Source organism: Coprococcus eutactus (assembly GCF_025149915.1).
Taxonomy (GTDB): Bacteria; Bacillota; Clostridia; order Lachnospirales; family Lachnospiraceae; genus Coprococcus; species Coprococcus eutactus.
On record NZ_CP102278.1, the window covers coordinates 2,277,501 to 2,335,171 of the forward strand.

Annotated in this window: 57 protein-coding genes and 1 riboswitch (2 of these 58 cut by a window edge); of the genes, 3 read left to right on the top strand and 54 right to left on the bottom strand. The window is 43.9% G+C overall.

Annotated features, from left to right (window positions below; translation table 11 throughout):
- The 15 genes from tsaD to NQ536_RS10075 form a co-directional block, all read right to left on the bottom strand.
- On the bottom strand, positions 1-868 hold the 5' portion of the coding sequence (gene tsaD / locus NQ536_RS10005) for a tRNA (adenosine(37)-N6)-threonylcarbamoyltransferase complex transferase subunit TsaD (protein ID WP_004850308.1). It extends 155 nt beyond the left edge of the window; the window shows 868 of its 1,023 coding nt (coding positions 1-868); the start codon lies at positions 866-868; its stop codon lies off the left edge, out of view.
- A 123-nt stretch (positions 869-991) separates the two neighbouring features.
- Positions 992-1,909 carry a ribonuclease Z gene (locus NQ536_RS10010; RefSeq protein WP_004850306.1) on the bottom strand — a complete coding sequence of 306 codons (918 nt, stop codon included), beginning with the start codon at positions 1,907-1,909 and terminating at the stop codon, positions 992-994.
- A 35-nt stretch (positions 1,910-1,944) separates the two neighbouring features.
- Positions 1,945-2,160: a hypothetical protein gene (locus NQ536_RS10015; RefSeq protein WP_004850304.1), complete on the bottom strand. Its 216-nt coding sequence runs from the start codon at positions 2,158-2,160 to the stop codon at positions 1,945-1,947.
- Positions 2,161-2,354: 194 nt separating this feature from the next.
- The gene (gene rimI / locus NQ536_RS10020) at positions 2,355-2,798 is read right to left on the bottom strand and encodes a ribosomal protein S18-alanine N-acetyltransferase (protein WP_227135102.1); all 444 of its coding nucleotides are present in this window, start codon (positions 2,796-2,798) and stop codon (positions 2,355-2,357) included.
- Positions 2,799-2,843: 45 nt separating this feature from the next.
- Positions 2,844-3,572 (bottom strand): tRNA (adenosine(37)-N6)-threonylcarbamoyltransferase complex dimerization subunit type 1 TsaB, encoded by a 729-nt coding sequence (gene tsaB / locus NQ536_RS10025; RefSeq protein WP_004850300.1) that lies wholly within the window; start codon positions 3,570-3,572, stop codon positions 2,844-2,846.
- Positions 3,569-4,006: a tRNA (adenosine(37)-N6)-threonylcarbamoyltransferase complex ATPase subunit type 1 TsaE gene (gene tsaE / locus NQ536_RS10030; RefSeq protein WP_004850298.1), complete on the bottom strand. Its 438-nt coding sequence runs from the start codon at positions 4,004-4,006 to the stop codon at positions 3,569-3,571. Before tsaE ends, tsaB begins: the two co-directional genes overlap by 4 nt.
- Positions 4,007-4,051: 45 nt before the next feature.
- A complete protein-coding gene (locus tag NQ536_RS10035; protein WP_004850296.1) occupies positions 4,052-4,531 on the bottom strand; it encodes a deoxycytidylate deaminase in 480 nt (159 codons plus the stop codon).
- 200 nt (positions 4,532-4,731) lie between these two features.
- Entirely contained in the window at positions 4,732-5,937 is a 1,206-nt protein-coding gene (locus NQ536_RS10040; protein ID WP_004850295.1) for an aspartate kinase, read from the bottom strand.
- 140 nt (positions 5,938-6,077) lie between these two features.
- Entirely contained in the window at positions 6,078-7,277 is a 1,200-nt protein-coding gene (locus NQ536_RS10045) for a homoserine dehydrogenase (protein WP_004850293.1), read from the bottom strand.
- Between the two features lie 193 nt (positions 7,278-7,470).
- A complete protein-coding gene (prfB, locus tag NQ536_RS10050; RefSeq protein WP_004850291.1) occupies positions 7,471-8,583 on the bottom strand; it encodes a peptide chain release factor 2 in 1,113 nt (370 codons plus the stop codon).
- 22 nt (positions 8,584-8,605) lie between these two features.
- Positions 8,606-11,179, bottom strand: coding sequence for a preprotein translocase subunit SecA (gene secA, locus NQ536_RS10055; RefSeq protein ID WP_004850290.1), 2,574 nt, complete (start codon positions 11,177-11,179; stop codon positions 8,606-8,608).
- A 279-nt stretch (positions 11,180-11,458) separates the two neighbouring features.
- Positions 11,459-11,986 carry a ribosome hibernation-promoting factor, HPF/YfiA family gene (hpf, locus tag NQ536_RS10060; protein ID WP_004850288.1) on the bottom strand — a complete coding sequence of 176 codons (528 nt, stop codon included), beginning with the start codon at positions 11,984-11,986 and terminating at the stop codon, positions 11,459-11,461.
- 182 nt (positions 11,987-12,168) lie between these two features.
- Positions 12,169-13,608, bottom strand: coding sequence for a C40 family peptidase (locus NQ536_RS10065; RefSeq protein WP_004850287.1), 1,440 nt, complete (start codon positions 13,606-13,608; stop codon positions 12,169-12,171).
- A gap of 186 nt (positions 13,609-13,794) precedes the next feature.
- Positions 13,795-15,540: a pyruvate kinase gene (gene pyk, locus NQ536_RS10070; RefSeq protein ID WP_004850285.1), complete on the bottom strand. Its 1,746-nt coding sequence runs from the start codon at positions 15,538-15,540 to the stop codon at positions 13,795-13,797.
- 67 nt (positions 15,541-15,607) lie between these two features.
- Entirely contained in the window at positions 15,608-16,489 is an 882-nt protein-coding gene (locus NQ536_RS10075) for a DUF1189 family protein (protein ID WP_044997845.1), read from the bottom strand.
- Between the two features lie 260 nt (positions 16,490-16,749).
- Between NQ536_RS10075 and NQ536_RS10080 the strand changes: the two genes are divergently transcribed.
- Entirely contained in the window at positions 16,750-19,257 is a 2,508-nt protein-coding gene (locus NQ536_RS10080; RefSeq protein ID WP_004850280.1) for a GH25 family lysozyme, read from the top strand.
- Between the two features lie 105 nt (positions 19,258-19,362).
- Here the strand turns inward: NQ536_RS10080 and NQ536_RS10085 are convergent, their stop codons facing one another.
- The 15 genes from NQ536_RS10085 to NQ536_RS10155 form a co-directional block, all read right to left on the bottom strand.
- Complete coding sequence (locus NQ536_RS10085; RefSeq protein WP_004850277.1) at positions 19,363-19,941, bottom strand: hotdog family protein; 579 nt, start codon at positions 19,939-19,941, stop codon at positions 19,363-19,365.
- Between the two features lie 101 nt (positions 19,942-20,042).
- Positions 20,043-21,023, bottom strand: coding sequence for a biotin synthase BioB (bioB, locus tag NQ536_RS10090; RefSeq protein WP_004850276.1), 981 nt, complete (start codon positions 21,021-21,023; stop codon positions 20,043-20,045).
- A 257-nt stretch (positions 21,024-21,280) separates the two neighbouring features.
- Entirely contained in the window at positions 21,281-22,219 is a 939-nt protein-coding gene (locus NQ536_RS10095) for a transketolase family protein (RefSeq protein WP_004850274.1), read from the bottom strand.
- A complete protein-coding gene (locus NQ536_RS10100; RefSeq protein WP_004850272.1) occupies positions 22,216-23,043 on the bottom strand; it encodes a transketolase in 828 nt (275 codons plus the stop codon). The genes NQ536_RS10095 and NQ536_RS10100 overlap by 4 nt, the downstream gene beginning before the upstream one ends.
- Positions 23,044-23,138: 95 nt before the next feature.
- A complete protein-coding gene (locus NQ536_RS10105; RefSeq protein WP_004850271.1) occupies positions 23,139-23,279 on the bottom strand; it encodes a hypothetical protein in 141 nt (46 codons plus the stop codon).
- Positions 23,260-24,108, bottom strand: a complete 849-nt coding sequence (locus tag NQ536_RS10110) for a YdcF family protein (RefSeq protein WP_004850269.1) — start codon at positions 24,106-24,108, stop codon at positions 23,260-23,262. The genes NQ536_RS10105 and NQ536_RS10110 overlap by 20 nt, the downstream gene beginning before the upstream one ends.
- Positions 24,109-25,461, bottom strand: coding sequence for an MATE family efflux transporter (locus tag NQ536_RS10115; RefSeq protein WP_004850268.1), 1,353 nt, complete (start codon positions 25,459-25,461; stop codon positions 24,109-24,111).
- Positions 25,462-25,536: 75 nt separating this feature from the next.
- Positions 25,537-26,118: a type II secretion system protein gene (locus tag NQ536_RS10120; RefSeq protein WP_004850267.1), complete on the bottom strand. Its 582-nt coding sequence runs from the start codon at positions 26,116-26,118 to the stop codon at positions 25,537-25,539.
- A 207-nt stretch (positions 26,119-26,325) separates the two neighbouring features.
- The gene (gene thiC, locus NQ536_RS10125) at positions 26,326-27,636 is read right to left on the bottom strand and encodes a phosphomethylpyrimidine synthase ThiC (RefSeq protein WP_004850265.1); all 1,311 of its coding nucleotides are present in this window, start codon (positions 27,634-27,636) and stop codon (positions 26,326-26,328) included.
- A 274-nt stretch (positions 27,637-27,910) separates the two neighbouring features.
- A riboswitch (TPP riboswitch) is annotated at positions 27,911-28,019 on the bottom strand.
- Positions 28,020-28,103: 84 nt separating this feature from the next.
- A complete protein-coding gene (locus NQ536_RS10130) occupies positions 28,104-28,613 on the bottom strand; it encodes a GNAT family N-acetyltransferase (RefSeq protein ID WP_004850262.1) in 510 nt (169 codons plus the stop codon).
- A 118-nt stretch (positions 28,614-28,731) separates the two neighbouring features.
- On the bottom strand, positions 28,732-29,421 hold the full coding sequence (gene pnuC / locus NQ536_RS10135; RefSeq protein WP_004850260.1) for a nicotinamide riboside transporter PnuC: 690 nt from the start codon (positions 29,419-29,421) through the stop codon (positions 28,732-28,734).
- A 139-nt stretch (positions 29,422-29,560) separates the two neighbouring features.
- Complete coding sequence (locus NQ536_RS10140) at positions 29,561-30,361, bottom strand: MBL fold metallo-hydrolase (protein WP_044997844.1); 801 nt, start codon at positions 30,359-30,361, stop codon at positions 29,561-29,563.
- 78 nt (positions 30,362-30,439) lie between these two features.
- A complete protein-coding gene (locus NQ536_RS10145; RefSeq protein ID WP_004850257.1) occupies positions 30,440-30,913 on the bottom strand; it encodes a YbaK/EbsC family protein in 474 nt (157 codons plus the stop codon).
- Between the two features lie 58 nt (positions 30,914-30,971).
- Positions 30,972-31,112: a hypothetical protein gene (locus NQ536_RS10150; RefSeq protein ID WP_004850255.1), complete on the bottom strand. Its 141-nt coding sequence runs from the start codon at positions 31,110-31,112 to the stop codon at positions 30,972-30,974.
- Between the two features lie 64 nt (positions 31,113-31,176).
- Positions 31,177-31,635 (bottom strand): GNAT family N-acetyltransferase, encoded by a 459-nt coding sequence (locus tag NQ536_RS10155; protein WP_004850254.1) that lies wholly within the window; start codon positions 31,633-31,635, stop codon positions 31,177-31,179.
- 294 nt (positions 31,636-31,929) lie between these two features.
- Between NQ536_RS10155 and NQ536_RS10160 the strand changes: the two genes are divergently transcribed.
- Both NQ536_RS10160 and NQ536_RS10165 read left to right on the top strand, forming a co-directional pair.
- Entirely contained in the window at positions 31,930-33,240 is a 1,311-nt protein-coding gene (locus NQ536_RS10160; protein WP_004850250.1) for an MATE family efflux transporter, read from the top strand.
- A gap of 102 nt (positions 33,241-33,342) precedes the next feature.
- The gene (locus tag NQ536_RS10165; protein ID WP_259805304.1) at positions 33,343-34,152 is read left to right on the top strand and encodes a YwqG family protein; all 810 of its coding nucleotides are present in this window, start codon (positions 33,343-33,345) and stop codon (positions 34,150-34,152) included.
- 53 nt (positions 34,153-34,205) lie between these two features.
- On the opposite strand, the gene NQ536_RS13805 is transcribed toward NQ536_RS10165, so the two are convergent.
- The 24 genes from NQ536_RS13805 to NQ536_RS10285 form a co-directional block, all read right to left on the bottom strand.
- Positions 34,206-35,198 carry a cysteine-rich small domain-containing protein gene (locus NQ536_RS13805; RefSeq protein WP_069358421.1) on the bottom strand — a complete coding sequence of 331 codons (993 nt, stop codon included), beginning with the start codon at positions 35,196-35,198 and terminating at the stop codon, positions 34,206-34,208.
- 3 nt (positions 35,199-35,201) lie between these two features.
- On the bottom strand, positions 35,202-35,591 hold the full coding sequence (locus tag NQ536_RS10175) for a hypothetical protein (protein WP_004850245.1): 390 nt from the start codon (positions 35,589-35,591) through the stop codon (positions 35,202-35,204).
- 13 nt (positions 35,592-35,604) lie between these two features.
- Positions 35,605-36,165 (bottom strand): NUDIX hydrolase, encoded by a 561-nt coding sequence (locus NQ536_RS10180; protein ID WP_004850243.1) that lies wholly within the window; start codon positions 36,163-36,165, stop codon positions 35,605-35,607.
- Positions 36,166-36,222: 57 nt separating this feature from the next.
- On the bottom strand, positions 36,223-36,660 hold the full coding sequence (locus tag NQ536_RS10185) for a GatB/YqeY domain-containing protein (RefSeq protein WP_004850241.1): 438 nt from the start codon (positions 36,658-36,660) through the stop codon (positions 36,223-36,225).
- 173 nt (positions 36,661-36,833) lie between these two features.
- Positions 36,834-37,703: a methylenetetrahydrofolate reductase [NAD(P)H] gene (gene metF / locus NQ536_RS10190; protein WP_004850236.1), complete on the bottom strand. Its 870-nt coding sequence runs from the start codon at positions 37,701-37,703 to the stop codon at positions 36,834-36,836.
- Between the two features lie 88 nt (positions 37,704-37,791).
- Positions 37,792-38,475: a YjjG family noncanonical pyrimidine nucleotidase gene (locus NQ536_RS10195; protein ID WP_004850234.1), complete on the bottom strand. Its 684-nt coding sequence runs from the start codon at positions 38,473-38,475 to the stop codon at positions 37,792-37,794.
- Positions 38,476-38,764: 289 nt separating this feature from the next.
- The gene (locus tag NQ536_RS10200) at positions 38,765-39,424 is read right to left on the bottom strand and encodes a hypothetical protein (RefSeq protein ID WP_004850232.1); all 660 of its coding nucleotides are present in this window, start codon (positions 39,422-39,424) and stop codon (positions 38,765-38,767) included.
- A gap of 44 nt (positions 39,425-39,468) precedes the next feature.
- Positions 39,469-40,122 carry a hypothetical protein gene (locus tag NQ536_RS10205; protein ID WP_004850231.1) on the bottom strand — a complete coding sequence of 218 codons (654 nt, stop codon included), beginning with the start codon at positions 40,120-40,122 and terminating at the stop codon, positions 39,469-39,471.
- Between the two features lie 41 nt (positions 40,123-40,163).
- Entirely contained in the window at positions 40,164-41,081 is a 918-nt protein-coding gene (locus NQ536_RS10210) for an ATP-binding cassette domain-containing protein (RefSeq protein ID WP_227909636.1), read from the bottom strand.
- Positions 41,082-41,198: 117 nt separating this feature from the next.
- Positions 41,199-41,570 carry a GntR family transcriptional regulator gene (locus tag NQ536_RS10215; RefSeq protein WP_044997842.1) on the bottom strand — a complete coding sequence of 124 codons (372 nt, stop codon included), beginning with the start codon at positions 41,568-41,570 and terminating at the stop codon, positions 41,199-41,201.
- A 173-nt stretch (positions 41,571-41,743) separates the two neighbouring features.
- A complete protein-coding gene (locus tag NQ536_RS10220) occupies positions 41,744-42,109 on the bottom strand; it encodes an ArsR/SmtB family transcription factor (protein WP_044997841.1) in 366 nt (121 codons plus the stop codon).
- An 87-nt stretch (positions 42,110-42,196) separates the two neighbouring features.
- Positions 42,197-44,110 carry a heavy metal translocating P-type ATPase gene (locus NQ536_RS10225; RefSeq protein ID WP_004850222.1) on the bottom strand — a complete coding sequence of 638 codons (1,914 nt, stop codon included), beginning with the start codon at positions 44,108-44,110 and terminating at the stop codon, positions 42,197-42,199.
- Positions 44,111-44,282: 172 nt separating this feature from the next.
- A complete protein-coding gene (locus tag NQ536_RS10230) occupies positions 44,283-44,501 on the bottom strand; it encodes a cation transporter (protein WP_044997840.1) in 219 nt (72 codons plus the stop codon).
- Positions 44,502-44,837: 336 nt separating this feature from the next.
- Positions 44,838-45,059 (bottom strand): acyl carrier protein, encoded by a 222-nt coding sequence (locus tag NQ536_RS10235; RefSeq protein ID WP_004850220.1) that lies wholly within the window; start codon positions 45,057-45,059, stop codon positions 44,838-44,840.
- A gap of 87 nt (positions 45,060-45,146) precedes the next feature.
- Complete coding sequence (locus tag NQ536_RS10240) at positions 45,147-46,616, bottom strand: class I adenylate-forming enzyme family protein (protein ID WP_004850217.1); 1,470 nt, start codon at positions 46,614-46,616, stop codon at positions 45,147-45,149.
- A 20-nt stretch (positions 46,617-46,636) separates the two neighbouring features.
- Positions 46,637-47,701: a hypothetical protein gene (locus NQ536_RS10245; RefSeq protein WP_004850216.1), complete on the bottom strand. Its 1,065-nt coding sequence runs from the start codon at positions 47,699-47,701 to the stop codon at positions 46,637-46,639.
- A gap of 36 nt (positions 47,702-47,737) precedes the next feature.
- Entirely contained in the window at positions 47,738-49,327 is a 1,590-nt protein-coding gene (locus NQ536_RS10250; RefSeq protein WP_004850214.1) for an MBOAT family O-acyltransferase, read from the bottom strand.
- Positions 49,328-49,363: 36 nt separating this feature from the next.
- Entirely contained in the window at positions 49,364-50,785 is a 1,422-nt protein-coding gene (locus tag NQ536_RS10255) for an SLC13 family permease (protein ID WP_004850212.1), read from the bottom strand.
- Between the two features lie 96 nt (positions 50,786-50,881).
- Positions 50,882-52,273: a sensor histidine kinase gene (locus NQ536_RS10260; protein WP_004850210.1), complete on the bottom strand. Its 1,392-nt coding sequence runs from the start codon at positions 52,271-52,273 to the stop codon at positions 50,882-50,884.
- Positions 52,267-52,935 (bottom strand): response regulator transcription factor, encoded by a 669-nt coding sequence (locus NQ536_RS10265; RefSeq protein ID WP_004850208.1) that lies wholly within the window; start codon positions 52,933-52,935, stop codon positions 52,267-52,269. Before NQ536_RS10265 ends, NQ536_RS10260 begins: the two co-directional genes overlap by 7 nt.
- Before the next feature lie 152 nt (positions 52,936-53,087).
- A complete protein-coding gene (locus NQ536_RS10270; RefSeq protein ID WP_004850206.1) occupies positions 53,088-54,296 on the bottom strand; it encodes an ATP-binding protein in 1,209 nt (402 codons plus the stop codon).
- Between the two features lie 89 nt (positions 54,297-54,385).
- Positions 54,386-55,792: an amidophosphoribosyltransferase gene (locus NQ536_RS10275; RefSeq protein ID WP_022058320.1), complete on the bottom strand. Its 1,407-nt coding sequence runs from the start codon at positions 55,790-55,792 to the stop codon at positions 54,386-54,388.
- Between the two features lie 123 nt (positions 55,793-55,915).
- Entirely contained in the window at positions 55,916-56,581 is a 666-nt protein-coding gene (locus NQ536_RS10280) for a hypothetical protein (RefSeq protein WP_004850204.1), read from the bottom strand.
- Positions 56,582-56,730: 149 nt separating this feature from the next.
- Positions 56,731-57,671: the 3' portion of a LacI family DNA-binding transcriptional regulator gene (locus NQ536_RS10285; protein WP_022058698.1), read on the bottom strand. It continues 67 nt past the right edge of the window; 941 of the gene's 1,008 nt are visible here — the last part of the coding sequence; its start codon lies beyond the right edge, outside the window — the gene reads right to left on this strand; its stop codon occupies positions 56,731-56,733.

Below are 57,671 nucleotides of genomic sequence, written 5' to 3' on the forward strand. Positions count from 1 at the left end.
CACAGGCTGTCTTCATGCTGGCTCTCAGGGCAGAATTGGACGCAACTCCCCCTGCTATAGCTATTTTGTCCATCTTAAATTCTTTTGCAGCTGCTACAGCATGCTCCGTCAGCACCTCTGTGACCGCCTTCTGGAACGACGCTGCAACATCAGCCTCATTTATGTACTCATTCCTCATATGAGCCTGATTTATGTAGTTGAGCACAGCTGATTTGAGTCCACTAAAGCTGAAATCATACACCGACTCTGCAACCTTTGCCCTTGGAAACTCTATGGCATCTGGATTTCCTTCCTTCGCCTTGCGATCTATCTTAGGTCCGCCCGGATACCCCAACCCTATTGCACGCGCCACCTTGTCAAATGCTTCTCCTGCTGCATCATCTCTAGTTACTCCCAAAATCTCGAACTTTCCATAATCCACTACCTTTACGAGATGTGTATGTCCTCCTGACACTACAAGGCACATAAATGGTGGCTCCAGATCCCTGTTCTCTATATAATTTGCCGCAATATGCCCTTCTATATGATGCACTCCGACCAATGGTATATTCTTTGCAAAAGCAATGGCCTTTGCAGCCCCTACACCCACAAGAAGCGCCCCCACAAGTCCCGGTCCATATGTTACCGCAACCGCATCTATATCATCGAGTGTACAGCCCGCCTCTTTTAACGCCTGTCTGATAACCTGGGTTATCTTCTCTATATGCTTTCTCGATGCAATCTCTGGGACAACTCCGCCATATAGTGTGTGTATGTCTATCTGGGAATATATCACATTTGACAATACTTCTCTTCCGTTGACGACTACCGCCGCAGATGTCTCATCACACGACGATTCTATAGCCAGTATTTTTACTTCTTTTTCCATAATTCATCTCACCCTTGTCTATACGCGATTTTATACAATCATATATATAATCTGCCATGATCATAAACTTTACAAACAGCTTCTATACATTTTTCTGTGTTTTCCCGCCACAATAAACTTCTGCTATTCATTTTCCGAGAACTTCAAGGTTGTCGTTGTCCTGTCTTTTGCTGCTATTGTTCTAGGGAAGATCGACCGGATCTCATCCATGAACACTGCCGGCTTAGCCATAGAAGGACTATAATGCGTAAGCCACAGCTCTCCGACATCTGCCTCTGCCGCTATATTTGCAGCCTCCTGCATCATCATATGCTTATGCTCAACAGCCTTTATCTCTTTCTCCTTCTCACCGTACATTCCCTCACATATAAATAGATCGGAACCCTCAGCATATTTTTCTATAAGGGGTGTAGGTCTTGTGTCTGTACAATATGTAAGCTTAAGCCCCTTTCTTTCAGGTCCAAGCACCATATCCGGCGTGTATACATGGCCGTCCACTTCGTAGGTATTTCCCTTCTGTAGACCGTTCCAGTATTTCATTGGGATATCATTCTCCTTGGCTCTGTCCACGCTGAACTTACCAGTTCTGGGAAGTGTCATCGAATATCCATAACAAGTCACGTTATGATTTACCCTGAATGCATCTACTCTGATATCCTGCCATTCAAATGACTCCTCCGCTTCCGAAAGTTCCTGGAATTTTATCTCAAATGGAAGTTCCGGTGCTATGACCCGGAGTGAATTTACAACCTTCTCAAGCCGTTTTGGACCTACCATGAGCAGAGGCTCAGTCCTTTCTGCGTTGCCGATAGTCAGCAGCAGTCCAGGAAGCCCGCTTATATGATCTGCATGAAAATGGGTAAAACATATAACGTCTATCTGCTTAAACCCAATTGTTCCCTGCTGACGCATAGAAGTCTGTGTTCCCTCTCCGCAATCTATCAGCATCTCATGCCCATTATATCTGACCACGAGGGATGTGAGCGCCCTGTATGGAAGCGGCATCATCCCCCCTGTTCCCAAAAGACATACATCTATCATGTTCTTTCTCCATTTCTGTCACAGTGCGCCTTACATCATGCGTACTCTGTCACATTTTCTATTTCCGGAGGTATAACACAAGCTGCAACAAGCTTATCGTAACAGTTCTCACACATTCTCAATGTGTATTTCTTGCCATCCTTGTCTGAAAAATATCCCCATTCTTTCTGAATAAGAACATAGTCCTCTTTATCGTGTTTTTCTCCAAATACAATCTTTCTTCCACACATATTACATCTGATCTCACTCATACTATTCTCCTATCCGGCTATTTCCCGCCTGTATCATGTTTCTGATTATAAGCCAGATCATGCATATAATATACCGACAATGTTTTCCATCGTCCTGTCGTTTTTATTTATTTCTAGTTATTTATATATTTTTCGTTTTCTTTCGGTTTTATTTCAGTCTTTTTCATTATTTTTCCATATTTTTCTGTCATATTCTATATGCTCATTTCTTTCTGCATGACTATACCATCTTCAACCGGGGACGTGTAGTATCTTTTTCTTCTAGAGATTTCCTGAAATCCGAACCTGCCATACATCCCGATCGCCGGTGCATTTGACTGCCTTACCTCCAGAAATATATTCTGAACGCCCGATTTTTCACAGTCTTTTATCATCATCTCCATAAGGCTGGTTCCGATACCCTGACGTCTATATTCCGACTTTGCCGCCACCCTCAGGAGATCCGCCGAATCACATACCACAGAATATATGATGTACCCTTGAAATATTCCATCTTTCTCCATTACTTCCACGTGGTCAAAGTCTGATGCCATGGAGGACTGTATCATTTCCAAGGTCCACGGATTTGAAAAAGCTTCGCACTCCAGTGCAGCTATATTTTTTATCTTCTCTATATCATTCATCTCTGTATCACTCACCGTCAAAGTCAGAAAAGCTATGGCTATCTGTCAAAGTATATAAACCTAGTCTACTTTCTTCTCTAATACTGCCTTTTCTTTCTCTGTTCTCTCCCGTTCCGCTTGAGACTGTCTGAGATATTCAGGGGCAAAATCATCGCCGTTCTGATACTTTCCATCAGCAAATCTTATCTGTGCTGCAGCAGCCACCGAGCCTGCTCTCTGTTTGTTCATATGTGCAGGTGCAAATGCATATGGAACCTTTATATTCTCCTTTATGGTCTGAGAATACACATCTATTCCATCTCCCACAAATACGACCTCCTCATTTCTGTCATTCAACAGCGTGATAAGCTCTATAATATCCATAGGCGTCTGTTTAAAAATTGTCTCAAGACGATCCGCTTTGTCAAATCTGTAGAGTGCAGTATACACCTGTTTTCTTCTCGCATCCATGATAGGACATATCAGCCTGCTGCTTCCCCACATGTTATAGGCAAGGCCTTCCAGTGTCGGAACCGCAATGACTGGAATATTCCATGCCAAAGCAAGTCCTTTTACAGTGGCTGAGCCTATTCTGAGTCCTGTAAATGAGCCTGGTCCTGCAGCGACTGCAAGTGCATCAAAGCTTTCCTTGTCCGTCTCTGTCATCTTCACGATCTCATCCAGCATAGGCAGAAGTGTCTGTGAATGTGTTTTTTTGTAGTTTGTCGTATATTCCGCAATTAAATTATCATCCTGGACTATTGCGACCGACGCAACCAATCCTGAACTATCAAATGCTAAAATCTTCATCTGTGAGCATGCCTCTCTTCTATTGTGATACGCCTGTAATCAAGGCCTTTGTTCAAATCTTTCTCTATATCTATCCTGGTGTAATCATCAGGCAGTATTTCTTCTATAAGGTTTGCCCACTCTATCAGGCATACACCTTCCCCGTATATCATTTCGTTATATCCTACCTCATCCATCTCGTCAACATCACCGATTCTGTACACGTCAAAATGATACAGCGGAAGCCTTCCCTCATCATATTCTTTCACTATTGTAAACGTAGGGCTGTTTACGACTTCGGTTATGCCAAGGCCTGCCGCCACGCCCTGGGATATGATAGTCTTTCCCACACCCAAGTCACCGTATATACAGTACACCTGTCCGGAAACAGCATCTTTGCCAAGCTGTATTCCAACTTTATATGTCTCTTCTCTGCTATTACTCTCTATGATCACTAGTCTATCTCCTGTCTGTTATACATACACAAATTGATCCGTACTCTAAAGATCCAGAGTGATCTTTTTTCCTTTAGACTCAAACTGTCTGTACTTCACCCCAGCCATGTCAAACATTCTCTTTGACGCTATTGTGCTGTCCGTGGAAGCATACTTGTCCGACATGTATACAACTTCCTTGATGCCGCACTGAATGATTGCTTTGGCACACTCATTGCAAGGAAACAGTGTCGAATATATAATGGCATCTTTTAGATTTCCACCTCTGTAATTAAGAATGGAATTCAGTTCCGCATGGCACACATAGAAGTATTTGTTGTCCAGTGGATTTCCCACTTTTCCCCACGGCATAGCGTCATCATCACATCCCGCCGGCATTCCATTATATCCCATCGACAGAATTCTATTATTCTTATCTACTATACATGCCCCAACCTGCGTAGACGGATCTTTACTTCTCTCCGCGGACATCATAGCTATTCCCATAAAATACTGATCCCACGATATATAATCTGCTCTCTTCATACCCTGAACTCCTTCCTAAATTCATTACATTCTCCTCATACGGGGGCAGACGCATTTTTAGGCGCTCCGCGCGGCGTCTGCTTTATCACGAGGACTCTCCCGCCTTGAGGGCGGGAGAGTCCTCATGATAATATACGCCGGAGTTTCCCCCGGCGTATATACTATCCTAATATAACAGGACTTTATTGGTTCTATAACAATTAACGATCGCCGAGAGCGAACTTGTCATGAATTGCATTCATGGCGCGTTCTGTATACTGCTCATCAATGAGTACAGTAACTCTGATCTCTGATGTTGATATCATTCTGATATTGATATTCTCATCATAGAGTGCTTCGAACATCTTTGCTGCAACACCTGCATTTGACTGCATTCCTGCACCAACGATAGAAACCTTTGCAACATTCTTGTTTACATCAATGCTCTCGTACTTACCGATGTTGTTCTTGATGATCTCCTCTGCTCTGTCTGCGTTCTCATCGCTGCATGTAAATGTGATATCCTTTGTTCCGTGTCTTCCTACCGACTGCAGGATCATATCTATATTAATATCGTTCTTTGCGAGCAGATTGAAAAGCCTAAATGCAACCCCCGGTGTATCCTCCAGTCCTACTACTGCTACTCTTGCTGAGTCTGTATCTGACGCAACACCACTAACCAACATCTTCTCCATCCCAGTATCCTCCTTAACTATTGTACCTTCTGAAAAATTGAGACTTGAACGAACAACCAACTGAACACCAAACTTCTTGGCGAGCTCAACTGAACGGTTGTGCAGAACGCCTGCCCCAAGTGTAGCAAGCTCAAGCATCTCATCGTATGTTATTGTATCCAATTTACGTGCGTTCTTTACCTTACGTGGATCTGCTGTGTATACTCCATCCACATCTGTATAGATCTCACACGCATCAGCGTTAAGTGCCGCTGCAAGCGCAACAGCTGTTGTATCTGAGCCACCGCGGCCAAGGGTTGTGTAATCATCATACTTGTTGATTCCCTGGAATCCTGTAACTATAACTATCTTTCTCTGCTCAAGTTCATGTCTGATCCTCTCGACATCAATTCTCTTCAGACGTGCATTACCGTATACTGAAGTCGTATGCATTGCCACCTGGAATGCGTTGAGCGATATTGCCGGAACCTTCAATGAATTCATTGCCATAGCCATAAGTGATACAGACATCTGCTCTCCGATAGTGAAAAGCATATCCATCTCTCTCTTAGGAGGATTTTCATTTACCTGCTTTGCCATATCTATCAGCTCATCTGTGTATTTACCCATAGCAGACAGTACTACAACAACGTCGTTCCCCTTCTGCCAGTCCTCGATACATCTTTTGGCCACGTTAAAGATTCTTTCGGTATTTCCTACAGAAGTACCACCAAACTTCTTTACTATTAACATATTGTCCTCCTGATCGCTCGTTTGAAAATTTGTATATTCAACGCCCTGCGTATATAAAGATCATATCCGCAGAGAGAAATAAGCCTTTTGTAAAATAACTCAATTCCACTAGGATTTCAAGAGCTTTGCATAATATTGTACTAATCGAGCACTCTGAGAGCACTCTTTACACCGATCTTATTGCAACATGTCTCAAATTTGCCCTCAGTGATAACTGCTGTGACAAATGCTTTCTCATTCAGATCAGAATCAACGTACTCTACTTCACCAAATACCGCCTTTATCGCATCCTCGTCCTTCTCCTCTGTTCTTATGAAGAATCTGCTTACCGAGTCCTCAAATGCCCCCATCTCAAGCTCCTCATCATCCCAAATGATCGGGACATTTCTTCCCATATTTCTGACTGCGTCTATAACATCTGATACAACCGCAGATGCTGTAGGAAGTTTTCCTGCACCCTTTCCATAGAACATTACATCGTCAAGAGCATTTCCGTGCACAAGTATACCATTGTATACATCATCTATCTTCGCGAGCGGATTATCATGCGGAAGCATGACCGGTGCAACGTATGAGTAAAGCTTGCCATCTGTCTTTCTCGTTGTACCAACAAGTTTGACTGAATATCCCATCTTATCCGCATATTTGAAATCATCTGTTGTTATCTTTGTTATTCCCTCCATGTGTATCCTGTTGTAATCCAGATTCTTTCCATACACAAGAGATGTAAGTATCGCTATCTTTCTGCATGCATCACCGCCCTCTACATCTGCCTCTGGATTGCGCTCTGCATAACCAAGATCCTGTGCCTGTTTTAACACAGTAGCATAATCTGCACCCTCTTTGTCCATCTTGGTGAGAATGTAATTAGTCGTACCATTAAGTATTCCTGTGATCTCTGTCACATCATCTGCTGTGATGGATGTGTTGAGTGGTCGTATAACAGGTATTCCGCCGCCGGCTGACGCCTCAAAGAAGAAATTGATATTGCCCTCTCTGGCAATTTTTAAAAGTTCAGGGCCATGAACTGCAACGAGCTCCTTGTTTGATGTTGCAACACTCTTGCCCGCAAGAAGACATTTCTTGACAAATGTATATGCCGGCTCAACGCCTCCCATTACCTCTACCACAACGCTGATCTCGTCATCGTTTAGTATGTCCTCAAAATCATGGGTGAGAATGTTCTCAACAGGATCCCCTGGAAATGTTCTGAGATCAAGTACCCTCTTTACATTTATCTCCTGCCCAGCTCTCTTATTAACAATATCATGGTTGGTGTTAATCACTTCCACAACTCCTGAGCCAACTGTACCATAACCTAATACTGCTATATTCACCATGTCCCTTATTCTCCTTATCTTCCTCTTTTATCTTTTATTGCGTCTTACTTATGTGTTTTTGTAAATATTTTATGTATCAACCTGCATATTCATCATGTAAATTTAATACGTCATTACTTTATCAGTATAAAGCGTCATTGTCAAAGCATAATTTCTAACAGTATATATAAATTATATATGGTAGACTATCTTATCACACCTCAACTCTGTTCACCCACTTTAGATATGCAGTCATAAAGCCGTCCAAATCACCATCGAGAACCGCCGACACATTGGAATTCTCATAAGATGTTCTCTTATCCTTGACCATGGTGTATGGCTGCAACACATACGACCTGATCTGACTTCCAAATCCATTGTCGGTAACTTCTCCGCGGATATCCGATATTCTTTCCAGATTTTCCTGTTTCTTCAGAAGATACAGCTTGGACTTCAACATCTGCATGGCCTTGTTCTTATTCATTAACTGCGATCTCTCATTCTGGCACTGAACCACTATTCCTGTAGGAAAATGTGTGATTCTGATGGCTGATGATGTTTTGTTGATATGCTGGCCACCGGCTCCGCTTGATCTGTAGGTATCAATTCGTATATCTTCATCCCTGATTTCTATCTCCAGATCCTGTTCTATATCAGGTATAACATCACACGATGCAAACGAGGTCATTCTCTTACCCGCAGAGTTGAACGGAGATATCCTGACAAGTCTGTGAACTCCCTTCTCGGACTTGAGATACCCGTATGCATGTGGTCCATTTATCTGTATGGTAACCGACTTTATTCCAGCCTCGTCACCTTCAAGAAAATCAAGTACCTCAACGCTCATGCCGTGCTTTTCTGCCCATCTGGTATACATTCTGTAAAGCATGCTCGCCCAGTCGCACGACTCCGTACCACCCTCTCCCGAATGAAGAGTGAGAACAGCATTGCAGTCATCAAACTCATCCGTGAAAAGCAGGTTGATCCTGTACTCTTCAAATTCTTTCTTGAATATGTCTATCTGTTCCCCTATCTCCGGTATAAGGCTTGAATCGTTCTCCTCCTCAGCCATGAGTATGAGGGTATCTATATCTAAATAGTCATTCTCAAGCTTTTTGTAATTGTCCACCAGATCCTGGAGGTTCTTCAGTTCCCGTGACACCTCCCTAGATCTGTCTACATCATCCCAAAAAGACGGCTGCTCCATCTCATAATTAAGTTTTGCTATTCTGTCTGTCTTATTTTCAATATCCAGAGACGACTTGACCTCCTCAAGAGGCTCCTTGTAGGAAGCCATAGCTGCTCTGAACTCATCTATCTCTATCACTCAGCTTCTCCTGTATATCTTATTATGCATTCTTGCCGCAGCAATTCTTATACTTGAGACCACTTCCGCATGGGCAAAGATCATTTCTGCCGATCTTCTTTGCCTTCTTCACAGGTCCCTTGGACGCTGTATCGTCCTTGTTTGTTCCTGTAACCTTATTTACCTCTTCTCTCTCTATCTTCTGCTCAACCTTTATTCTGTACAGAAGTCTGACTGTCTCCTCACGGATGGCTGCTGTCATCTCGTTGAACATGTCATATCCGGCAAACTTGTACTCCACTACAGGATCTCTCTGTCCGAGGGATCTGAGTCCAATACCCTGTCTGAGATTATCCATATCATCGATGTGATCTGTCCACTTTCTATCTATGGTTTTTAAGAGAATAACTCGCTCGATCTCTCTCATCTGATCCGGATCATTGATCTCCTTTTCCTTATCAGCATAAAGCTCAAGTGCTTCATTAATAAGTCTCTCTTTAAGTTCCTTTATGTCAGCTTTTCTTATCTCCTCATCTGTGAGTGTGACAGGCTCCGCAAATGGAACTATGTTTCTTATCATATCGTCCAGTTCTACCTGATTCCACTCCTCCGGAGCACTCTCGGATGAGCAAATCTGGTCAACAGCAGCGCCTATATCATCCTTGATCATCTTGAGTATTACCTCATGCATGTTCTCGCCGTCAAGAACTCTTCTACGCTCCTTGTATATGATCTCTCTCTGCTCGTTATTAACTCTGTCGTATTCGAGAAGATTCTTTCTGATGGCAAAGTTGTTGCCTTCAATCTTCTTCTGTGCCTTCTCAACGAAGTTTGATATAGTCTTGTGCTCTATCTCCTCACCCTCTGGTATCTTCAGCGTATCATACACGCTCATAACTCTCTCTGAACCGAAAAGTCTCATGAGATCGTCTTCAAGTGAAAGGTAGAACTTTGACTCACCCGGATCTCCCTGACGTCCTGAACGTCCTCGGAGCTGGTTGTCTATTCGTCTCGACTCATGTCTCTCTGTACCTATGATCCTAAGTCCGCCAAGTTCGGCAACGCCCTCCCCAAGCTTGATATCAGTACCACGTCCTGCCATGTTTGTTGCGATAGTTACGGCATTCTTCTGACCTGCATCCGCTACTATCTCAGCCTCAAGCTCGTGGAACTTCGCATTAAGAACCTTATGAGGAACTTTCTTCTTTGTGAGCAGGTGACTCAATTCCTCAGATGCATCGATATTGATAGTACCGACAAGGACCGGCTGTCCTTTTCTGTAACTGAGGTTGATCTGTTCAACTATGGCATCCAGCTTCTCCTTCTTTGTCTTAAATATAGAATCCGGCTGGTCTATTCTCTGGATAGGTCTGTTTGTTGGAATGACAACAACATCCATACCGTATATCTCTCTGAACTCCTCTTCCTCTGTCTGCGCTGTACCAGTCATACCTGCTTTCTTGTCAAACATATTGAAAAAATTCTGGAACGTGATGGTTGCAAGAGTCTTACTCTCTCTCTTTACCTTCACATTCTCCTTTGCCTCTATAGCCTGATGCAGTCCATCGGAGAAACGACGTCCCGGCATGATACGTCCGGTAAACTCGTCAACTATGAGAACTTCATCATCCTTTACAACGTAATCCCTGTCTCTGAACATGAGGTTGTGTGCACGGAGAGCCAAGATAATGTTGTGCTGTATCTCCATATTCTCAGGATCTGACAGGTTATCTATATGGAAGAACTGCTCAACCATCTTGACACCGTTCGCTGTGAGCATAACGTATTTATCTTTCTCATTTACAAGGAAATCTCCATCTTCTTCAACCGCTGTCTTCATGAGCATATCCATCTTGGATATCTCTCCATCGCCCTCGCCGCGCTTCATCTGTCTTGCAAGATAATCACACATCTTGTAGAGCTCTGTAGACTTGCCACTCTGACCTGATATGATAAGAGGTGTACGAGCCTCATCGATAAGAACTGAGTCGACCTCATCGATTACACAGTAGTGCAGATCTCTGAGAACCAGCTTCTCCTTATATATGACCATGTTATCTCTCAAATAGTCAAATCCAAGCTCATTGTTTGTTACATAGGTAATATCACAGTTGTATGCATCACGTCTCTCATCTGTAGTTGAACTGTTCAAGATGATACCAACCTTGAGTCCAAGGAATTCATGAACCTGTCCCATCCACTCTGCATCTCGCTTTGCCAGGTAGTCATTGACTGTAACAACATGGACACCCTTTCCTTCCAGGGCATTCAGATAAGCTGGGAGTGTTGATACCAGTGTCTTACCTTCACCAGTTCTCATCTCAGCGATTCTTCCCTGATGGAGAACGATACCACCGATAAGCTGTACTCTGTAGTGCTTCATTCCAAGCACACGGTATGCAGCCTCTCTCACAACTGCAAATGCCTCCACCAATATATCATCCAGCGTCTCTCCAGCTGCAAGCCTGTCTTTAAACTCCTGTGTCTTTGCCTTCAGCTCTTCATCCGAAAGCGCCTGCATCTTTTCATCAAGTGCCTCTATTGCATCAACGATAGGTCCTATCTTTTTAAGTTCCTTCTCGCTGTGCGTTCCAAATATTTTCTCAAACAAACCCATGTTGTTTTTGACCTCCTAGCTATCGTTATTCAGGGTACATTCTAACATCTTATGCTATTTATATCAAGCAAAAAGGAGACCTCCCAAGCAGGAAAGTCCCCTTATTTATTACTTTTTTATTAGATTTTAATTAGTTCTTTATTACTTGTTAATATGTTTGTTTAGTAATATGTCTACTGATCTGTTTAGCAGTTCTTATATTGAAAACATCTCTCGATCATGTTCTGTTCTTATCTTGATTATTATCTTGATCATATTCTAATCATGCTTCGAACATCTTTAGAACTCTGGCTCGATGAGACCATATGTGTTGCCCTTTCTCTTATATACAACATTCACTTCGTCTGTCTCTGCGTTTCTAAATACATAAAAATTGTGTCCCAGAAGATCCATCTGAATGCATGCATCCTCAGGATACATAGGCTTAACTGCGAACTTCTTTGTTCTGACGATCTTGATATCATCATCATCCTCTATGTCCTCATCCACGAAAGCTTCATTGAGATACGCCACATTCTGCTCCTTATCTATGAGCTTCTTGCGATGCTTTGTAACCTGTCTCTCGATAACCTCTACAACAAGGTCGATTGAAACATACATATCATCACTTACCTGTTCTGCTCTGATGATGTGTCCCTTCATAGGAATGGTTACTTCTATCTTCTGTCTATCTTTCTCCACGCTGAATGTGACCTGTGCGCCAGTGTCAGCTGCAAAGTACTTCTCAAGCTTTGAGAGCTTATCCTGTACTGCATTTCTAAGTCCTTCTGTAACTTCAATGTTCTTACCGCTGATTATGTAATTCATGATGCCCAACTCCTTCTTTTTTGGATAAAATCCAAATTGATATATTTATTATACCATAAACAGTCTTTTTTTCAATATATTTGGCAGAATTTAATGTGCATATTGTTCACATTGTTTTGTTGAAAATGCTTTGTTTCCGCCATATTGAACAATGAATGAACACATTTTATCAGTATACAGTTTTACTGACCTAGCAGTCTCACCGCACATATAGGCGTGCTGTAGAATGCTGATGATATCTTGATACCGGTCTCCTCTGTACTTGCATGGACTATCATGCCGTCTCCTATATAGATCGCACAATGCTCTATCGATCCGTCGTATCCATAGAATAGTATATCTCCCGGCTCAAGGCTCGCTGTATCCACTCTGGTTCCATAGCCTGACTGTGCACCCGCCGAATGTGGAAGTGAATAACCGAACTGTGCATATACTGCCATTACAAATCCTGAGCAGTCCGCACCATCTGTAAGGCTTGATCCACCATATACATATGGATTACCGACAAACTGTGTAGCATAATTTGCAAGATCTATACCGGTCTGGCCGCTAGGTGCTGCCGTTGTGTCACTGCCGTCATCGCCATCTGACGAACCCTGACCATCCGAAGCATCCTGGCTGTCGTCTGAATCCTGATCATAATCATACTGGCCATCAGTACCCGAATCTCCATCATATGAATCATCATCTGTGTCTTGATTGTCATATGTATCATGGGCATCATCTGTGCCCTGATCATCCGAAGTATCTTGAGCATCAGTTGCATCCTGTGTCTCGCATGCGTCCGCCTCATCCTCTTCTGCCTGCTTCTGTGCATTCTCCTGTGCCTGGATCTCCGCCTGAAGCTCCTCAAGAGTCTTTGCCTCATCTAGCTTGTATGTATACTCTATATAATCCGCACTCACATATCCGCTGGTCTGGTCGTCAAGAGCAATCTGCACCCACTTATCCGTCTGCGAGAGTATGTCAAAGCTCTGTCCTGCTCCAACCTGTGTTATGCAGTCAGCTGATGTATCAGCCTGCTCCCTGACATTCAGTGTCTCTGTGTTGACTGTGGCCATCTTGCTACAGTTTGCCTCTGCGTACTCTCCTGCATCATCGCCGTACAGAAGAAGGTCATTTCTTATGTATCCAACGCAGTTGCCTGATGACACCTTAGTCCACTCCTTACCTTTCTCAACTACGTCTGCAACACCAGCGTTTCCTATGATACCTACCACGTCTGAATCTATTCCAGCCGCAGATCTGATGTTGACATAGTCATCTGTTACCGCTATACACCTGTCCTCAAACTGAGGATACTTTATCTTCTTTATCTTCTTTGTCTCGCTTTTATCTCCGTCCGTTTTTTTGTCGGCGGCAACTATATCGTCTTTTGTGGAGCTTCCTGAAACTGGCTTTGCCGCATCAGACGCTGTTGCAACATTTTTCTGCGAACTGTCTGTATCTTTATCTGCCCCACCCGCAAGCGAGCTGGCGTACTTGTCAAATGCCGACGAGATGCCAACCGTTGAATCGTTAAGCAGTTGGCTTGCGCTTACCGTTCCGAGTGACGTCGTTATGAGCATTCCTGCAGCCGCAGCCACGACGATGGTCTTTTTTATTGATTTTGACTTGTACATAATAAAACCTCCTGTGCATCTTCATATCGCAACAATTATTACGTTTTTGTTACAAATCCATTGTAGTATAGCAATAACTGTTACCTTTGTCAACACAGGAGGAGGTTGTTTTATACATTTGTATTTATATTCTGTTAATTTTTTGTTACATCTTTAGTTTTATTCTTTTCAAGTACCGATGAATATTTAGTTGGATATCACAACTCCATCTTCGCCATTTACTGTAACTATGGAACCTGACTTCAGGATCTTGGTTGCATTCTGGGCACCCAGGATAACTGGGATATCTCTGCTGAGACCAACGATGGCTGCATGTGAGTTGCCACCATTCTTCTCACAGACAATGGCTGATGCTGTCTTGAGCTGATCCATTATCCTGTTGCTTGTCTCGCTTATAACTATGATATCTCCATCTTTATAATTCTTGATCAGATCATCCTCTGTCTCACATACACATAACGGTGCTGTGACAGATCTCTCATTTATCGAGAATCCTTTCACAAGGATATGTCCTACAACGTGCACCTTGATGAGGTTTGTCGTACCTGTAACTCCAAGAGGAACTCCGGCTGTTATTACAACCACCTCGCCATCCTTAACGTATCCGTTTCTCTTTGCCGCATCAACTGAATGCTCGAACAGATCGTCAGTGTTGTTCTCTTCCTTTATAACAAGAGGCTGTACTCCCCATGACAGATTTATCTGACGCGCAACTTTTGGTACCGGTGTACATCCGATGATAGGGCACTTTGGTCTGTACTTTGAAAGCATTCTTGCCGTCTTACCTGACTTTGTAACGGTGATTATAGCTGCTGCTGCAAGATCTATCGCTGTTGTACATGTAGCATGTGATATGGCGCTTGTTATGTCTGGGTTCTGAACCGCATCACGACTGAAGAAACGCTTGTTGTAATCAATATCCATCTCTGCTCTCTCTGCTATGGTCTTCATCGTGTGAAGTGCCTCCACAGGATACTTTCCTGCGGCAGTCTCTCCTGAGAGCATGATCGCACTGGTTCCGTCATATATAGCATTTGCAACATCTGTAGCCTCAGCTCTCGTCGGTCTTGGATGTATCATCATTGAGTCGAGCATCTGAGTTGCAGTTATGACCTGCTTATCTGCATTGTAAACCTTCTTTATGATCATCTTCTGGATGATAGGCACGTCCTCAAGAGGGATCTCAACGCCCATATCTCCTCTGGCAACCATGATACCATCTGAGACTCTGATTATCTCATCTATGTTGTCAACACCCTGCATATTCTCAATCTTTGCAATGATGTTGATATTGTCGCACTCATACTCATCAAGTATCTTTCTTATCTCCAGGATATCATCCGCAGATCTGACAAATGAAGCAGCTATAAAGTCAAAGTCGTTCTTGATTCCAAATATTATATCCTCTCTGTCCACATCGCTGATGTACGGCATGGTGAGGTTGACTCTAGGAACGTTGACACCCTTGTGGTTTGAGACAGGTCCGCCATTTTCAACACGGCACACGATCTCCGTTCCTGTCACCTTCTCTATCTTCATATTGATAAGTCCGTCATCTATAAGTATGATGTCACCCGGCTTTACATCATTCACAAGATTCTTGTAGGTTATGGACACCTTTGCCTGATCTCCAAGGACATCATCCGTTGTGAGGGTAAAAGTCTGTCCCTCAACAAGCTCAACTTTGCCTTCCTTAAAATCTCCAACACGGATCTCAGGTCCCTTTGTATCGAGCAGCGTTGCAACAGGCAATCCCAGCTCATCTCTAAGTTTCTCTATTCTGTCCTTATTTTTTCTATGCTGAGCATGATCTCCATGAGAAAAATTGAACCTGGCGACATCCATTCCCTCAAGCATAAGTTTTCTAAGCACCTCGTCATCATCTGTTGCTGGTCCAAGTGTACAGATAATCTTTGTTTTTCTCAAATTCATTGTGATACTCCTCCTATTGTTGTTTTATATGTTATATTTTTTGCTTTAATATACCTGTCTGTCCAGGTTATAAATTCGGCTGCTGACTGCCTGAAAGCATTGTTGCCTTACCTCTCAGCTCCCCCGGATTCTGAGCATTATATCTATATATCGCCATAAACATATATGCTGCACATATCATAAATGTTAGTGTCATCAAAGTTTTCTTTGCCGGCCACACATATGTGGATATCAACAGTAGTATTGGATACCAGAGTGATCTTATATACAAAGCTGCTCTGTACACAGCCCCAAGTGAGACTTTAAGTTTAAGGGCTGACGAAACTATCAAGCCTACTATCGCCACTATAAACGAAACCCAAAACGTCTTTATTATTCCACCTATCACATTTCCTATATACAATGCGGTCAGAACCGGTGTGTCCCATTTATTTATAATATCCAATATATCCTGTTTTCCAAATGAGCTAGCATGATAAACCTCATTTAATGCCTCGTACAGATCCTTCGCTTTTATGGTACTCATTCTTCCATTTTCCATTGATAGTATTTCTGCCCCTGTCACAACAAAAACCGTGGTATAGACATTTTCTTTTCTAAGGGACTCTATCTCTTTTGCAGAGGAATCCTTTATGGATGTATCCACTAGTATGTATGTCATATTCTCATCATCAGACCACTGGTAACGTCCTTCATAATAAAATCCGTCATTGCTGAGTGCAAAATCTTTCACCGCCTCATCCACAGTCCTGGCCAATCTTCCATTTCCAAATAGCTTGTTATATGGCAGCCAAAATGTAAATAGATAGAGTATGATGCTCATACCCAATACGACCATCACTGCATGCCATGTCTTTCCACTCTGTCCATTTTTCATATATGCCTCCGGCTTTACAACGCCGACAAACATATTTTTCAGAGAGCAGCCAAATCCTATCTTTTCGTCCAATTTTATCTCCTTTTCGGAACGCTTCATCCTTTTTTAATAATAGTGCCGTAAAATCTATTACAGTATAACATACTATATATTCATTTCATACGTAAAACATTACCGTTTATACCTTTTGAATGAATATTTACCCATTTTTTACCATTCCAGAACTATTTTGTAATATTTTTGTAACAATTACCATCGTTTTTATTGACATATAAAAACAAAAGAACTATTATGTTAACAACAATTAATAACTAACATTTCGGAGGGTTTACATGATTCGCAAAAAACTAATCAGAACAATACTAGGGGGAGCTCTCAGCGTTGCCATTCTTGCCGCAATGGCTGCACCAAACAATACTTCATACGCAGCTACTGGCACTGATATACAACCTGCATTCGCCGATATCCAACAATCTATAGACACCACACAGGATTTTATCTCCTCAGGATCTTTCAACACACAGGGAGCCTTACCTGTTTCCCCTTCCAATTATACCCATGCAGCCCAGTTCAAGGGTTACAAGATTCAAAAGGGAATAGATGTATCAGAATGGAATGGCTCGATAAACTGGAAAAAGGTAAAAGCCTCTGGCATAACCTTTGCATTTATCCGTGTCGGCGGACGCTACTACGGTTCAGGCAAATTCTATGTAGACGCAAATTACAGAGAAAATCTCAAGGGCGCGATAGCCGCTGGTCTAGATGTAGGTGTCTATTTCTACTCACAGGCCATCAACTCTTCAGAGGCTAAGGCAGAAGCCGCATACACTATGAATCTCATATCCGGCTATAACATCAACCTTCCTATTGTAATGGACTATGAATATGCATGGGAGGAAGGAGTTGGAATTACCGGAAGGCTGTACAATGCGAATCTGTCAAAGAGCGCAGCGACAACAGTCATCAACTCATTCTGCTCCGCAGTAGAGATCAGAGGATATGTAGGCATGCTGTACGCAAGCAAGTCTGTCATAACCGATGATATGAACATATCAAACATAAATAACAAATACCCGGTATGGTCAGCGCTCTACAGCGACTCTGACACCGACTCGCTCAAGGCTAAGCACTCATACTGGCAGTATTCTGAAGACGGAACTGTTGCGGGAATCGGCCGCGCCACAGACATGAACTTCAGATATATAACTACCCCGGCTGCCCCGGCTTCACTTGTACAGCAGACTTCCACAGACTCATCCATAACCCTCACATGGAACAAGATTCCTGAGGTATACGGATACCAGATTGTACGTTACGATGAAAGCCAAAATAAATATGTAGCCGTTGGAACTGCAAAGGGTGCAAGCACTGTCACATTTACCGACAAGAATCTTCAGGACGGCAAGAAGTACACATACAAGGTCCGCGGCTATTATAAGTTGAACTCAAGAAATGTATATGGAACATACACTGACACCTGCACCGGTATCACCATCGCTGACAATATAGAAAACTTCAAGGTGGCAGCCACATCTGCCAGTGCTATCAGACTTTCATGGAGTCCTATAACGGCAGCTACTGGATACCGGATATACAGACTGAACCCTTCTACCGGTAAATATGAGGCGATCACGACTCTGACAAGCTCGACCACCACGACATACACCGACAAGGATCTGAATGCAGGTGCGGACTACAGCTACAAGATCAGAGCCTATACAACCACAGAGTCAGGTACAATATTGCATGTTGTATCGAATGCTGTAACAGGAACCACAAATCCAGGACTCGTCAGCGGCCTTAAGGTTCGCATATCAACATCTAATTCCATAAGCATCAAATGGAATCAGGAAAATAACGTAAATGGCTATCTCGTATATACATGGGATAAGGACACTGCCACATGGACAAAAATAGCTAATGTAAAGGGCGGTGACCAGACTGTCTACACACACACTGGGCTCAAATCAGCCACACAGTACAGCTATTCTGTAAGAGCTTACTACAAGAAAGACGGAGTTATGAGATACACAGACCTCTGCAGTGCTATAAGCGCTTACTCAGGTCCTGCTGCGCCGGCAAAGATTATCACAAAATCAAGGAGTGACAAGTCCATCTCATTTGCATGGAGCAAGGTGCCTGCTGCAACCGGATATCTTGTTTACAGATATGACAGCAGCTCCAGGAGCTACATCCTTCTCTCCAAGATAACCGATAACACCACATGCACATACACAGCAAACAACCTCAAATCAACAACTAGTTATGCTTTTGCTGTCAGAGCATATATCAAGAAAGATGGTGTATCCGGAGGAAGTGCTTACACGGTTCTAAAAACCGCCACAACGCCTGCTACTCCTTCGGCCATCAAATATATGCCACTCGGCGGCTACAGATGCACCAAATGGACTCCAGTCAAAGGCGCGTCGGGATATGTAGTATACAAATATGATAAACGTGCAAAAAAATATACGGCAGTGAAAAAGCTCACCGGCGAATCATCGAATATATACATCGGAGCTGCAGTTGACGCAAGGTACTATACATACACCGTACGAGCATATCTTACATATAACAAAAAGACTTATTACGGAGAGATGTCTTCATTGCCAGTCTCAGGAACTCCCGTGGTGATCGGCACTGTCAACGACTATGCAGTGAGAGTCCGCAGAGGTCCATCGACAAACTACGGCATTATAACAGAGCTTTACAAGGGACGAAAGGTTTATGTCGTAGGTGGCGCGAAGAAAAACGGTGAGACATGGTACAAAATATCATTCAAGATTGGATCAAAGACTGTAACAGGCTATATGCGTTCTGATTTTATCAAGATCCAGTAATATGATCTACTAATAAAGAGACCTCCAGTTCAGTGTTATCTGAACCGAAGGTCTTTTATTTTTGCTACTAACAATAAATTGCAGAAATTATAAGTCAAGCTCTAATTACTTTACGACCTTGAATGAGGCTTTCACATAGCCATCTGCGTAGAGCACATATTCTCTTCCATTGCTGCCCCACATGAGTTCTTCCTCAGCGTATGAAGGCTCCACGAACTTGACGTCAAGCCTCTTCAGATCCTCATGCGCACATGCTGCAGTGCGTAAGAGCAGCATTCCCTGAACTACAGGATGGTCTGTGAGATGGATCTTATTCTCGTCTCCTGTCTCCTTGCTGAATGCATATACCTCTTCCTTGGTAAATGTGTGGAACGGCTTCTCATCCTCATACTCAGCCTTCTCCACTCTCTTGATATCCTTCTCCTTGTCAGACGCTTTTACGAGTGTGATGGTCATCTTCTCAACAGGAGTCTCTTCTCCCTCTACCTTTCCAAGGATAGAGAGTATGTACATGAATGCGTTCTCCTTAACATCACCATACTCATATGTGATGCTGTCGGCAGCCTCTGCCTTCTCCCTATCTACCGTGTAGGATATCTTTCCTATGAATGCTCCCTGGTATGTGGATGCATCCATGTCTGTCATCTTTGTTCCAAGTCCCATGATCCTGTCATAAATCTTCATATAATTCTCCTTCTAAAACTTATTCTGCCTGTTATATTCTCTTATTTGCATGCTGTTAATCCTTCTCATCCAATTGCCGTGCGCACAGCCCCCACTAATGTCTATGAATGTTTTCTGTCCGTGACAAATCCGTTTCTTCTTATCATGTCAAAGTCAAGGTCAAATGATGTTCCATCGGTGGTCAGGAAGTCTCCACTTATGACTGCGTTTGCACCGGCTGCAAGTGCTGCCTCGCCGTTGTCCTCATATCTGCCGCGTCCGGCAGCAAGCCTTATCATGACTTTCGGCATTACAAATCTGTAAACCGCTATCGTTCTGACGTACTCCTCCTCAGTGAGAGGTGTCTTGTCATAGAACGGCGTCCCCTCCCTCGGGTTGAGGAGGTTCATCGGAACCGAATCCACGCCAAGCTCTCTGAGTTCAAATGCAAGCGCCACCCTGTCCTCAAGTGTCTCGCCCATGCCGAACAGACTGCCACTGCACACCATGAGTCCCGCAGCCTTTGCAGCGCGTATTGTCGTCTTCTTCTGTTCCTGTGTGTGACTGGTACACACCTCCGGAAAATATTCTGGAGAGGTCTCAAGGTTGTTGTGTATCATCGATAAGCCCGCGTTCTTTAGCTTCGTGAAATCCTCCTGATCCAGCAAGCCAAACGATGCACATATATTAATATCCACGTTGTCGTGTATATCCTGGACTGTTTTCTCTGTAAGCTCTAACTCACGCTTTGAAAGTCTCCTGCCCTCAGCCACAAGGCAGTACCTGAAGCTTCCCTTGTTATAGTCAATCGATGCACCCTCAGTAACCGCTCCATTGCCAAGCAGATTTATCTCTGGTATATCCTTCTTCGCTATCCTGGACTGTGCACAATATCTGCAGTTCTCTGTGCATCTGCCCTCCTTCACGCTTATGACCGAACACACATCGCACCGATCTCCGCAGAAATGCTCTCTTATCTCATTTGCTGAAGCCGCCAATATATCCAGATCCTCATGTGCAAGCTTAAGAGCCTCATTATATGTGATCTCCGCTCCACCGCTGAGCACACGTGTCTTAAGTTCCTCTACATACTCTCTGCCCATATGATTCCTACCTCTCTTCTGTAAAGTTCTCCAGTTTCATCTGGTCTTCAGCCCTTGTGTATAGTAACGTCTGGTATCAGCCAGATGTACAAAGTATGTTTAACCGGACATCTGCCTACCCATACGTATATATGGAAAGAGCCTGCCACTGGCAGGCTCCCCCATCTGTATATAACGCTCTATGTCTTTCGCAGATATTTAGTCTCAGCTATTTCAGCTTATATATCTGCCATGTAGTCCAAATTATCGCATCAGGATTACAGTGCAGCCTTGATCTGCTTATAGATACCCTCGGCATCAAGCTCATACTTGTGAAGCAGTTCCTTTGCAGGGCCTGACTCACCGAATGTATCTCTCACACCGATCCTTGTCAGCTTTGTAGGACACTTCTCAGCAAGCACCTCTGCAACAGCACTTCCGAGGCCACCTATGATGGAGTGCTCCTCAACTGTAAACACTCTTCCTGTCTTCTGAGCTGTCTCTACGATGATATCCTCATCGATAGGCTTGATAGTGTGTATGTTGATAATCTCTGCATCTATACCATCAGCAGCGAGCATATCCACAGCCTTCACAGCCTCAGATACACAAAGTCCTGTAGCTATGATAGATATGTCCTTGCCGTCCTTGAGCTTAACCCCTTTGCCAATCTCAAACTTGTATGTGCTCTCATCATTGAGTACTGGAACTGCCAGTCTTCCAAATCTGAGATATACAGGTCCAACATACTCATATGCAGCCTTGACTGCTGCTCTGGCCTCTACATCGTCACATGGGTTAATGACAACCATGCCCGGGATCTCTCTCATGAGTGCGATATCCTCACAGCACTGATGTGTTGCTCCATCCTCACCTACTGAGATTCCTGCGTGAGTTGCACCGATCTTCACATTCAGATGTGGATATCCGATAGTATTTCTCACCTGCTCAAATGCACGTCCTGCAGCGAACATTGCAAATGAACTCATAAATGGAACATATCCGCATGTTGACATTCCGGCAGCTATTCCTGCCATGTTCGCCTCCGCGATGCCACAGTCAACGTGTCGCTCAGGATAAGCTTTCTTAAAAATAACTGTCTTGGTTGCCTCTGCAAGGTCTGCATCTAAAACAACAAGATCATCATGTTCCTTTGCGATCTCTACTAAGGCATTGCCATAGCTCTCTCTGGTTGCGATTGCTTTATTCTCTATCATAATGCTGCAGCCTCCTTCTCAAGTTCTTCCATGGCGATCTTATACTCTTCTTCATTCGGAGCCTTTCCATGCCAGCCGGCCTTGTCCTCCATGAACGATACACCCTTGCCCTTGATCGTGTGGGCGATGATCGCTGTAGGCTCACCCTTGTGGGACTTTGCCTCAGCAAATGCCCTGTCGATCTCGTCAAAGTCATTGCCATTGATATTGATAACATGGAAGTTGAATGCCTTGAACTTCTCATCTATAGGATATGGTGAACATACATCCTCAACCGTTCCGTCAATCTGAAGATTGTTGTTATCTACTATAACGCACAGATTGTCAAGCTTTCTATGTCCTGCGAACATAGCTGCCTCCCATATCTGTCCCTCCTGGATCTCTCCATCACCGCAGAGACAGTATGTTCTGTAATCCTTGCCCTGCATCTTTGCTGCAAGTGCCATACCTACTGCAACTGAAAGTCCCTGTCCCAGTGATCCTGATGACATATCCACTCCTGGAGTGTGCTTCTTGTCAGGATGTCCCTGAAGGTAAGATCCAACATGTCTGAGTGTCTTTAAGTCTTCTATTGGGAAAAAGCCTTTTAACGCAAGTGCTGCGTAGTAGCCCGGAGCTGTGTGTCCCTTTGAGAGCACGAATCTGTCACGATTCTCGTCCTCAGGATTCTTAGGATCCACATTCATCTCCTCGAAATAAAGATAAGTAAACAGGTCTGCTGCCGATAATGAGCCGCCTGGATGTCCGCTCTTTGCATTGTATACACCTGTAACAATGCCCTTGCGAACTTCTACAGCTTTTTTCTGAAGTTCTAATTTGTTCATCTCATTCTCCTTTTAACTGGATACTGTATTTGTATCATACAGAGTCATTATAACATAATTTCTTCTATTTAGAAGTACGTTTTTACATGCATTTTTCAAGAAATATTACAAGGTTTTTTCAAGGTTATCTGTGCATTTCGACCAAATATACCTGCATGGGTGTCCGGCGGATCATTGTATTCACTTTGTCCGCCTCGCAGCGCACCTGTCCACGTATCAGCCGCTGATCCACTCATACAGTATGCCTGCCATCTCCCTGACATAGTATGTCGGAAGCAGCCACCATGCAGTGCTTCCAGCTATGGAACCCGTATCTATACCCTGCTTTTCCGCAATCCTCTTTGCCCTGTACTCATGGAATTCATTTGTCACGATATTCATTCCGTCAGGCAGGTCATTCTGTTCTATTATCTGAGCCGAAAACTTTATATTCTCCCTTGTGGATGTGGACTTGTCTTCCATATATATCCTCTCAGGTGATATTCCATGTTCTGTCAGATATTCATACATGCACTGTGCCTCCGACATGCTCTCATCTGCGCCCTGTCCACCGGACACAACACATACAGCCTCCGGGTTCTCATCAAGATAATCCTGTGCTGCTATAAGTCTCTCTCTCAGCATAAGGCTTGGACCGCCGCCTCTGACCGCGCATCCGAGCACCACGACTGTGGCATCCTGTTTAGGCTTTACATGAGCCGCATAGACCATGTGATACGTGATGACCACAACAAGGGCAAGAGCAATGGTTACAAGCGCAAGCACGATACTTAAGCATATCTTTCCTGCTTTTTTATCCCAAAGCTTTCTGACAGATTTGTTTATCTTTGCCCTGAATACTCCATACAATGTGAGAAGTGCAAACACGCCTGTTCCCAGCAGGGTTCCTACATTCACATGACAACCTCTGAACACCGGATATATGAACATCAGCATTCCCAGCACGCCTATTATACAGAATATAACTCTCCATATATGATATCCCCGTGTACGCACCGCCACACCATCTTTGCTTATTTCTTTACTCATATCTCCATGGCTCTTCTGAGTCATTTTATCTGTCATCTATTCTATCCTCCCTGTTTTTTCTCTTTTCAGCTTCTTAATACCATTCACACAGAATAACAGTGACATGACTGTTGCTATAGTCCAGCCTATAGGCCAGGCCAGCCATATTCCTGTGGCGGAACCTATAACTCTTGACAGCACTATCGCCAGCACCACCCTGAGTATCAGATCTGTAAATGTCGATGTCATAAATCTGCCCATCATGCCTGTTCCCCTTAGTATTCCATCCGCTACAAGTTTTGCCGATACTACAAAGTAGAACGGCGCCAGTATCCTGAGATACGTGACTCCCGTGTCAAGGGCAAGTCCTGTCCTGTTCTCCATAAATGGATACATGCCATAACGGCCAAAGAAAAAGTACAAAACCGCAAATGGTATGCATAGTCCCCATATAAGTTTTATTCCAGCTTTAAGTCCCTGTCCTATCCTGTCGATCTTACCCGCGCCAAGATTCTGTGCGGTATAGTTGGATATTCCATTTCCAAGTGTTGTAAATGACGTTATGACGAGATTATTGAGCTTTACAGCCGCCGCATATCCCGCTATGACAGAGGCTCCAAATCCATTGATGACGCTCTGAATAATTATATTTCCAACTGAGATAAAGCTCTGCTGAAGTATGCTCGGTATGGCTATAACTGCTATCTTGCCCAGCATGTTTCCCGAAAATACACGGATCTTTCCTTCAGTGCGAACTGCCGCCAGACGTCTGAACACAACTATTATCGCAAGTACAGCGCTCACACCCTGACAGATGAATGTAGCCCACGCAACTCCATTTACCCCCATTTCAAATGTCTTTACAAACAGTATATCAACGGCTATGTTGGACACCGATGAGATGGCAAGAAATATAAACGGCGTTCTCGAATCGCCCAGCGCGGAGAATATTCCTGTCGCTATGTTGTAGAAGAACAAAAATGGCACTCCCAATATGTATATGTTCAGATAAGTAAGCGAATCTCTCATCAGCTCATCCGGAGTGTCAATGAGTGCCAGCAGTCTCTCACCAAGCAGGAATCCGACCAGCATGAGAACCGCCACAAGTACAGCGCTTGCTATGAGAGTAGTCCAGACCGCAGTCTTCATCTCGCTGTATTTCTTTGCCCCGAACAGCTGTGATACTATGACCGAACAGCCTATATTGCACCCAAATGCAAATGCTATGAAGATAAGCGTTATCTCATAACTGTTGCCGACCGCCGCCAGAGCATTTTCTCCTATAAACTGCCCCGCCACAAAGCTGTCCGCTATGTTGTAAAGCTGCTGAAATATTACACTTCCAAAAAGTGGAAGGCAGAATCTCCATAACACTGATTCCGGCCTTCCAACTGTCAAATCCTTATTCACTCCTACCCCTTCTTTTCTCTATACTTCATATCAGCTCTCCAATAACTGATATGCTCGCAGATCTAATATCCAATATCAATCCGACTGATGTCCATTCCACCACGGTGTAGTATACTTTCCTTCACATATCGAATACCAACTCACCCAGCTGTCGCCTCTGTTCGTATCATATCTAAGCCACTCTCCCGCCTTACCAGCCTCGGTCCTTGTACCATATTTCTTGGAATCATCAGCATAATATACATACACCTTGCGCGTCTTGAGATCCTTGTATGTAATCTGCTGAACCTTCCCCGTATCAACCACCGCAATTGCCTCAAAGCCCTGTCCTTTTGGATCAAAGGAATTATATATTGACGCTATCAGGCTATGTGTTGAATCATTAGGATTTGGGGCAGACGCATTACTTGACAAATATTGCACACTGAATCCCGATGCATCTCTCTCGGCATCACTGCCAAGCGTCCCCTCACTGGCGTCAATCAAAGACGCTTCCACCGCAGTTTCAAAATTTCTTGCATTTGTCATAGCCTTGCTGTCTCGTGATTTCTGAATGTACTTAATAAGCATCGGAGCAAGTGCCCCTGCCAGCACCGCCATAATAGCGATGACAATAATGAGTTCAACCAACGAAAATCCACCGTCATATTTTTTCATCTTCTATTTCTCCCCACATATTAAAGCCACATATCTATAGAAATTCTCTTCCAGCATATATGCTCTTTTTTTGCCTATATTTTATACTTGTTTATTTTCCATTACAATAGGCAAAAATAACAAACATGTGCAAAAATGGCGGTACACGGAACCTCTCCATGTACCACCATCTGCAATTTTCTATATACATAATATGTATATGTTACATCAGAGAATATCTATATACTCCCCTGACAGCGCCTTGTTCATCGATCTTACAGCACAGAACTTACCGCACATACTGCACGTGTCGCTGTACTCGTCATCAGGCTTTCTGCTGTCCCTGATCTCCTTTGCGGTCTCAGGATCTATGGCACATGCAAACTGTGCATCCCAGTCGAGGACACGTCTCGCATCCGCCATCTTGTCATCTATATCCCTCGCTCCAGGTATCCCCTTTGCTATATCTGCCGCATGGGCTGCTATCTTGGAGGCTACGATTCCCTGCTTGACATCGTCTACATTTGGCAGGGCAAGGTGCTCTGCTGGTGTTACGTAACAGAGGAATGCTGCTCCGTTCATGGCTGCGACCGCTCCGCCTATGGCACTTGTGATGTGATCGTATCCCGGTGCTATATCTGTGACAAGAGGTCCAAGTACGTAGAATGGTGCGCCCATACAGAGTGTCTTCTGAACCTCCATGTTGGCTGCAATCTGATTGAGTGGCACATGACCAGGGCCCTCAACCATAACCTGTACGTTATGATCCCACGCGCGCTTTGTCAGCTCTCCAAGTCTGACAAGCTCCTCTATCTGACATACATCCGTTGCGTCCGCAAGACATCCCGGACGACATGCATCTCCAAGTGATACTGTCACATCGTATTCCTCGCATATGTCAAGGATCTGATCAAAATACTCGTAGAACGGATTCTCGTTACCAGTCATGGTCATCCATGCAAATACAAGACTGCCGCCACGGCTGACTATATTCATCTTTCTCTTATGTTTCTTGATCTGTTCGATCGTCTTTCTTGTTATTCCACAGTGGAGAGTCACAAAATCAACTCCATCCTCCGCATGAAGACGTACCACATCGATGAAATCCTGTGCTGTCAGTGTCGCAAGGTCTCTCTGATAGTGGATAACGCTGTCATATACCGGCACAGTTCCTATCATAGCCGGACACTCTGAAGTGAGCTTCTGTCTGAACGGCTGTGTATTGCCGTGGCTTGACAGATCCATGATCGCCTCTGCTCCCATCTCGACAGCACTCATAACCTTCTGCATCTCGATACCATAATCCTTGCAGTCTCTTGACACGCCAAGATTGACATTGATCTTGGTCCTCAGCATGCTTCCAACTCCCTCTGGGTTTAAGCATGTGTGCTTTTTGTTGGCTGGTATCGCTACCTTGCCCTCTCCTACCAGTTTCATCAGCGCCTCAGTGGACATATGCTCTTTCTCGGCAACTTTCTCGATCTCAGGGGTTACTATGCCTTTTCTTGCTGCGTCCATCTGTGTTGTGTAATTTCTCATCTGTTCCTCCAATCTGATCCGGCTTTATAAATCTGTTCCAGATCTAATATTTGTTTCTCTTACACTTTTATAGTGGCGGAAGGTGGTGCCCCCAATCAGCCACTTTAGGAGTGTCCCACTCACGTGGATTATTCCTTATAAAGGAGCAGACGCATGAAAGGCGCTTACGCGCGGCGTCTGCGTGCTTCACAAGGAATCCCCCCACTTACGCGGGTCCCTCCTTATGAAAAAAGAGACACAGGAATGCGTCTCTTCTTTCTTACTTACATCATTATGTATGTATCAAACGTATCCCTACGGCGGCATTATCCGCATCAGGTTGTGGGTCGAAGCGTTCAGCCTCCTCTCAGCCGGTTAACTCGCCAGCTCCCCATTCTTATATCCAATTCTCTGTCAACAAGTATACCGCTGTCAGATCGTAACATCAACATATTTTTCTGTGATGTTACACCGTATGCTGCAACTCATTACTGATCTGCATCTTTTCTAAGGTCATAATAGTGCGGAATGATATCCTCGTAATGTCCATCAGGCATCCTAAAGCCTCCCGGGATAACGCCCAGCGGAGTAAAACCAATCCTTTTATACAGATGGAGTGCATGTACATTTGATGCTACTACGGCATTGAACTGGAGCACTCCAAAGCCTTTCTTCTTTGCCATGGAGATACAGTCAAGCACAAGCTTTTCTCCTATGTGCTCACCGCGGATATCGCGTCTCACGGCATAGCTGGCATTACATATATGTCCGCATCTTCCCACGTTGTTCGGATGAAGTATGTAGAGTCCTACCACCTCACCATTCTCTGTGTTCTCGGCGATACCGGTATATGTCTGCTCTTTGAAAAATGCATCGCCTGATTCCGGTGTCAGATCCTCTTCCTGTGGAAATGCCACTCCGTCATCCACAACCTGGTTCCAGATCTCTGATGCTGACTTTGCATCTGCTGCCATGTACTCTCTTATGTTTATATTCATCTATGAGTCCTCCTATTATGATAAGATTTCACTTATATTCTATTTCTTCTTTTATCATTCTGCCTGCATGCTCACTGTGAACATAAAAATAAGTTCAGTGTTATATTACAATTATCTCCTACAAATCCACAGCCTGCCTCACTTCCCTCTTTTTCCAGCTCACAAAGCCATACATATCATTCGCAAAGAATATGACGAAGTTTACAACCACAGGAATATATGCCGGATTCTCAAGTGACGCGAGAACCCACAAAACTATCAGAATCACATCATTTGCTGCATATCCAACAGCGTAGTATGACGATCTCAGCATGGTGAGAGCCGCTGCAAGGAAGCTTGTGACGATTGATATGGTACTGAACACTATGTTCGGCGTATCAAGCAGCATCAGTATATAGTAGAATACAATCGTTACAAGCACCGTGCTGACAGTGAGCCATATCACATGTCTTCTTGTCAGTTTCTGTATGGCAACCTCACTGCTGTTGCCCTCCGACGGATTCTTGAACCACGTTATGGCGGACCACACCGCCATCGGCATCGTCATCCCGAGGTAGGTTATCATCTCACCCCAGTAGCGGAACCTGAATGATATTATACCGTATAATATGCTGAATACGACCATCAATATCTGCGCCCACACATTTCCTTTTGCCGCAAATATAAGCGATGTCACGCCTATGAGGGCCGCTGCAAGTGTGAGAATGTCCAGATCTGCAGTGAGAAGATTCGATACCAGCACTATAATGAGGGAACACAGCCAGATAAACCATTCCCGCTTAGTCAGTTCTTTTATTGGATTGTACATTTCGATCTCTCCTTTTTATCGCCTATCTTTAGCAAATTCTTTTCTAGTTGCCTGTATTTTCAAACAATTCTATCGTTCAAGAAAGTCATTCATCTTCTAATTTCTCTCAGATTTTGACTATATTCTTTCCTGCCCATCTCTAAAGTCTTATTTTCTCCAAATCATCTGGCACATGCAGGTTGCCGCTGTAATACCTTTTGCCCTCTGCCACGTACAATTCTTTTCTATGTGTTATATTTTTATCCTCTGTATGATATAGCAACAGATTCTGAACTTCAAGCTTTTCTGCAAGTTCACAGGCATCCTTGACTGTTGAGTGATGTTTCTCGTAAGGATCAAATATATCCGTCTCGGAATACAGGCAGAATGCCTCATGGAGCAGCCATTTGCTGCCTCTCGCATACTTCTCCTCACAATCATTGTAAGGCTCGTCTCCGCAGCACGTAATTTTCGCGCCATCACCCATATCCATACAGAATCCAAATTGCTTTGTCTTAGTTGAACCAGTATCAAAAAATGTGACCTTTCTGTCCATTATCTCTTTCGTATCGCCGTCATTCACCTCAACCAGATGAAGTCTGTCACCAATATATACTGTCTCCTTCTTATTAAGAAGTTGCATTGCCATCTCCCTAAGTAAAGCGATGACCTCGTCATGTCCGTATATAACGGCTTCGCCTTCATACGAACCTTTTTTCATATGCTGGCATATCATGCGGATCATCCACACCGCACCGAGTATATGATCCACATGTTTATGCGTCACAAATATTGTCCTCATGTCCTGCCAGTTAAAACCCGCTTTCTTAAGCTGTGACAGTATGCCGTTACCACCGCCGCCATCCACTAGAAAATGTTCGTCTCCATCTGACATCACAAAGCATGTATTATAACACTCTGTCACAAGTGCACTTCCTGTTCCAAGCATCGTTATGTCCATACACCCATTCTTCCTTCCCAAATACTTAATTCGTATAATAAGCACCATCCGCAGACTCATATTAACCTGATTAACAGCTTACTTCTCCGGCTCCTTGCACACATCAACCCAGCCGGCAGCCCCAGATGCATCCTCAAGCTCAGAGATGGTGAGATTCACTGCACTGTGGTCATTGCCCGCCGCAGGGAAAACCCTCTCGTATCTCTTGAGGCTCTCATCAAGGTATACATCTATCCCCGGATTTATGCCAAATGGACACACTCCGCCCGGTGCATGTCCGACAAGCTCCTCCACGCTATCAAATGGCACCATCTTCGCCTTGACGTGGAATCTGTCTCTATATTTCCTATTGTCAACTCTGGCTGTGCCCTCGGTGAGTATGAGTACTATCTTGTCATCCTGTATGAACGCCATGGTCTTAGCGATCATGCCCGGCTCAACTCCAAGCGCCTCCGCCGCCATGGCAACAGTTGCCGTCGGAGCGTCCATAAGTATGATCCTGTCTCCATATCCTTTATCTTCAAGAAACTTTTCTGCCTTTTCCAGTGACATGGCTGTACGTCCTCCTTGTTGTAATTATCTGTATTCCAGCACTTCATCCATTTTCTTTCTAGGTCTCATATCCGGATTCTCTGCAGCAGGTTCTGGATCGCCGCACCTCGATAAGCTGTCTTATAATCGCCGGCTCCACTGGGATATCTTTAAACTTTCTAATACTGCGTCTTTTTTCTATGCTATCTCTTACCTTCATAGCTATGTCTGCCTCCGTCTGTCTCCGTAAATATATGTATGTAAACTGTCTATTATCAAAAGCATCATAATTGCTGTATATCTATAACCATGCACTCCTCAGATGCCTTAAATCCAATTGATTCGTACAGCGGTCTGCCGCTTTCCGTGGCATCAAGGCTTATCTCCGTGACGTCATGTGCACGCGCATCCTCTATAAGCATATTCACAAGCTGCCTGGCGATTCCCCTCCTTCGATAGTCCTTTTCTGTATATACATTCATGAGATGTGCTCTCTTTCCCGAAGGATGAGAAAATGTTGGCATAATTTCAATATAAGACATACTGGCACACGCCACACATCTTCCGTCATCGACAGCTACAACAGTTGTCTGATCACCCTCAAGAAAATACCTTCTGCTGCTCACCACCAATTCATCATCAAATATGTAATCAACAGGAAGATCATTGACTATCCTAAGCATGGACAATCTGACATCCATCAGCATACCTATATCATTTGCATCTGTCACTCTATACTCCATAATACCCCCTTATTAATCCTTGACATTTTTATGCCTCCTGTTATAATAACACAAGTCGGACGGTATATTGAATATTAATATACCTTGCAAGGTGTTCTGCAGATGCAGGATTCCCGGATGGAACATGAATCGCGATACAAATATATCAGAATTTTCATGAGCCAGATAAGATACTTTATCTTATCTGGCTCTTTTTTTATGCGGCTAGCAGGTTAATGTGCCCCCGCGATCATGTGCCTTTCCGATTTTCAATGATTTTCAATTATAAACTATTTTTGTTAAGGAGATTTACAAATGGACCTGTTAAGAAACGATCTGAAAAAGCTTTACTTCAAATTCCTCATTCCTTCCCTTGGAAGTGCCATGGTCATGTCCATATACACCCTGACTGATGCCATCGTCATCGGCAAAGGTGTTGGAGCTGATGCCCTGGCCGCTCTGAGCATCACAACGCCACTGCTGTGCATACTTATGTCAACTGGAATTCTCTTTGGCGTAGGTGGCTCGGTACAGATGAGCGTGCACAGAGGAAGTGGCAACACAATGAAATCTAACCTTTACTTCACCGTGTCATTCATAATGATCGCGGCAATCACCGCACTGCTGTGGATACTGTACGGAACATGTATGCCATCACTGCTTAGACTCATGGGAGCAAATGCCACTCTATACCCATATGCCATGTCATACATGCACTATATAAATATGTTCCTGCCGGTTGCAGTATTTTCCAACTTCATCGCTATATTTGTGAGGGCTGACAATGATCCGAACCGCGCCATGGCAGGCGTCCTGCTAGGCGGAGTGTTCAATATCGTGATGGACATCGTACTGATATTCCCGCTGAAGCAGGGAATCGGCGGAGCCGCGCTTGCCTCTGTTGTCGGTATGCTGATCCAGGTACTTGTCGCCTCATCACATTTCCTCAGCAAAAAGAATGAGCTGCGTTTCATAATGCCACACAGGATCCTGAACAGCATGAAGAATATCGTGACAGCCGGTATCCCGAGTTTCTTCAATGAATTTGCAAATGGATTTATAGTGCTGCTGTTCAACATACAGATATTGAAGTACTGCGGTGAGAATGCCCTGTCCATATACAGCGTCATCTCCAACTGCGTCATCCTGTTCAATTCTTTGTTCACAGGAGTTGGTCAGTCTGTGCAGCCTGTAATCTCGACCAACTATGGAGCAAATAACATAGGCAGAATAAACACCATAAAAAGAATGGCTTACACAACCATCCTGATCATGGGTGCGCTGTTCTCACTTCTTGGAATACTTTTTCCAAGGGTGCTCTGCGGTGTGTTTATAGATATGAATGAAAGCCTTGGCGTCATTGCCGATCTTGGTGTCAGAGCGTACTTCTTTGCATTTGTGCCATTTGGGATCAACCTGATGACCTCCTACTATCTCCAGGCCATACTGAAATCCGGGCAGTCTCTGTGTATATCACTGCTCCGAAACATCATACTCAGCAGCGTGTGTATACTGACGTTCCCAGTTTTGACCAGTGGCAACAGCTTGTGGTTTGCTGCACCTGTGACCGAGGCTGTGACTCTTACTGTCAGTCTGGTATTTCTGGCGCAAGAATCCCCAAGGTAGGGTAGCCATTAAATGTGTATGCAAATTAGGCGATATTAGATATAATGAATGTGTTGACTTTAACAAATAGGGATTAGGGGGTATAAAATGAAAATGCACGAAATGGATTTGATTGAATTCCTTATTAAAGAAGGACACACTGATATTGCAGAAAGTATTAAAGACTACCGAAAAAATACTATTAAAATGTGTGTGAAGGATGTAGAAAATGTAATTGCAAAAGGCACAAGTAAAATCGGTGGCTTTCCTGATCTTCCGCCCGAAATTCCATATCCCACAATGTCGGGCTATTCCTGCAAGCGCGGAGATGACACTGAGCGGTACGAAAAATCAGCAATGCAGCTTGTTGCTCAAATCAATCTTGCGGACATTGCCGACTTGGATATTGAAAACAAGCTTCCGCACATGGGTATTTTATATTTTTTCTGGAGCGGAGAAATCGACTCAATTCACCAGACCAACAAATGGGTTGAAAGCATTGCTGACGCCCCCGAAAATTCGGCTTATCACAAGGTGATCTGGTACAACGGCGACCTGGCAAATTTAAAGAGAACTGAGCCGCCTGTTCCATATTATTCAAAGTATTTTACAGAAACTTTTGAGGAAAAGGCTGTCGAGTTTGAACTCACCACAGATTATCAGCCACTGGGAGATGTGCTTGACTGTGACCTATTTGACCGTCTTGAAGAAGTTGCTCCAGATTATGATATCGAATATCTTTCGTATGACGGAAACAAATTATTCGGTTATCCTACGGGTGGTAATATTCCGGATGTAAACACAAAAACACATCTGCTGTTTCAATATGGTTACAACGTTGGTTGTCTATGGAATATCTTTTGGATCATTTCAGATGAAGATTTAAAGAACCGCAATTTCGACAAAGCGGTCTTTAGTTTCGATTTGGATTAATAACTATAATTCTAAGTAGGAGCAGAACACTCCTGCTCCTACTTGGTATAAATTCAGTGCTTTATACAGAATTCACAGCCACCACGCTGTCCAATACAATCTATGCAATCAGAATCTACTGCAAACACATCTTCACCCGCGATCAGATATGCTCCAACAAGACTCATCTTCGGCGACATACGTTCTCCGTTCCATGACACGCCTACCTGTGATGCATCCATAAGTCCAAGCAACTCAGGTACAGCATCCATGCCCATTCCATAATATCCCGAACCGAATGACGGACTGCAATACTTCTTCTCATATACACTGTTCTTTCTCTCAAGATATCCCTGTATCCACCCTCTTATGACATCCATGCATGCCACCTGAAATGTCTCCATGTAATACTGCTCAAGAACCGATCCAGCACTCTCAAGGTCAACATCCGGCGCATGAAATGCATATAAGTAACCTTTTTCAACACCGGCTGTGTCAATCTGTTCAAGTACATTGCACTCTATCTTTTTATTCCCAAATTCCAAGTATCCCTTGTGGACACATTCCCCCGCAAATGGCTGCAGCAGAACAGACACTTCCATGGGATTCGAAACGGTTTCCGTACAGTCCAAAGCTGTTTCCTTGCTATTGGTTTTTTCTGACAAGGATCCAGTCATAATTCCATTTACTACGTGGTCAACCAGCAGTCTATGTTCCGCGCGCATATCCTCATCCATATCATTTATGTGAGTGATCTTAAAAAGTCTGTCCATCAACAGACTTTTCATTTTGCGCAGATCCACACGAATGATTTCGTCCTGTCTGCGCAGATGTGCAATAACTTTATCGTACATCTCCGGACTGTGAACCACCAGACACGAGCTGCAGTCCTTTATCCGCTGTCCCCGTCCGGTTATTATATATTCCGGGGATCCTAAACAGTTGTCATCGAGGTATAAAGGGCAATAACAGAACAGACAGTTAAAAGCATCTTCATCCTGCACCTCATGACATGGGAAAAATTCACATTCTCTGTTCTGGAAAAACCTATAACTGTTACTTATCATAAATTATTTGACCCTGTTCTTTGATGCTCCCATGAACATGACAAATGGAACAATGATCCCAACTATCATCATGGCAACTCCAATAACCTTGCTGTCTCCTGCTACAAGTGATACTATTCCGCTCACAATTGCAAGTATGAGCAGGAATGCTGCCCACACAACTATCGCAGATGCCTTTGCCACCTTGTTGCTTCCAGCTATTCCAAATATTCCGCCTATGACCGCTGCAAGTGACGCGATTCCAACCACAACGCCACACGCGATAGCCTTAGATGATGGATCATCCGCAAGCACAAGCTTTGCCACATCATAATATCCTGCATTTACAAGTCCCCATATGAGCATGATGACAGCTGACACCGTAACCATACCCTTTCCTGGTAATTTCTCCATACACATACTCCTTCTACTTTCTGCTCCATACATAGCAAAACGCCTGGGTTCTGGCTGCGAATTTCTCAGTCTTTAGCAGCTCCCTCACTTCAGACTTGGTGTACCAGCCAGGGGTGATCTCCTCCAGAGTTGATGTGCTCGGCTTAAACTCGCCTCTCGCCTTGCCCACCACACACATATTTGTCTCGTTTGAAAATCCGACAGCGCTGTAGCTTGTACCTATTGTATCTGTGATCTCGTACAGCTCAAGTCCCGTCTCCTCCATGAGTTCACGCTTTGCGCTGACCTCTGGTGTCTCTCCCGGATCTATCAGTCCTGCAGGGAAATTGTATACCCACTCGCCAGGAGCCAGTCTGTATTCTCTGTCTATCAGGATCTTCTCATCATTCTCATCTGTGGCTATGATGACAACTGCATCCGCAGCCTTGCCGTGAAGTCCCTCAAAATCTGTGATATCGCCATTTCTGCTTATCATCTCATAATTTTTCAGTATGCCATCTACGGTCTCATACTTCACATCATACCTTGTGATGAACTTGCCCTGTTCCTTCTTCTCAATTCCTACAAACTTCATATTTTTCTCCACTAATTCCGTTCACTAATTCGCAGATTTGATTTCTGTCAGAAACTATTATTTGCAAAGCTCTGCAACAACCTGATTGATAACCTTGCCGTCAGCCTTGCCCTTGAGCTCTGCCATTACTGTCTTCATGATCTGTCCCTTGTTCTTGGTTGCGATCACATCAGCAAACTTTGTGGTGAGTATCTCTCTGACCTCATCCTCTGACAAAAGCTTTGGCGCATACTCGTTGAACACATCATATCTTGCCTTGTACTGCTCAAGCAGATCTGTTCTGTCTGCAGGACATGTGTCGATCTGCTCCTTCACAGACTTGATCTCCTTGAGGATAACGCTGTCAACTATATCCTCTGGTATATTGTCTCTGCAGCCGTTGTCTATACCAACTTTTTTAACTGCCGATACGAGAGATGATATGCTGTCCTTTCTCTCCTTATCTCTTGCCTTCATTGCTGCTATCATGTCCTTCTGTAAAACTTCGAGTGTCATTTTTTATTCCTTCTTTCTTATAATTGTTACCTTAGTTTTGACATCTTGTATTTATTATAATATTATTTGGCGGTTTATTATGTAGGAATTCAGCTTGCAGGATGATATCATCATACACACCTGTCTTACAAATTTCTACCAACTGCCAGTTTAATATATACATCTGTATCTTATCAAACTTTAAGTATCTCACTGAGATTCTTCTGTATTCCGGCTGCGACCTCCGGCTTATTCATGGAGTACACATGTATATGCTTTACTCCATTTGCCATGAGATCGATGATCTGGTCTGTTGCATACGCGATTCCAGCCTGTCTCATGGCCGCCTCTGTATCGCCAAATGCATCCACTATACTCTTGAATCTCTCAGGCACATTACAGCCTGAAAGCTTCACCGCATTCCCCACCTGGACACGCTTTGTGATCGGCATGATTCCCGGTATGATCGGGACGTTTATTCCAGCCTCCCTGACTCTGTACATAAAATTAAAGAAAATGTTGTTATCAAAGAACATCTGTGTAGTCAGGTAATCGCATCCGGCATCGACCTTCTTCTTAAGCCCGGCTATGTCATCGTGCTTATTTGCAGAATCCGGATGTACCTCAGGATAGCAGGCACCGCCCACACAGAAGTCACCCGACTCCTTGATGAGCTCCACCAGCTCGGATGCATGCGAAAACTCAGTAAACACCTGTCCATCATAGTTCTTCGGTATATCTCCGCGAAGGGCAAGTATGTTCTCTATCCCTGCGCTCTTCATCTCCACAAGCGCATTCTTTATTCCGTCTCTGCTGGCACACACGCATGTGAGATGTGCTATAGTCGGAACATCATACTTCTCCTGTATCTCCCGCGCAAGCTGTATGGTATGACCCTTTGTACTTCCGCCAGCGCCGTAGGTTACACTCATATAGTCAGGCTTTAGCGCCGCTATGCCAAGTGCGGCAGCCTCAACATCCGCAAAGTCGGTGTCTTTCTTTGGTGGGAACACCTCAAATGAGAGTGTCGCCTTATCCTGTGTGATCAAATCTCTTATCTTCATGTACTACCTCTGTATATTTGTCTATTCCTGTTTATTTCAATCTGGACTCATTTGTATCCGGTCCCGATAAATAATTTTGCTTTTTTGCTTACAGCTCTTCAAGCAGCGCCGGTATCTCCATAAGTGTTTTCACCTCATAGTCCGGATGTATATCCGCCGCCTGCTGACCATCAGGGTTGAACCATATCGTCCTTATCCCGGCATTTATTCCGCCCTGTATATCTGATGTCAGACTGTCTCCTATGATCACAGTCTCATCTGCCTTTATCTCTGGTCTCCTGCCAAAACAATAGTCAAAGAATTCTCTGGACGGTTTCTCTGCTCCGGCATCCTCAGATATGAATATATCCTCAAAATACTTGCCTATACCGCTGTCCGCAAGTCGTCCGCTCTGTACATTTGAGCCGCCATTTGACACAATGTACATTCTGTAGCTTCCGTGCAAGGTTTCAAGCAGCTTTATCGTATCAGGGAATACAAATCCCTTCTGGCTGAGCTGATCCTCATAGTAGGCTGTCGCCTCTGCAGCAGAGTAGTCAACTCCCAGCTCTGCAAATAGTATCTCGTATCTGCTTTCCTTCACCTGCTGCCTTGTGAGCAGCCCCTGTTCAAGCAGCTTCCATCTCGATTTGTTGATCTCGCTGTATCTGGATATGACCTTTTCTGTAGGCTCCACCCCTATATGCCTGAGCATATTGGAGAGCGCTCTGCTCTCGCTGCGCTTGAAGTCCAGCAGTGTCTCATCCAGATCAAACAATATGTTCTGTACCATATAACTTCCTTATATCTTTCTTTTATCTTTCTTATATCTTTCTTTTCAAATTCATATGCTGACTTATCAGTGTTTGTCGTTATGATTCTGCATTTTATACATTACTCTTATGCGCAGCTGCCGGATTTTTCCAGCACACACATTCTTAAATATTATATTCCACTCACCTGATAATAGCAATAGAGCCGGTTACAAATCTTCTGCTGTGACCGCCCTCTCTTCGGCAATCCTACACAATCCGCAACCGGCTCTGTTCCGTCTATTTTATTAAGTTTAGTTGTATTTTCATTTACTTCATGCCCTTGCTGAGTCCGCTCATTGCATACTCTGACAACTGTTTTCTGTAGAGAAGTGAACTGATCAAATACTCTATAACACCACCCAAAAGGATGGCCGTATATCCAAGGACAGCAAGTTTTACAATCCCAAGGCTTATAACCTCTGATATATGATGGTGACACAGCCAGGAACTGACTATTGACATGCAGGTTATTATCACCAGCATAAACACGATAAAGCTTGCCACAAAATATTTGTAACATACACCACAGAATATCATAGCTCCGAACAATATGCATATGATCATAAACAATGTATCCTGATAGTTTTCTGTATTCTCCGGGAACATTCTGATAAGTATATATTTCTCCGCAATCAGTATCGTTAGCATTACAAGATATACAACAGTACTCACGATCACGGGCATTCCCACTTCCAGCTTTCTCTTCATCGCGCTTGACTGCACATAATCCGATGCATTCATGTATATTATCATCTGATAGGCAAACATTCCAGTAAGCATAAAGTAGAAACCGCCCAGCATGTTCGTTCCATGTGATGACAGTTCGACCACAAACCCTATTGCAGTGAACAAGATAAGCATCATCACATTTGTCTTTAATTTATATCCATATCTGAGAAGTTTAAAACCAAGTATCAAATCTTTCATCCCTTAATCCTCCTTGTCTGATCCAACTCCAATCATAAGCTCTGTTAATCCTCATCCAGGTATGACGCCTCAACCTTGCGGTACATATGTCTGCGCGTCACATATATTCCAACCGGCAGCAATACCGCCAGTGCTACAACTATGAGCCATGTAAACTTCTGCAATCCCGAAGATATCGTTATATATATAACCGCAGCTCCCGATGCCCCTGATGACAGCATGGACAGCAGACTCATGACCTGAACATTCTGGACATATCTCGTAATGTTCAGCGCCCACACGGAAATATCTGCTGTGAGCAGTATCGACAGGCAAAGCAGTCTTACCGGGTTACCCACCATAATTTCATATGGTACGACCACTATCACCATGCATATCGCGATCCTCACCGGTCGGACAAGCAGATCCGCCGTAAGCGCATTCCGTAACATGGCTTTCCCCTTTGTTGACGTCTTCAGATAGTCCATTCCAAGGCAGCCCTTCGCACATATTGCACCGAATCCCCAATAATCAGCCATAACCTCGATCGCAGTCATGAGCGCCGCTCCCACACCGAGCATGACCGCTGTTACATAATATTTTCTCACTCCTATATCGATCAATGCCAGTATCACCCCCAGTATGATCGGTATCAACACATTACACACTAGCCGGTATTTTCCATTCGTGATGGCTCTGTAATCCTTTATCATCCTCATAATTACGCTCCTATAAATACGTGAAACACTCTAAGCAGTTTTTACTTTAATACCATTTTTGTATTATTCTTCATGACCGCAACACTTATCTGAAACAGCGATGGTATCTCCTTGCTCACATTCATGCCGGCAAGCTTGTCCAGATTCTCTGCAAGACAGATTCCTTCAAAACCATACGGATTCTTAGTCATGGTATAAAGGATCTTTGATGCCGCCTCCGCATCCTGGGCATCTCCCTTTATCAGTATGTATTTCTCCTTCAGGTCCTCCACAAATCCGCACTCGACCACATTTCCATGTTCCATGATGATCGCATAATCAGTGATGCTCTCCATATCGGATATATTGTGTGTTGAGAACAATACACTCTTCTCCCCCGCTCCGTCGCTTATATAATCGCCGATCATCTGACACAGCTTGTCTCGCATAAGAGGATCAAGAGGCGATGCCGGCTCATCGAGCAGCAGCAGGTCAGTATCCCTCGCCATAACCCCGGCAAGCATCAGCTTAGTTCTGGTTCCATCAGAGAGTGCTGAACACTTTTTCTTCAGAGCAACACCGTTCGGAGAATCAGGAAATATCGCAAGTTCGCGGCAATATCTTTCGAACTCGTCCCTGTCAAAATTGTCAAAGAGCAGACTGCTTATCTCCTCCACATCAGATACAGTCCACTGTGGAAGGTAATATCTGCCTGTTCCCGTATAGCCTATCCTGTTCTTTACATCCGCCCTTCTCTCCTTCTCCTCCGATGAATACTTGTCAAAGAAAGTCAGCTCACCTTTGTAATCAAGTCTTATTCCTGAAAGCATATTGAGAAGCGTCGTCTTTCCCGCTCCATTTTCACCGATGAGTGCTGTCGCAAATCCCTTCGGCACCCTCAAATCAGGTATATCCAGTGTAAATGTCTTAAACTTTTTGGAAATATTCTCCCCTTTTACAGCGCAGTCATAATTCATCATCCAATCCTCCATTAAACCTTAAACTCTCTTCATGTCTTTCTTTTACCCTATTTACTGTCCGCTTTGTTCTCTGCCTGCTTTGTTCTCTGTCTGTTTTGTTCCCTGCCTGTCAGATTGTCAATCCTGTACCATAAGCAAGGCATCAAGCATATTCTTTAGTTCATCGTCCGACAAACCCGCAATACGTGCCGCAGCTATGGCCTCCATCAAAGATGCCTCGACCTTTCGAAGATGCTGCTCTATCAGCATCTCACTGTCCTGTGCATTCACATAAAAGCCCTTGCCTTGTTCAGCCGTGACCAGCCCTTCCTGTTCTAACAGCTCATATGCTTTCATGGTTGTGATAACACTTATCTTCAGATCCCGCGCCAGTCCTCTGATGGACGGCAGATACTCACCCTGGGCATACTTGCCGGCCAATATATCCGACTTGAAACTGTCCGCTATCTGCTGATATATAGGCACTCCTGAATTCTGAGAAAGCCTCATATACATACCTCCCTCAACTGTTTATATGTTATATATACACTATGTACAGGTGCATGTCAACTGTTATTTTGTTTTGCGGCATAGAACTATATATTTTCTTATTATCCCCACAAAAAAATCCCCGCCGGCACCGATCTGTTCAGTACCGACGGGGATCTATCCGTCATATTATTCTATTTTTCAAGCGGACATGTTATCTGGAACATCTCCTCACATACCTTGTGGACAAGTCTAGCGGTCTCCGTGTCTGCCAGCTTGTAGTATACCTCCTTGCCATCTCTTCGGCTCACGATAAGCCCACTGCTTTTGAGCTGTTTCAGGTGATGTGATACAGCCGGATCACTCATCTCCATGGCGGCGGCTATGTTGCTCACACATTCCTCCAGATGGCACAGCATCCAGAGTATCCTGAGTCTGCTGCCATCGCTGAGCTGCTTGAATATATCTGCCATACCACTGCAGTCATCAGCAGACGGCATGCAATTTATGATTTTGTTCTCATTGTCGCAGTGACAATGAGGCAGATGTATTTCTCCCATGTATATTCCTCATCTTTCATATATATAGGAATTGATACTGCATCCTTGTAATGATCGTATATAGATAGTTTCAATTCCCGATCTTCATTATTCTTTGAAACTGAGTGCTCTTGTTGCGTTTAACACCGCAAGGATCATAACTCCAACATCAGCGAATATCGCCCACCACATATTGACAAACCCAACTGCTCCAAGTGCAAGGCACGCAAACTTGATCACAAGTGCAAACACGATATTCTGGTGTACTATCCTGAGTGTCTTCTTGGATATCTTCATGGCGGTCGCTATCTTTGCCGGATCGTCATCCATGAGGACTATATCAGCAGCCTCGATGGCTGCATCCGAACCAAGGGCTCCCATGGCGATTCCTATATCTGCTCTTGAAAGCACAGGGGCGTCATTTATTCCATCACCCACAAATGCAAGCTTTTCTTTTTCACCCTTGGCTGCTATGAGCTTCTCGACCTCGTCAACCTTGTCACCCGGAAGAAGTTCACTTCTGACCTCATCCACGCCAAGTTCTCTTCCCACTGCGTCAGCAACCTTCCTGGCATCTCCGGTAAGCATAACAACCTTCTCCACGCCTGCTGCCTTGAGGCCACTTATAGCCTCCTTTGCATTTGGCTTTACAACATCAGATATCAGAATGTAGCCGGCATATTTTCCATCTACTGCCACGTGTATCTCTGTTCCAACTGACGCAGGAACCGCTGCCTCTATGTTCATCTTCTTCATGAGTTTGACATTTCCCGCTGCAACCTCATGTCCATCCACAACTGCTGACACACCGTGTCCGCTAATCTCCCTGGCATCCGTTACTCTGTTGTTGTCGATCTCTCTGCCGTATGCCTCTTTCAGGCTCTTGCTGATAGGATGGTTGGAATAGCTCTCGACAAATGCTGCCTTCTCAAGCAGATCAGCCTCAGTCATACCAGAAACCGGATGTATCTCTGTAACCTGGAACACACCCTTTGTCAGTGTTCCTGTCTTGTCACACACAACGTATTTCGTATATGAAAGCGCCTCAAGGTAGTTAGAACCTTTGACCAAAATACCCTTTGCCGATGCTCCTCCGATCCCTCCGAAGAAACTCAGCGGGATGGATATTACCAGTGCACATGGGCAGCTGATAACAAGTGTTGTAAGGGCTCTGATGATCCACTTGGACCATGCAGCAGGGTTACCCATGATCATGTTTACCAACGGCGGAAGAACTGCAAGTGCAAGCGCCGCGATACATACAGCCGGTGTGTAATACTTTGCAAATCTTGTGATGAAGTTCTCTGATCTGGACTTCTTCATGCTTGAGTTCTCGACAAGATCAAGTATCTTGGATACGGTTGACTCTCCAAACTCCTTGGTTGTCTCGATCTTTATAAGTCCGTTGAGGTTGACGCATCCACTGATGATCTCATCACCCACATGAACCTCTCTAGGGACACTCTCTCCTGTGAGAGCACTTGTGTTGAGTGAAGATGAACCCTCAACTACCTTTCCGTCGATAGGCACCTTCTCGCCCGGCTGTACGACTATGACAGTCCCAATCTGAACGTCATCGGGATCAACCTGTTCCAGCTTGCCATCCTTCTCTATGTTCGCATAGTCAGGGCGGATATCCATAAGTGCTGTGATGTTCTTTCTGCTCTTTCCCACCGCGTAGCTCTGGAACAGCTCACCAACCTGGTAGAACAGCATAACCGCCGATGCCTCCTTGTACTCACCGAGCACCATGGCGCCAACCGTAGCTATAGCCATAAGGAAATTCTCGTCAAATACTTCTCCGTGTATTATTCCGAGAAAAGCCTTCTTAAGTATATCGTAGCCGATGATGAGATACGGGATCAGGTAAGCCACGATCTCTATGCATCGCCACATAACTGACGGATTCTCAAGATTAACCATCCCACTCTTGTCAAGCACCGTAAATGTGACAGCCATGGCAACGAGAAGAACCGCCGATACTATGATCCTTATAAGGACCTTTTTCTGTTTCTTTGTCATAACATCCTCCTGTCTTATATAATTCCGATCATCTGTAAACCACTAACAGTTCCCATCACATACGAGACATGCTGCAACTAAATTGTTCCCATATATGAGACAAAGCAGGGATCGGAATGCTGATACATTTCAAAACCTGCTTTACAATAGCCTGACACATGACGAATTGTGATTACATGAATATCTCACAGTCAGGCTCTACCTTCTTACATGCCTTAAGAACATTCTTCATAACCTCTGCCTCGTCTGCTCCATCCTCAAACTCAACGCTCATCTTCTGCGCCATGAATGCCACGGCCGCATCTTTAACGCCTGCAACCTTCTTTGTTGCATCCTCCATCTTTGCTGCGCAGTTTGCACAATCAACTTCGATCTTGTACTTCTTCATAATAGTAATCTCCTTATCATCATATTTTCTTATTCATTTTTGAAAGTTAATAAGCTATCGTTTTCATCTAACTCTTCCACCAGGATTTCATCATTCTCGTTGAATCTATGAACATTTAAACATATATTTAATTATATGTCAACAGGCAAATTGAAATTTTTACAAAAATGTTTATATGAACATCTGTGCATATTAAAAAACTGTGTATACATATATTCACAGGACACACAGAACGTGTCTCATCATATGCCATATACACAGTTTTTTATTACGGATATGTCCAAATACACTTCCGATTCTGTTTCGGATGCTGTCCAGCGTCCCGCGCTATCCCGAACGCTATTTCAAATCCTCCACAAGCTCATAAAGAGCTGTAGCTGAGTTGAAGTTGTCCGGTATGATCTCATCACTAGGAATTACAACGCCATACTTATCTGCTATCTCTGATATGATAGAGATGATGTCAAGCGACTCAAGTATTCCGTCGTCAACCAAAGCCTCCTCATTTTCAAAATCTACATTTGGCTTAATCTTTCTGAGCATTTCAATAAATTCTTTCATGATATAGTTCTCCTTTGTACACTTTTTATTCTCTGTATTACTTTTACTCCTTCACCAGGCTTATCGTTATTGTTATCTATTCTGTATTTACGCATTCTGCTCCGCAAGCTTTCTCACTTCCTTTCGCAGCACCGAACCCTTGAATGTCTTTGGAATATTATCGACATAGATATACTTACGAGGCAGTTTATAGCTCTCCAGCCTGTCTGTGAGAAATCGCTCAAACTCAGCCTCATCGTATCCGTCCTTCTGTATAACCAGTATGACCGGCAATTCTCCGGTGATCGGATCTGATATGGATGTAAATGCCACATCGTCTATATATTCATACCCAAGCGCAAGATTTTCTATCTCTGCAGGCGATATTTTACTTCCACCATAGTTTATTACATCATCCGCTCTTCCAACAAGTATGCAGTCGCCATCCTCGTCAAGGTATGCGAGATCCTTTGTCCTCACATATCCACCCACAAGCGTCTCTGCTGTGAGATCAGGATCGTTGTAATACCCTTCCATGACTATTGAACCGCCCCATGAGAGAAGCGCCGGAGCTTCCGGGCTGCCGTTTTCTACTACATTTCCAGCGTCGTCTGTGAATCTGACAATAGAATTCACCGTAGGTCTTCCTATACAGCCGGTCTTGTTGCCATTGCCGCTGAACTCAAGTATGCAGGCGCATCCTGCCTCAGATGAACCGTAAAAATTATAAAGCCTCGTGTCCGGAAGCAGTCTGAGCAGCTTCTCCTTGTCCGCCTCCGCAAGCGGTGCCGAGCCGATCTGTATATAGTCAAGCTGGTCCGCATAATCAGCAATCCTTTCATCAGACAAATGAAATATCATCCCCAGTGATGCCGGTGATATGGCCATGGATGTCGCACCATACTTCTCCACAAGCTTCCACAAAGTTCCAATGAATACCATTCCATCCATCAGACAAACTGTACCTCCGTTCACCATGTCAGACTGATATCTCCTTATTCCGAATGAATGGTTGAGCGGCATAGGGATGATCTCCACATTGCCTTTCTTCATGGATGTTCCCTCTATTACATTTCCTGCTATTCCTACATCTCCGCGGTGAAGCATGACAACTCCCTTTGACGAACCTGTTGTTCCGGTTGTGAAAAGAAGCATGGATCTGTCATTTTCCCCCGGCAGTTCAAGATCTGCCTCATCTGCATCCTTTGCCCTGGCTATTATATCCTTTATCTTTATGCTACTTATTCCGTCTGCCTCTTTATCAGATATCAGGCATTCCGAGTCCACCCTCCCACCTATCTCCAGAACTCTCTCAACGGATGTTGATTTCTCCACCGGGATCACAAGCGCCTGCATATACTGCAGCGCCGAAAACACTGTGAGATAATCTATATTCTGCGTACACCTGAGCATAACGTGGTCACCTTTGCGTATCCCCATACCCATGAGAACTCCCGCAGTCTTTCTTATGCTGCTCCAGTATTCCTTGTATGTGACGCTCTTTCTCAGTTCACATACCGCCATCGTATCCGGCTGAGTCTGTGCATATTTCTGAATGTAATGCAAAATCGTATCCATACCCTTGTACCTCTATTATCTTACTTTCCCTTCTCCTGATACTTAGTCCACTCGTTCAAAAGTTCTTCTTCCTCAGAAGACCATTCGCTCTCCGCATCTGTCCAGCTCTGTTTCTGCTCCTCATTTAACTCTGCACTTAGATCATAATTATCCTTTATGTATTTCGCCAGGTAACTGGTGACCTTCTTCGCACCGGATATATTTGTATGGCGCTTATTGTAGAAATCAGTTGAATAATCAAGCTCCATATCTTCTATATACAGGTTCAGGTCAAGGTAATCGTAGCCCTTACCCTCAAGATATGAATCAAGCTCAAGCTGTATGGCGCCCTGCTTTGCCGTGAGAGCATATGGAGTTGAGAGAAACAGCACCCTGATTCCAAGCTCATCCGCCTTTTTCTGTATATCATCTATATAGCCGAGAGCCTCATCCGACATATACTTCTCATCGGATGCCTTGAGGACCGGCTTCTTCAGCGGCGTGATCTTGGAGACCTGTCTGGCAAACTTATATTCATCAGCAGCTGTGTTCATACGGTCTATTATGAGCTCACTGTCATACTGCACCAGATTGTCATGATACATGAGTATCGGAAACATGAGTTTTATCTTCTGAACCTCATCCTCCTGATAATATTTCTGGATCATCTCGTATTTGGTGAAGGACGGATTCATGCCTGTCACCAGTACCTCAAGATTGTAATTGAGATTGTCTTTATTTATCTGGTCTATATTTCCCCTGAACACAGCACTTCTAAGCTCCACAACAAACAGGTCTACATTCTGGCTCTTCACCGCCTCCTCCATGATATACGGTGCAAGACGTATATCCTGACCGGCGGACGCTATGAGTGCTGATGTAAAGTTCTGCTCTGAAAAAGCCTGCACTGGTATCCAGTATCTGTACATAGCACTCGAACCGATCATCACTGTATCTATGGTGTTGTCTGCCTCCGCATAATAATCAGCCCACACGTCAGAGTCGCCGTCCATCGGTCTTGCAAGCTGTCCAGCCTTGCTCAGCACAAAAAAGAGGAAAGCCATGAGTGACAATATTGAAATAAAATGTTTAACTGAATTCACCATATATTTTGTCGTATCCTCCTTATATCCTCACATATATCAGAACTGTTCATAGATAAATGCTGCCGTAGCTCCTGAGCCATACACTCCAAACATGACAACACACGCTATCGCAATGCCCACAGCCAGCCATCTGAACAACCAGTTCTGTCTCATAAGCCAGTCTCTGATGTCCTCCTGACATCCGCTGCGCTCTCTTATCTCCTGGGCAACAGACACTAACAGCAACACCAGACAGCCTATAAGTATAACTCTCCACTCGCCCTCAGCCAGCGAGAAATCATTTACTATATCATATATTCTGCTTCTGTGCAGAACTATGGACTTAATCATGTATACTGAGCTCCCTATTCCCTGTCCCATAAAGATGAGACGTCCTATGACACATAGAAGGAATGTCCTGAGCATCCTGAATATCTGCCAGCTGATACACTCCGTGTTGATCCTAAGCTTACCAGTCAGATCGGCAAGCTGCTGTTCAAACAATGTGGACATACATATTAGTATTCCATGATACAGTCCCCACGCTATATAATTCCATTTTGCTCCATGCCATGCACCGGTGAGCACCCACACACACAGTATAGGAATACCTGCCGCGAACACTTTTCCTATCACATTACCCAGATGATCCCTTATCTTTACATTTAGCTTCAGAAAAAGCTTGGATGTCGATACCGGATAGAATACATACTCTCTGAAAAATGCTCCGAGAGATATGTGCCATCTTCTCCAGAAATCAGGAAGAGTCTGTGAAAAATACGGTCTTTTAAAGTTCTCACCAAGTACTATGCCAAAGCACTCCGATGCCCCCCTGACAATATCCATACATCCTGAGAAATCACAGTATATCTGAACTGAATATGCGATTCCCACCAGGAGGAACACTCCTCCCTGATATGAGAAGCAGTCTCCGAACACAACATTTGTAAATGCTGCTATCCTGTCGGCAATAACCATCTTCTTGACAAATCCCCAGATCATCAGCCATACACCACGCATGATGTTATCCATGCTGAAATGATGAGGTTCCCAGAGCTGGTGTGCAACCTCCTCATATCTTGCTATAGGTCCCTGTGTAACATGTGGGAAATACAGCACATATGACAGATATCTGAAGAAATTCTTCTGTGCTGTTATATGTCCGTTATATAGATCCACCAGATAAGATACCATCATGAATGTGTAGAATGATATACCCATAGGTGCAATAAGCTTCCAGTCCGGTATGCTCTGCAGGCCATCATACGGAATAAACCTTTTGATATTGGTTATGATAAAGCCCATGGCCTTGAACACCACCAGTATACCTATGACAACAACCAGCGCCATCACAAGAAATTTCTTCCTCTTCGTCTTCTCGACTGCTTTTATCTTTCTTGCTGTACGTCTGTCTGCTCCCTCAGCCAGCTTCTCCTGTTCATCCAGGCTCTTCTGAAGTCTGAGAGAAAACAGATATACCACAATCGCTGTCACACTCACAAGCATAAGGTATTCTACCCCCGCGTAACCATAGAATATAAGGCTGGCAATAAGGAGCACACCCCACTGCATCTTCTTCGGAACGATATAATACACAAGCACTGTGCACAGCAAAAAAACTATAAATATATATGAAATTACTGACATATTCCTTCCCCTGCATGTATCCTGCAATCTGTTTCTCTATACTGTGCTGAACGCTGGCCAATACTTTAGCAGCAATGCACATACAATTGACATTATTACTATAATCAGCACTGTAATCTTCCACCCCTCTTTGAACATATACTTCGGCGACAATCCATATCCAACCGGTATGGCTCTGATAGATGTCGGCAGCATATATGACAGATTGACGCCCACCGACGCCACATACACATAAGGTATCGGATTCAGGCCACATCCCTGTGTGATGGATATTACAAGCGGCATGGCGACCGCTGCTGTAGCTGTATTCGATGTCACGTCCGACATCAGCAGAGTGACTGTCAGTATGATAAATACCGTGACAAATCCGCCCTTCATATCAAGCTTTGATATATACTCACCCAATGCCTCTGCAGCTCCTGATTTGTTGATGAGCGTTCCGGCGGCAAGGCCACCGGCAAATATGTACATAAGCCCCCATATGATCTTGCCCTGCACATTCTTCCAAACCATGATCCTCTCGCCTTTTTTATTGGTGAGCAGAAATGATACTATAGCACATATGATAAATACATAGGCCGGCTTAAGTCCTGGAAGAATTCCCTGATAGAGCTGTCTCGTAAATGCCAGAACCGTCGCAAGGACAAACAGTATAAGAGCTGCTTTCTCCTCATAGCTCATAGGTTCAAGCTCCTTGTATCTGGCAACAAAATACTCCTTTGATCCACCGAGCATCTCCGTGCGCTTAACATCCCTTATCGTGAATAGTATATTGATAAGAATAAGTACGATCATGATGGGAAGGAACCTGACAACCCATGACGAGTACATGTATTCTTTGCCTGTAATCTTCTGTATGTAATCAACTGTTACAAGATTCATAGCTCCACCGAGCGGAGATGCCAGACCACCAAGTCCAGTTGCATATGCTATTGTCAGAAGTATCTTAGACGCCGTCTTGTTATTCTTGATATCATCCATTCCTATATACTTCAGCATGGCAACCGCTATAGGTGTGATGGTGGCACATACCACTGCATTCGGCAGGACCGCAGATAACACCGCTGCCAGCATAAACCAGAATACAAGCTGGGTGCGCAGGCTGCTGCCTATGAGTCTGAGAAACGTGATGGCAATCCTTTTGTCCAGTCCCGTATTCTCCCACATAACGCTTATAATAGATGCTCCAAGAAGAAGCAGAATTGTCTCATCCGCATAATTGGATATGACAGACGACATGTCTGTCATCCGAAATATGGCATTCAGCGCTATCGGAAGAAACGCCGTGACCGCGTAGTCTACTGGTCCTGTAACCCACCAATATGCCATCCATATAATAGTTCCAACCGCAGCCCTTGTTTCAAATTCCGTGAACACGCTATGTGGCAGACAAACACATAAAAGCGCAAATAAAAGCGGTCCAATTAACAGATGGATTATTCTCTTTCGTGATTTCATAGCATTCTCCTTAAATAATAAAACCTTAATTCACGATTATAGTTATCGAAAATTAAGGTTTCATTAAAAAATATTAAGATATATTACATTGAAATTCTATCCATTATCTACAGGTATTATAAAAGTAAATTTGCTGCCTTTACCTACCTCACTATCCACCTGAACAGTTCCTCCATAATGCTTTGCTATTTTCATAACCTGCGATAAACCCAGGCCAAATCCCTCTGTATTTCTTACAGTGTCTGCTCTGTAAAAGCTCTCAAAAATTCTGTTTTTCTGTTCTTTACTTATACCTCTTCCCTCATCTCTGACAGATATATAACAGTTCTCTGAATCAGAGCCACAGGTGACTTCCACAGTCCCCCCCTCATTGCTATACTTTATTGCATTTGACACCAGATTGCTAACCACGATAACAATAAGATTCATGTTAACTTTAACAACCGTCGGAACAAGATTATAGCAAAATTGAATATTCTTCTTACATATGTATTCCGCGTCATCACACACAGACTCCACAACATCTAATAAATCAACATCCTCAACGCTGAGGTTAACGTTATTTTTATCCAATATAGACATTTGAAGTAACTGTTCTATAAGCCCCTTCATCTTGGTTGTCTGACGTTCAAATACCGCTATGCTCTCCAACATCTCATGATCATTGTTCTTCTCTGCAATCTCTCTGGAAAGCTGGCACTGGGCATGCATAACTGCCACAGGGGTTCTCAGTTCATGGGATACATTTGCATTGAATTCTTCCTGTCGCTCAAATTCTCTCTGAACCCGGTCATACAGATTATTATTTGACTCCGTTATCATATCGAGCTCCAGAAACGGTCCATCATATCTGAGTTTCTCTGTAAAATCTAGATTCTGACCGCTCCTGTTAATAGCCACATTAAGTTCCTTCATCGGCACAGCAACCAGCCTTTTTAGCCCAATTGCAAATAAAATGAAGAATAAGGCCACTACACCTATTACCGTATAAGTTCTATACCACAATACTTTGTAATTCGCCTTTATATCCTTTACCGCCACCATTGCGCAGATTACAAAATTATCATTTTCTAATGTTTTCAGACCAACCTTGGCTTTTCTCGTCAATATATAATATTTGGCTCCATTAAAACCTATTACATCAATATCTGATTGATATGGAAACTTCCCACTACATCCATCTGGCATCTCTCCATCTATGAAGTCCCCATCTGGCGACTTCAGGAATACATATATTTTATCATCGTTTTCAAGCTCCTCATCACGATCATAATACTCTGTTACAATAGATGGTGTTTTCGATTGATCATAATATAAAAAACGTCTGACCTGCCGTGTTTCCTGTGAAAGTTTCTCATACGCCTGCAATTCCATATCATCTTTCACTATGCTGTTCTGTATAAATAGCAGACAGGCAATACCAACAGTCATAATAAGGCCACACATTATAATCGTATATGTTACAAGTGATTTTTTCTTTTTTAACATTCCAGTTTATATCCAACCCCTCTTATCGTCTGTATAAGTTTATCATCATATTTGTCGTCGATTTTTCTTCTGAGATATCTGATATACACATCAACCACATTGGAATTCACATCATCATCAATATTCCAGATATTCGCCCTTATCTGTTCACGTGTAACAACTATATTTCTATTACGTGCCAAATATTCAAGAATGGCATATTCTCTTACCGTGAGATCTATGTTCCGACCATCCCGCACAGCCTTATGATTATTCATATCCACAACCAGAGATCCGCACGCAATTACATTCTCATTAACCACCCCCTGGGTTCTGAGCATTACTCTGAGCCTGGCCAGAAACTCCGGGAATTCAAAGGGCTTTGTCATGTAATCACTTGCCCCTGCATCCAGTCCTCTAACTATATCCTGAGTCTCGCCCTTGGCCGTCAGAAATAATACCGGAACCTGCTGATTATTTGCCCTGATAGTCTTCAACACTTCCATACCATTCACATGTGGAATCATTATATCCATAATAACCCCATCGTATTCCGTCATCTCTATGAAATCAAGTGCTGCCTGACCATCATAACAGGCATCAACATTGTATCCTTCTTTCACAAGTTTACTGCATATTATACTGTTTAGATCTTTCTCATCTTCTACTACCAACATTCTCATCCACTAACACCTCCCTATCCGGCATACAAATCTCCCTTCTTTATTATGTGGTTTATTCATGAAAATTTCATTAAAAACAGTGTTAAAATTGCAAAAAGCTATCATCTGCATGTATAGTGATGCAATGATAGCCTTTTACTGGTTATATGTTATTATTTATCTGTCTTTTCATCGTAGGTATCCAGAAAACTATGTCTCACACCGCCCTGCTTGTACTCAATAAGAGTATCTACATTGACGTTCTCCACGCTCTTGAATATGTTGCCCTCCACAAATGGGTTTGTCTTCTTGAGTGTTGCTATGAGCTGCTTGATCTCCTGACGCTTGGACTTTGTCTCCTCATTGTTGCAGGTGGTACATGTGTCCGTGAACTTACATGCACACTGTATAAAATGAAGTTCATTATAATCCCTCCACGCTTTGATGTCGTCCTCCCTTACCATATAAAGAGGTCTGATGAGCTCCATGCCCTCAAAGTTGGTGCTGTGAAGCTTCGGCATCATGGTCTGCATCTGCGCCCCGTAGAGCATACCCATGAGTATGGTCTCTATGACATCGTCATAATGATGTCCAAGAGCTATCTTGTTACAGCCAAGCTCTTTTGCATAGCTGTACAGATGACCTCGTCTCATCCTGGCACAGAGGTAGCACGGTGACTTCTCAACGTTGTACACCGAGTCAAATATATCTGACTCAAATATCTGGATAGGGATGTTAAGCATCCTGGCATTGTCCTCTATAACCTTGCGGTTTGCCGGACTGTACCCCGGATCCATGACTATAAACTTAAGTTCAAACGGGAACTTATTGTGTCTCTTCAGCTCCTGAAAGCACTTCGCCATGAGGAAAGAATCCTTGCCGCCAGATATACACACGGCTATCCTGTCGCCTTCCTTCACCAGCTCATACCTGTTGATAGCTTTTGTGAAGTTGCACCATATCTTCTTGTGAAACTTCTTGCGGAGACTCTTCTCCACATCGGCACATATGTCAGTCTGCTCCTGCTTTCCCATGGTATAGAGCAGCCATGATATATAGCCACCTTTTAGGCTCACTGCATCGTATCCCAGCTCTGTAAGTCTCTCCGCCAGCGGAATGCTGTTGGTTCCGTGAGTGCAGCAGATTATGAGTTTTTTCCCTTTTGAATTGTCCCCGGAAATATATTTCTCTGCAGGGAACAATTCACCTGCGGTCACCGTCAAATGCTCCGGCATCAGACTGTCCGCAGGAACTGTCACCGCTCCCGGGATGGCTCCGTGGGATATCTCAACTTCGTCTCTGATGTCAACCATCAGATACGAATCCTTATCCAGTTCCTGTATCTCTTCTATTGTGATTTCCTTTGAATTTTCTAATGCCATATCCCTGTCACCGTTTTTCTTACTATTACAAATTGATTATTTTATATATGATACTGTCTGTCGCATATAGCATCGCCGTCATCCGCAGCTTACTCCTTACCATCCCAGCAGTATGTACAGAGCTTGCACTTCTCAACTCCACACGCCTCAAGCATATCGTCAAGTCTGTTGAATCTGAGTGATGTGAAATGCAGTTCCTTGCAGATCTCGTCAACCATCTTTTCATACTTCTCTGAATCAGGATCTGTGTACTCCTGAAGTACCTCATCTGTCACATTTCCATTCTCAAGTCTCTCTATAACTCTTCTTGTTATCAGATCCATCTCTGATGATGATCTTGAGAAGTTAAGGTATTTGCATCCGTATACAAGTGGTGGACACGCAGGTCTGATATGTACCTCCCTGGCACCGCTGTCAAAAAGGTACTCTGTCGTCTCTCTGAGCTGTGTTCCACGCACGATAGAATCGTCTATAAGCAGAAGGCTCTTGTCCTTGATAAGATCCTCAACTGCCAGAAGCTTCATCTTGGCTATGAGATTACGCTGGCTCTGTATGGTCGGCATAAATGAACGTGGCCATGTCGGTGTGTACTTGATGAATGGTCTTGAGAAAGGTATTCCGGACTCATTGGCATAGCCTACTGCATGCGCTGTTCCTGAATCCGGAACTCCGGCTACGATATCAGGCTTAACATTATCTCTCTTTGCCATGCTGGCTCCGCAGTTATATCTCATCTGCTCTACACTCATACCCTCGTATGAGCTTGCAGGGTAACCATAGTATACCCACAGGAAAGTACATATCTTCATGTCCTTGCCCGGCTGCACAAGCGTCACACAGTTGGACGGTGTGAGTACGACAACCTCACCAGGGCCAAGTTCTTTATAGTCATGATAGCCAAGGTTTTTGTAGGCAAAGTTCTCAAATGACGCACAGAATGCACCATCCTTCTTGCCTATGACCACAGGAGTTCTTCCATGCATATCTCTGGCTGCATATATTCCATTCTGGTTCATGAGCAGGAGTGACAGCGAACCGTCTATCTTCTCCAGCGCATATCTTATTCCGTCTATCAGATTATCCTTCTGGTTGATGAGGGCTGCCACCAGCTCTGTGCTGTTGATATCCCCTCCGCTCATCTCAAGGAAATGTGAATGCCCCTGATCAAATATCTCCTTGGATATCTCGTCAACGTTGTTGATCTTGCTGACAGTTGTCAGGGCATATGTTCCGTGATGTGAACGTACTATGAGTGGCTGTGGCTCATAATCGGATATACATCCTATTCCCAAATAGCCCTTCATGTTCTGCATATCTTTGTCGAACTTTGTTCTGAATGGAGCATTCTCGATATTGTGTATGGATCTGTCAAATCCCTTATCTCCATACACTGTCATGCCTCCGCGTCTTGTTCCAAGATGTGAATGATAGTCTATTCCAAAGAATAGATCAAACACACAGTCATCTTTTGCCGCTACTCCAAAAAATCCACCCATTGTTTTCCTCCTGAAGTGATAAAAATTTGTCATTTTCGCAAACATATCTATATTAGCATAGGACTGGCGGTGATTACAATATATTTATTAGTAATCGGCAACCAGTCCATATTTACATAAATTTTATAACACATTCATTATCAATTTCACTATCCCCGCAATGACGATCAGCACAGCCAGTCCGAAAAAGCAAACCTCCATCTCCCTGTACACCTTGTTTGACTTTTTCTCAAATGCCTTTCTCTCTTCCCTGGAGTACAACAGTTTATACTCACTGCCGATCGGATTCTTCTTTCTGTTTATATCCTGATTCACCACATAAGAATCCGGCTCACCGCTGTATGGATCAATGTACCCCACCGTGGGATGTGCGTATCCCGGAATGTTAGTTCTGCCGGTCACGGTGTCATATCCTATTATCTTTCCCACAATCTCCATATCGATCATATCATTCTCTTTTATGCGTTTTGACCGCATAATATATCCAGCTATCACAAATATCAGTACACATGCCAGCATCTTGATCGCATCCATGATCAACCATACAGGATCATTCCTATCTATAGCTATTACCCCGCCATCCTGCAGACTATCTACTGCCATAGATACACCGATAAGCAAAAGTGCCACGCCACCAGCCAGAAGTCCTATTCCGATATTCTTGAAGTTCCACCGGTCTTCCTTTTTCTTTATCCAAATTGCAAGTCCGATAAAGAATATTCCCACTATACCGAAAAATCCTGATTTCACAAGTCTTGTAATCAGCTCAATATTGTCTATGTAATCCATATTCTCATCTCCAAACTGTGATAAATACTCTATACGAATTTCAGAGCCTTGCCGAACTTTTATCTCATAAAAAAAATCGCCCTATACTGATATATAATATACCAGTATAAGACGAATTCAAACTTAATTAAAAAGATTTTCCCTGAATCCTAGCCGATGCTCTTAACGCTTTCACCCTCTATCAAGGAATATGGCACTATCTCATGTTCACCAGCTGCTGCATAATTTATATGCTTGAGCATGATGTCAACACTTCTCGATGCCATGATCTCTGTATTCTGTTTTATTGTTGTAAGTCTTGGTACACAGTATCCTGCCAGCTCTATTCCATCAAATCCAGTAACTGACAGCTCCTCCGGAATATGTTTGCCCAGATCAGCAGCCGCTCTCATGACGCCGATCGCTATCGTATCACTGAGAGCCATGATTGCTGTAACCTCCGGCTGTTCCTCCAAGAGACGCTTCGTGGCCGCATAACCTGCCTTCATAGAATACCTGCACGGAATATATGTAAACTCCGCCCGGTCATCATGCTGCCACTCATCTATAGCCCTCTTGCAGCCTTTATATCTGTTGAAACTTATCTGTTTCTCGGACACCTGCCCTCCGATGACTCCAATGTGCCTGTGGCCTTTTTCAAGAAGATACCTTGTCATATCGTATGTCGCTGCCGTGTCATCTATCGTTATGGAGGATATGTTGTCATTTGCAAGAATCTCTCCGCCGGTCGTGATTATAACTCCCGGGATCTCAAGCTCTTTCACACGCTCATCAAAAAGCGCAAGATTGGCACCCAAAAACATGATTCCCTTCGGATTTACACTATGAATAAGTTTGATGGCATACTCGATCTCGTCACCATCCTCGTCTATGTACTCCACTATGACATCCTCATCATATCCAGCAAGCAGGTTCTGTATCCGCTCTACTATATCCGCAAACAGCATATTCTGGTTTCCTTTTATGATGACAACCACCGACGATTTAGCTGACATTTTGAGGAGCTTTGCGTTGACGTTCGGCTCAAATCCATTTTCCTCTATAACCCTGAGTATCTTCTCTCTGGCTGCATCGCTGACTCCGGTCTGAT

What these genes read in the sequence shown, in the direction of transcription:
- NQ536_RS10105 (WP_004850271.1), bottom strand. Translation starts at nt 23,279, where the DNA reads ATGAGTGGATCAGCGGCTGATACGTGGACAGGTGCGCTGCGAGGCGGA.
- NQ536_RS10095 (WP_004850274.1), bottom strand. Translation starts at nt 22,219, where the DNA reads ATGATAGAGAATAAAGCAATCGCAACCAGAGAGAGCTATGGCAATGCC.
- NQ536_RS10165 (WP_259805304.1), top strand. Translation starts at nt 33,343, where the DNA reads ATGGATTTGATTGAATTCCTTATTAAAGAAGGACACACTGATATTGCA.
- NQ536_RS10015 (WP_004850304.1), bottom strand. Translation starts at nt 2,160, where the DNA reads ATGAGTGAGATCAGATGTAATATGTGTGGAAGAAAGATTGTATTTGGA.
- NQ536_RS10145 (WP_004850257.1), bottom strand. Translation starts at nt 30,913, where the DNA reads ATGTCACTGGAAAAGGCAGAAAAGTTTCTTGAAGATAAAGGATATGGA.
- NQ536_RS10225 (WP_004850222.1), bottom strand. Translation starts at nt 44,110, where the DNA reads ATGACAAAGAAACAGAAAAAGGTCCTTATAAGGATCATAGTATCGGCG.
- NQ536_RS10155 (WP_004850254.1), bottom strand. Translation starts at nt 31,635, where the DNA reads ATGGAGTATAGAGTGACAGATGCAAATGATATAGGTATGCTGATGGAT.
- NQ536_RS10215 (WP_044997842.1), bottom strand. Translation starts at nt 41,570, where the DNA reads ATGAGGCTTTCTCAGAATTCAGGAGTGCCTATATATCAGCAGATAGCG.
- NQ536_RS10260 (WP_004850210.1), bottom strand. Translation starts at nt 52,273, where the DNA reads ATGTTAAAAAAGAAAAAATCACTTGTAACATATACGATTATAATGTGT.
- metF (WP_004850236.1), bottom strand. Translation starts at nt 37,703, where the DNA reads ATGAAGATAAGAGATTTGATCACACAGGATAAGGCGACACTCTCATTT.
- NQ536_RS10185 (WP_004850241.1), bottom strand. Translation starts at nt 36,660, where the DNA reads ATGACACTCGAAGTTTTACAGAAGGACATGATAGCAGCAATGAAGGCA.
- pnuC (WP_004850260.1), bottom strand. Translation starts at nt 29,421, where the DNA reads ATGTACAATCCAATAAAAGAACTGACTAAGCGGGAATGGTTTATCTGG.
- NQ536_RS13805 (WP_069358421.1), bottom strand. Translation starts at nt 35,198, where the DNA reads ATGATAAGTAACAGTTATAGGTTTTTCCAGAACAGAGAATGTGAATTT.
- NQ536_RS10010 (WP_004850306.1), bottom strand. Translation starts at nt 1,909, where the DNA reads ATGATAGATGTATGTCTTTTGGGAACAGGGGGGATGATGCCGCTTCCA.
- NQ536_RS10110 (WP_004850269.1), bottom strand. Translation starts at nt 24,108, where the DNA reads ATGACAGATAAAATGACTCAGAAGAGCCATGGAGATATGAGTAAAGAA.
- NQ536_RS10235 (WP_004850220.1), bottom strand. Translation starts at nt 45,059, where the DNA reads ATGAAAGAATTTATTGAAATGCTCAGAAAGATTAAGCCAAATGTAGAT.
- tsaB (WP_004850300.1), bottom strand. Translation starts at nt 3,572, where the DNA reads ATGAAGATTTTAGCATTTGATAGTTCAGGATTGGTTGCGTCGGTCGCA.
- NQ536_RS10085 (WP_004850277.1), bottom strand. Translation starts at nt 19,941, where the DNA reads ATGAAGATTTATGACAGGATCATGGGACTTGGAACAAAGATGACAGAC.
- secA (WP_004850290.1), bottom strand. Translation starts at nt 11,179, where the DNA reads ATGGGTTTGTTTGAGAAAATATTTGGAACGCACAGCGAGAAGGAACTT.
- NQ536_RS10205 (WP_004850231.1), bottom strand. Translation starts at nt 40,122, where the DNA reads ATGAGGATGATAAAGGATTACAGAGCCATCACGAATGGAAAATACCGG.
- thiC (WP_004850265.1), bottom strand. Translation starts at nt 27,636, where the DNA reads ATGAGAAATTACACAACACAGATGGACGCAGCAAGAAAAGGCATAGTA.
- NQ536_RS10180 (WP_004850243.1), bottom strand. Translation starts at nt 36,165, where the DNA reads ATGAAGTTTGTAGGAATTGAGAAGAAGGAACAGGGCAAGTTCATCACA.
- NQ536_RS10220 (WP_044997841.1), bottom strand. Translation starts at nt 42,109, where the DNA reads ATGGGAGAAATACATCTGCCTCATTGTCACTGCGACAATGAGAACAAA.
- NQ536_RS10240 (WP_004850217.1), bottom strand. Translation starts at nt 46,616, where the DNA reads ATGGATACGATTTTGCATTACATTCAGAAATATGCACAGACTCAGCCG.
- NQ536_RS10130 (WP_004850262.1), bottom strand. Translation starts at nt 28,613, where the DNA reads ATGAATATAAACATAAGAGAGTACATGGCAGCAGATGCAAAGTCAGCA.
- NQ536_RS10065 (WP_004850287.1), bottom strand. Translation starts at nt 13,608, where the DNA reads ATGTACAAGTCAAAATCAATAAAAAAGACCATCGTCGTGGCTGCGGCT.
- NQ536_RS10150 (WP_004850255.1), bottom strand. Translation starts at nt 31,112, where the DNA reads ATGAAGGTAAGAGATAGCATAGAAAAAAGACGCAGTATTAGAAAGTTT.
- NQ536_RS10100 (WP_004850272.1), bottom strand. Translation starts at nt 23,043, where the DNA reads ATGAACAAATTAGAACTTCAGAAAAAAGCTGTAGAAGTTCGCAAGGGC.
- NQ536_RS10080 (WP_004850280.1), top strand. Translation starts at nt 16,750, where the DNA reads ATGATTCGCAAAAAACTAATCAGAACAATACTAGGGGGAGCTCTCAGC.
- NQ536_RS10160 (WP_004850250.1), top strand. Translation starts at nt 31,930, where the DNA reads ATGGACCTGTTAAGAAACGATCTGAAAAAGCTTTACTTCAAATTCCTC.
- NQ536_RS10255 (WP_004850212.1), bottom strand. Translation starts at nt 50,785, where the DNA reads ATGAAATCACGAAAGAGAATAATCCATCTGTTAATTGGACCGCTTTTA.
- NQ536_RS10140 (WP_044997844.1), bottom strand. Translation starts at nt 30,361, where the DNA reads ATGGACATAACGATGCTTGGAACAGGAAGTGCACTTGTGACAGAGTGT.
- NQ536_RS10210 (WP_227909636.1), bottom strand. Translation starts at nt 41,081, where the DNA reads ATGATGAATTATGACTGCGCTGTAAAAGGGGAGAATATTTCCAAAAAG.
- NQ536_RS10045 (WP_004850293.1), bottom strand. Translation starts at nt 7,277, where the DNA reads ATGGTGAATATAGCAGTATTAGGTTATGGTACAGTTGGCTCAGGAGTT.
- NQ536_RS10280 (WP_004850204.1), bottom strand. Translation starts at nt 56,581, where the DNA reads ATGGATTACATAGACAATATTGAGCTGATTACAAGACTTGTGAAATCA.
- NQ536_RS10175 (WP_004850245.1), bottom strand. Translation starts at nt 35,591, where the DNA reads ATGGAGAAATTACCAGGAAAGGGTATGGTTACGGTGTCAGCTGTCATC.
- pyk (WP_004850285.1), bottom strand. Translation starts at nt 15,540, where the DNA reads ATGAATTTGAGAAAAACAAAGATTATCTGTACACTTGGACCAGCAACA.
- NQ536_RS10035 (WP_004850296.1), bottom strand. Translation starts at nt 4,531, where the DNA reads ATGAAGAGAGCAGATTATATATCGTGGGATCAGTATTTTATGGGAATA.
- NQ536_RS10250 (WP_004850214.1), bottom strand. Translation starts at nt 49,327, where the DNA reads ATGTCAGTAATTTCATATATATTTATAGTTTTTTTGCTGTGCACAGTG.
- NQ536_RS10195 (WP_004850234.1), bottom strand. Translation starts at nt 38,475, where the DNA reads ATGGTACAGAACATATTGTTTGATCTGGATGAGACACTGCTGGACTTC.
- NQ536_RS10265 (WP_004850208.1), bottom strand. Translation starts at nt 52,935, where the DNA reads ATGAGAATGTTGGTAGTAGAAGATGAGAAAGATCTAAACAGTATAATA.
- NQ536_RS10200 (WP_004850232.1), bottom strand. Translation starts at nt 39,424, where the DNA reads ATGAAAGATTTGATACTTGGTTTTAAACTTCTCAGATATGGATATAAA.
- NQ536_RS10245 (WP_004850216.1), bottom strand. Translation starts at nt 47,701, where the DNA reads ATGGTGAATTCAGTTAAACATTTTATTTCAATATTGTCACTCATGGCT.
- NQ536_RS10270 (WP_004850206.1), bottom strand. Translation starts at nt 54,296, where the DNA reads ATGGCATTAGAAAATTCAAAGGAAATCACAATAGAAGAGATACAGGAA.
- hpf (WP_004850288.1), bottom strand. Translation starts at nt 11,986, where the DNA reads ATGAATTACATAATCAGCGGTAAGAACATTGAAGTTACAGAAGGACTT.
- NQ536_RS10120 (WP_004850267.1), bottom strand. Translation starts at nt 26,118, where the DNA reads ATGAAAAAATATGACGGTGGATTTTCGTTGGTTGAACTCATTATTGTC.
- bioB (WP_004850276.1), bottom strand. Translation starts at nt 21,023, where the DNA reads ATGGGCAGAGAGTATGTAGAGGAACTTAAGACACGTGTGCTCAGCGGT.
- NQ536_RS10275 (WP_022058320.1), bottom strand. Translation starts at nt 55,792, where the DNA reads ATGGGTGGATTTTTTGGAGTAGCGGCAAAAGATGACTGTGTGTTTGAT.
- NQ536_RS10040 (WP_004850295.1), bottom strand. Translation starts at nt 5,937, where the DNA reads ATGTTAATAGTAAAGAAGTTTGGTGGTACTTCTGTAGGAAATACCGAA.